The organism is Exiguobacterium sp. s124 (assembly GCF_018617485.1).
In the GTDB taxonomy this organism is placed as follows: domain Bacteria; phylum Bacillota; class Bacilli; order Exiguobacteriales; family Exiguobacteriaceae; genus Exiguobacterium; species Exiguobacterium aestuarii.
On sequence record NZ_JACSKH010000006.1, the window covers coordinates 1 to 43851 of the forward strand.

At 47.3% G+C, this 43851-nt stretch carries 43 protein-coding genes, 2 tRNA genes and 1 rRNA gene; 1 reads left to right on the forward strand and 45 read right to left on the reverse strand.

Annotated features, from left to right (window positions below; translation table 11 throughout):
• Nucleotides 1–364: 364 nt before the first annotated feature.
• From lysS to metG, 35 genes are all read right to left on the reverse strand, one after another.
• The gene (gene lysS / locus KNO85_RS14220) at nucleotides 365–1855 is read right to left on the reverse strand and encodes a lysine--tRNA ligase (protein ID WP_214791116.1); all 1491 of its coding nucleotides are present in this window, start codon (nucleotides 1853–1855) and stop codon (nucleotides 365–367) included.
• A gap of 148 nt (nucleotides 1856–2003) precedes the next feature.
• The gene (gene dusB / locus KNO85_RS14225; protein WP_243834802.1) at nucleotides 2004–2942 is read right to left on the reverse strand and encodes a tRNA dihydrouridine synthase DusB; all 939 of its coding nucleotides are present in this window, start codon (nucleotides 2940–2942) and stop codon (nucleotides 2004–2006) included.
• Nucleotides 2943–3012: 70 nt separating this feature from the next.
• Entirely contained in the window at nucleotides 3013–3510 is a 498-nt protein-coding gene (folK, locus tag KNO85_RS14230; protein ID WP_214791118.1) for a 2-amino-4-hydroxy-6-hydroxymethyldihydropteridine diphosphokinase, read from the reverse strand.
• Entirely contained in the window at nucleotides 3507–3872 is a 366-nt protein-coding gene (gene folB / locus KNO85_RS14235) for a dihydroneopterin aldolase (protein ID WP_214791119.1), read from the reverse strand. The genes folK and folB overlap by 4 nt, the downstream gene beginning before the upstream one ends.
• Before the next feature lies 1 nt (nucleotide 3873).
• A complete protein-coding gene (gene folP / locus KNO85_RS14240) occupies nucleotides 3874–4650 on the reverse strand; it encodes a dihydropteroate synthase (RefSeq protein ID WP_214791121.1) in 777 nt (258 codons plus the stop codon).
• Between the two features lie 11 nt (nucleotides 4651–4661).
• Nucleotides 4662–5480 carry an aminotransferase class IV gene (locus tag KNO85_RS14245; protein ID WP_214791123.1) on the reverse strand — a complete coding sequence of 273 codons (819 nt, stop codon included), beginning with the start codon at nucleotides 5478–5480 and terminating at the stop codon, nucleotides 4662–4664.
• Nucleotides 5464–6048: an aminodeoxychorismate/anthranilate synthase component II gene (pabA, locus tag KNO85_RS14250; RefSeq protein WP_214791125.1), complete on the reverse strand. Its 585-nt coding sequence runs from the start codon at nucleotides 6046–6048 to the stop codon at nucleotides 5464–5466. Before pabA ends, KNO85_RS14245 begins: the two co-directional genes overlap by 17 nt.
• Complete coding sequence (locus tag KNO85_RS14255) at nucleotides 6045–7424, reverse strand: anthranilate synthase component I family protein (RefSeq protein WP_312846167.1); 1380 nt, start codon at nucleotides 7422–7424, stop codon at nucleotides 6045–6047. The genes pabA and KNO85_RS14255 overlap by 4 nt, the downstream gene beginning before the upstream one ends.
• 94 nt (nucleotides 7425–7518) lie before the next feature.
• Entirely contained in the window at nucleotides 7519–8472 is a 954-nt protein-coding gene (gene cysK / locus KNO85_RS14260; protein ID WP_214791126.1) for a cysteine synthase A, read from the reverse strand.
• Nucleotides 8473–8556: 84 nt separating this feature from the next.
• Nucleotides 8557–9486, reverse strand: coding sequence for an Hsp33 family molecular chaperone HslO (gene hslO, locus KNO85_RS14265; RefSeq protein WP_285800819.1), 930 nt, complete (start codon nucleotides 9484–9486; stop codon nucleotides 8557–8559).
• A gap of 19 nt (nucleotides 9487–9505) precedes the next feature.
• Nucleotides 9506–10270 (reverse strand): type III pantothenate kinase, encoded by a 765-nt coding sequence (locus KNO85_RS14270; RefSeq protein ID WP_214738347.1) that lies wholly within the window; start codon nucleotides 10268–10270, stop codon nucleotides 9506–9508.
• A 93-nt stretch (nucleotides 10271–10363) separates the two neighbouring features.
• Entirely contained in the window at nucleotides 10364–12388 is a 2025-nt protein-coding gene (ftsH, locus tag KNO85_RS14275) for an ATP-dependent zinc metalloprotease FtsH (RefSeq protein ID WP_214791134.1), read from the reverse strand.
• 105 nt (nucleotides 12389–12493) lie between these two features.
• Entirely contained in the window at nucleotides 12494–13039 is a 546-nt protein-coding gene (hpt, locus tag KNO85_RS14280) for a hypoxanthine phosphoribosyltransferase (protein ID WP_012727721.1), read from the reverse strand.
• Nucleotides 13040–13074: 35 nt separating this feature from the next.
• A complete protein-coding gene (gene tilS / locus KNO85_RS14285) occupies nucleotides 13075–14301 on the reverse strand; it encodes a tRNA lysidine(34) synthetase TilS (RefSeq protein WP_214791137.1) in 1227 nt (408 codons plus the stop codon).
• Nucleotides 14302–14369: 68 nt separating this feature from the next.
• Nucleotides 14370–14441: transfer RNA gene (locus tag KNO85_RS14290), tRNA-Glu, on the reverse strand.
• 9 nt (nucleotides 14442–14450) lie between these two features.
• A tRNA-Met gene (locus KNO85_RS14295) sits at nucleotides 14451–14527 on the reverse strand.
• A gap of 142 nt (nucleotides 14528–14669) precedes the next feature.
• Nucleotides 14670–17282, reverse strand: coding sequence for a YhgE/Pip domain-containing protein (locus KNO85_RS14300; RefSeq protein WP_214791139.1), 2613 nt, complete (start codon nucleotides 17280–17282; stop codon nucleotides 14670–14672).
• A 203-nt stretch (nucleotides 17283–17485) separates the two neighbouring features.
• Complete coding sequence (locus KNO85_RS14305; protein ID WP_214791141.1) at nucleotides 17486–18001, reverse strand: S1 domain-containing RNA-binding protein; 516 nt, start codon at nucleotides 17999–18001, stop codon at nucleotides 17486–17488.
• A gap of 74 nt (nucleotides 18002–18075) precedes the next feature.
• Nucleotides 18076–18450 carry an FtsB family cell division protein gene (locus tag KNO85_RS14310; protein ID WP_214791143.1) on the reverse strand — a complete coding sequence of 125 codons (375 nt, stop codon included), beginning with the start codon at nucleotides 18448–18450 and terminating at the stop codon, nucleotides 18076–18078.
• A gap of 42 nt (nucleotides 18451–18492) precedes the next feature.
• Nucleotides 18493–18765, reverse strand: coding sequence for an RNA-binding S4 domain-containing protein (locus KNO85_RS14315; RefSeq protein WP_214791145.1), 273 nt, complete (start codon nucleotides 18763–18765; stop codon nucleotides 18493–18495).
• Nucleotides 18762–20177 (reverse strand): bifunctional methyltransferase/pyrophosphohydrolase YabN, encoded by a 1416-nt coding sequence (yabN, locus tag KNO85_RS14320; RefSeq protein WP_214791147.1) that lies wholly within the window; start codon nucleotides 20175–20177, stop codon nucleotides 18762–18764. Before yabN ends, KNO85_RS14315 begins: the two co-directional genes overlap by 4 nt.
• Nucleotide 20178: 1 nt before the next feature.
• The gene (locus tag KNO85_RS14325) at nucleotides 20179–21726 is read right to left on the reverse strand and encodes a polysaccharide biosynthesis protein (protein ID WP_214791149.1); all 1548 of its coding nucleotides are present in this window, start codon (nucleotides 21724–21726) and stop codon (nucleotides 20179–20181) included.
• Entirely contained in the window at nucleotides 21710–25237 is a 3528-nt protein-coding gene (gene mfd, locus KNO85_RS14330) for a transcription-repair coupling factor (RefSeq protein WP_214791151.1), read from the reverse strand. Before mfd ends, KNO85_RS14325 begins: the two co-directional genes overlap by 17 nt.
• A gap of 45 nt (nucleotides 25238–25282) precedes the next feature.
• Nucleotides 25283–25840: an aminoacyl-tRNA hydrolase gene (gene pth, locus KNO85_RS14335; protein ID WP_214791153.1), complete on the reverse strand. Its 558-nt coding sequence runs from the start codon at nucleotides 25838–25840 to the stop codon at nucleotides 25283–25285.
• A 55-nt stretch (nucleotides 25841–25895) separates the two neighbouring features.
• On the reverse strand, nucleotides 25896–26852 hold the full coding sequence (locus tag KNO85_RS14340) for a ribose-phosphate diphosphokinase (protein WP_012727731.1): 957 nt from the start codon (nucleotides 26850–26852) through the stop codon (nucleotides 25896–25898).
• A 45-nt stretch (nucleotides 26853–26897) separates the two neighbouring features.
• A complete protein-coding gene (gene glmU / locus KNO85_RS14345) occupies nucleotides 26898–28253 on the reverse strand; it encodes a bifunctional UDP-N-acetylglucosamine diphosphorylase/glucosamine-1-phosphate N-acetyltransferase GlmU (RefSeq protein ID WP_214791155.1) in 1356 nt (451 codons plus the stop codon).
• Nucleotides 28254–28437: 184 nt separating this feature from the next.
• Nucleotides 28438–28737 carry a septation regulator SpoVG gene (spoVG, locus tag KNO85_RS14350; protein ID WP_214791157.1) on the reverse strand — a complete coding sequence of 100 codons (300 nt, stop codon included), beginning with the start codon at nucleotides 28735–28737 and terminating at the stop codon, nucleotides 28438–28440.
• Between the two features lie 140 nt (nucleotides 28738–28877).
• Nucleotides 28878–29702 carry a pur operon repressor gene (purR, locus tag KNO85_RS14355; protein ID WP_214791159.1) on the reverse strand — a complete coding sequence of 275 codons (825 nt, stop codon included), beginning with the start codon at nucleotides 29700–29702 and terminating at the stop codon, nucleotides 28878–28880.
• 73 nt (nucleotides 29703–29775) lie between these two features.
• Complete coding sequence (gene ispE, locus KNO85_RS14360; protein WP_214791161.1) at nucleotides 29776–30639, reverse strand: 4-(cytidine 5'-diphospho)-2-C-methyl-D-erythritol kinase; 864 nt, start codon at nucleotides 30637–30639, stop codon at nucleotides 29776–29778.
• 100 nt (nucleotides 30640–30739) lie between these two features.
• Nucleotides 30740–30976: a Veg family protein gene (locus KNO85_RS14365; RefSeq protein ID WP_012727736.1), complete on the reverse strand. Its 237-nt coding sequence runs from the start codon at nucleotides 30974–30976 to the stop codon at nucleotides 30740–30742.
• A gap of 82 nt (nucleotides 30977–31058) precedes the next feature.
• Complete coding sequence (rsmA, locus tag KNO85_RS14370; protein ID WP_214791163.1) at nucleotides 31059–31937, reverse strand: 16S rRNA (adenine(1518)-N(6)/adenine(1519)-N(6))-dimethyltransferase RsmA; 879 nt, start codon at nucleotides 31935–31937, stop codon at nucleotides 31059–31061.
• Nucleotides 31934–32494, reverse strand: coding sequence for a ribonuclease M5 (gene rnmV / locus KNO85_RS14375; protein WP_214791164.1), 561 nt, complete (start codon nucleotides 32492–32494; stop codon nucleotides 31934–31936). Before rnmV ends, rsmA begins: the two co-directional genes overlap by 4 nt.
• Nucleotides 32487–33773, reverse strand: a complete 1287-nt coding sequence (locus KNO85_RS14380; RefSeq protein ID WP_214791166.1) for a 3D domain-containing protein — start codon at nucleotides 33771–33773, stop codon at nucleotides 32487–32489. Before KNO85_RS14380 ends, rnmV begins: the two co-directional genes overlap by 8 nt.
• Nucleotides 33770–34537, reverse strand: coding sequence for a TatD family hydrolase (locus tag KNO85_RS14385; RefSeq protein ID WP_214791168.1), 768 nt, complete (start codon nucleotides 34535–34537; stop codon nucleotides 33770–33772). Before KNO85_RS14385 ends, KNO85_RS14380 begins: the two co-directional genes overlap by 4 nt.
• A 51-nt stretch (nucleotides 34538–34588) precedes the next feature.
• Nucleotides 34589–36547 carry a methionine--tRNA ligase gene (gene metG, locus KNO85_RS14390; RefSeq protein ID WP_214791170.1) on the reverse strand — a complete coding sequence of 653 codons (1959 nt, stop codon included), beginning with the start codon at nucleotides 36545–36547 and terminating at the stop codon, nucleotides 34589–34591.
• A gap of 330 nt (nucleotides 36548–36877) precedes the next feature.
• Between metG and KNO85_RS14395 the strand changes: the two genes are divergently transcribed.
• On the forward strand, nucleotides 36878–37171 hold the full coding sequence (locus tag KNO85_RS14395; RefSeq protein ID WP_012727742.1) for a transition state genes transcriptional regulator AbrB: 294 nt from the start codon (nucleotides 36878–36880) through the stop codon (nucleotides 37169–37171).
• Nucleotides 37172–37187: 16 nt separating this feature from the next.
• On the opposite strand, the gene rsmI is transcribed toward KNO85_RS14395, so the two are convergent.
• The 10 genes from rsmI to rrf all read right to left on the reverse strand — a co-directional run.
• Nucleotides 37188–38057 (reverse strand): 16S rRNA (cytidine(1402)-2'-O)-methyltransferase, encoded by an 870-nt coding sequence (rsmI, locus tag KNO85_RS14400; protein ID WP_214791172.1) that lies wholly within the window; start codon nucleotides 38055–38057, stop codon nucleotides 37188–37190.
• Nucleotides 38029–38307: a GIY-YIG nuclease family protein gene (locus tag KNO85_RS14405; RefSeq protein ID WP_214791174.1), complete on the reverse strand. Its 279-nt coding sequence runs from the start codon at nucleotides 38305–38307 to the stop codon at nucleotides 38029–38031. Before KNO85_RS14405 ends, rsmI begins: the two co-directional genes overlap by 29 nt.
• Nucleotides 38300–39037, reverse strand: a complete 738-nt coding sequence (locus tag KNO85_RS14410; RefSeq protein ID WP_214791176.1) for a tRNA1(Val) (adenine(37)-N6)-methyltransferase — start codon at nucleotides 39035–39037, stop codon at nucleotides 38300–38302. Before KNO85_RS14410 ends, KNO85_RS14405 begins: the two co-directional genes overlap by 8 nt.
• Before the next feature lie 60 nt (nucleotides 39038–39097).
• Nucleotides 39098–39433, reverse strand: coding sequence for a DNA replication initiation control protein YabA (gene yabA / locus KNO85_RS14415; RefSeq protein ID WP_012727746.1), 336 nt, complete (start codon nucleotides 39431–39433; stop codon nucleotides 39098–39100).
• Nucleotides 39434–39456: 23 nt separating this feature from the next.
• A complete protein-coding gene (locus KNO85_RS14420; protein WP_214791178.1) occupies nucleotides 39457–40287 on the reverse strand; it encodes a PSP1 domain-containing protein in 831 nt (276 codons plus the stop codon).
• Nucleotides 40288–40293: 6 nt separating this feature from the next.
• Entirely contained in the window at nucleotides 40294–41286 is a 993-nt protein-coding gene (locus KNO85_RS14425) for a DNA polymerase III subunit delta' (RefSeq protein WP_214791180.1), read from the reverse strand.
• A gap of 14 nt (nucleotides 41287–41300) precedes the next feature.
• Nucleotides 41301–41630: a cyclic-di-AMP receptor gene (locus KNO85_RS14430; protein WP_031421800.1), complete on the reverse strand. Its 330-nt coding sequence runs from the start codon at nucleotides 41628–41630 to the stop codon at nucleotides 41301–41303.
• Nucleotides 41630–42268, reverse strand: a complete 639-nt coding sequence (tmk, locus tag KNO85_RS14435; protein ID WP_214791182.1) for a dTMP kinase — start codon at nucleotides 42266–42268, stop codon at nucleotides 41630–41632. The genes KNO85_RS14430 and tmk overlap by 1 nt, the downstream gene beginning before the upstream one ends.
• A gap of 3 nt (nucleotides 42269–42271) precedes the next feature.
• Entirely contained in the window at nucleotides 42272–43690 is a 1419-nt protein-coding gene (locus tag KNO85_RS14440) for an aminotransferase class I/II-fold pyridoxal phosphate-dependent enzyme (RefSeq protein ID WP_214791184.1), read from the reverse strand.
• Between the two features lie 72 nt (nucleotides 43691–43762).
• Nucleotides 43763–43851: ribosomal RNA gene (rrf, locus tag KNO85_RS14445) — 5S ribosomal RNA — on the reverse strand; the annotation flags it as partial.

Here is a 43851-nt window from a genome sequence, read left to right on the forward strand (position 1 = left end):
GAATTTGATATAGCTCTTAAATTGACGAAGCTTGCGCTTCATTCAAAAATTGTAAAACTTATTTTTGCCTCATCGTTCAGTTTTCAAAGTTCGTCTGTCGCTCTTGGCGACTCTTAAAATAATACAAGTCATCGACACAGTTGTCAACCACTTTTTTATTTCTTTCCGCTGCCATCAGCGGCAACGTTTATTACTTTACCGCACACCTTTCATTAACGCAAGGGTTTTTTATAAAGTTTTTTTAAAAAAGTTTTTAAGTGAGAGGGTTCTTCTGTTTTAATGCCTATTCTATAAGGCTTCATATACAAAAAAGAAAAGAGGAGCCAGTTTGCACATACGTACAAACTGGCTCCTCAACGATCATTTATTGTTGGTGACGCATCGTAGGGAAAAGAAGAACGTCGCGAATCGATGGTGCATTCGTCAATAACATGACAAGCCGGTCGATCCCGATTCCAAGTCCACCTGTTGGCGGCATTCCGTACTCAAGCGCCTCAAGGAAGTCGTTATCGAGTTCATGGGCCTCGTCGTTACCTGCTTCTTTTTCAAGCAATTGCGCTTCGAAGCGTTCACGTTGGTCGATTGGATCGTTCAACTCCGTGAATGCATTCGCGTGCTCGCGACGAACGATGAACAATTCAAAACGATCTGTGAAACGCGGATCGGTTTCATTCTTCTTCGCTAACGGCGATACTTCAACCGGGTGTCCCGTAACAAATGTTGGTTGAAGCAATGTTTCTTCAACTTTTTGTTCAAAGAACTCATTGACGATATGACCGAACGTCATATGGTCCTGAACTTCTACGCCATGCTCTTTTGCAAGGGCACGTGCTTCTTCATCTGACATTTGCTGCCAGAAGTCGACACCTGTTTCTTCTTTAACAAGGTCCACCATGTGTGCACGTTTCCATCCGATCCCGAGATGGATTGTATCTTCACCGTATTGGACATCCGTCGTACCGAGTACTTGTTGTGCGACATGAGCCACTAATTCTTCCGTCAAATCCATGATGTCGTTGTAATCTGCATACGCTTCATACAATTCAATCATTGTGAATTCAGGGTTGTGACGTGTCGAGATCCCTTCATTACGGAAGACGCGTCCGATTTCGTATACACGTTCAAGTCCACCAACGATCAAACGTTTTAAGTGAAGTTCAATCGCGATTCGCATGTAGAGTTCCATATCCAACGCATTATGATGCGTCAAGAACGGACGTGCCGCTGCTCCACCCGCAATCGTGTGCAACATCGGTGTTTCCACTTCTAAATATCCTTTTTGGTTCAAAAAGTTACGGATTTCAGAAATGATACGACTACGCAAAATGAATGTCTGACGTGAATCCTGGTTTGTAATCAAATCAAGATAACGTTGGCGATAGCGCTGTTCCACATCTTTCAATCCATGATATTTATCCGGAAGCGGGCGAAGCGCCTTCGTCAAGAGTTCAAACTCTTCCACATGAATCGAGAGTTCACCCACATTTGTTTTAAAGAGTTTCCCTTTGACACCGACGATATCACCGAGGTCTGATGATTTGAACAAGTCAAACGGCTCATCCCCGACATCATTTTTCCGAACGTAAATTTGAATCTGACCCGTCACATCTTGAATGTGGGCAAAGAATACTTTCCCTTTCCCACGCTTCGTCATGATGCGACCCGCTAACGTGACTTCTACGTCCTGTTCTGCCAAAGCCTCTTTTTCAATTGATTCATACTGTTCATGTAATTCACCTGCGTGCGCAGAACGATCAAAGCGTTGACCGAACGGGTCAAGACCGCGCTCGCGCATATCGGTCATCTTCTCAAAACGAACCTGCATTTGATCATTCATTTCTAACTCGTGGCTCACTATTCCATTCACTCCTCTATCCATATTGGGTTTATCCCTAACAAAAAACTGTCGACCCGATGGCCAACAGCACAGCCGAAGCCGTTCATTCGTTGTGGTGCACTTTTTCGCCAAACAAGCTTACCATAAATTAGTTCTTTTCTCTAGTTCACACTTCTGACAGTTGTCGTTCGAGTTGATCAACAAATCCATACAGGACCGCTGCGAAAGCCTCGCGTGATTCCGTTTCATTGATTTGTTTACGAATTGGACCACTGCCTTTCAGTCCTTTCAAATACCAAGCCGCATGTTGACGCATTTCACGAACAGCCGTCAGCTCACCTTTAATTGCGCTCAATCGGTCGAGGTGCAACATGCAAATATCAATTTTTTCACGAGCTGCTGGTTCCGGTGGAAGTTCTCCTGTTTCGAGGTACTGAACCGTCTGATAGAGCATCCACGGGTTCCCAAGTGCAGCGCGCCCAATCATAACGGCATCCACACCGTATTGGTCAATGACACGCTTCGCGTCTTGTGGTGTGGCGATATCACCGTTCCCGATAATCGGTACGGTTGCTACTTTCTTCGCTTCACCAATCCAATCCCAGTTCGCAGTTCCTTCATATTGTTGAGCTCGCGTACGTCCATGAATGGCAATGGCTGCCGCCCCACCTGTCTGAGCCGCTTTGACATTGTCCAAAATAAAGATGTGATCATCGTCCCAACCAAGGCGCATTTTCACCGTGACCGGTTTTTCGACTACATTCGTGACGGCATTGACCATCTCATACACTTTATCCGGATCAAGTAACCACTTCGCACCTGCATCACATTTCGTTACTTTTGGCACAGGACAACCCATGTTGATATCGATAATGTCCGCATTCGTATTTTGATCGACGTATTGCGCCGCTTTGACGAGTGTGTCTTTAGAGCCACCAAAAATCTGCAAGCTGAGCGGTTTCTCTCGTTCATCGACATAGAGCATGCGCATCGTCCGAGCATTCTCTAGTAAAATCCCTTTATCACTAACCATTTCGGCACACACGAGCCCCGCACCAAATTCTTTAGCAATCAATCGGAAAGCCGGATTGGTAACGCCAGCCATCGGTGCCAGGACCGCACGGTTTTTAATATCTATATTTCCAATCTTAAAGCCTGTCAAGACAACACATCCTTCATTTCACCAAATTCGTGAGCAACTGTAACCGAACGACATCTTGGCGGTCTGCCATCGGTAAATCTGCAAGCCACGATGCGACTGTTCGTCCTCGGACGACGAGTTCTGGCGCAATCTCAGCTAACGGAGCGAGTACAAACGCACGTTCCTGCATCCGTGGATGTGGAACCGTCAAGTGTTCTGATTGTATATCTTCCCCATTATAAAAGAGGATGTCAAGGTCGATGGTGCGAGGTCCGTTTTTAAAAAGACGCTCTCGACCTAGTCGTCGTTCAATTTGTTGAAGCGTATCTAACAAGTCGGTTGCGGACTGATGAGTCTCTACTTCAACCACCATATTATAAAATGACGGTTGATCGGTATAACCGACAGGGGCCGTCTCATACACCGAAGATTGCTTTGTGACCGCAACTCCCATTTTCCCCATTTCATCAATCGCGGCAGACAACTGTGAAGCCCGCTCACCAATATTCGCTCCTAGCGCGATATAAATCATGACGTTCGTCTCCTTGTCATCTCGATCGCCACCGAGTCGTAATGTCCTGGGATGGGCGGATCCGGTTTGATGACTTTCACCGTCACGCTTTGAATGAGCTCGTGATGTGCCAACACAGCCGTCGTGATTCGTTCTCCAAGTGTTTCGAGTAAATTGACCGGTTCCCCCGTCACGATTTCTTCTGTGACTTGATATAACCCCGCGTAGCTGACCCCATCCTGTAAATCATCTGACTTCCCAGCAGGGGCAAGGTCCAATTCACACATTAAATCCACGTGAAACCGTTGACCGAGACGGTTCTCCTCTTCAAATACACCATGGTATCCATAAAATCGCATGCCGTTCACAAAAATCTTATCCATGTCAGTTCCCCCTCATCATCGCATCCATCATCTTCGCTGCACGCATATTCTCTTTCACGTCATGGACGCGTACCCACTCGCACCCTTTCATGATGCCTAGACATGTCGTCGCAATCGTCCCTTCAACGCGTTCTTCGGTTGGTAAATCGAGCGTTTGGCCGATAAACGATTTACGAGACGTGCCCAGTAATACCGGATAACCAAGACGCGTGATCACATCGAGGTGATTCATGAGTTCTAGATTTTGCGCCACGTCTTTCGCAAATCCAATTCCTGGGTCTAGCCAAATATCCTCGTCTTTCACGCCCGCTGCGTGAGCAATCGCAATCGATTCCTTCAAATCATTAACCACGTCTTCCATAAAATGATGATAGTCCCGATTTTCTCGGTTATGCATCAAAATAATCGGAGCATGATATTCAGATGCGACACGCGCCATCGACCGATCTCCCCATTTTGAGCCCCACACATCATTAATGATTGCCGCGCCTGCTTGTAATGCCGCTCTCGCCACTGCCGGCTTATATGTGTCAATCGAGATAGGCACATCAATTTCTTGTACTAGTCGTTTGATGATTGGGACGACACGCTCAATTTCTTCTTCCGCAGAAACGAGCACCGCGCCGGGTCGCGTCGATTCACCACCGACATCGATCGCATCCGCACCTTCTCTTACGAGTTGTTTTGCATGGCGCACAGCTTCTTCGATTGCCGTATACCGCCCTCCATCTGAAAACGAGTCCGGTGTCACGTTTAAAATACCCATGATTTTCGTCATGCTTCAGCCTCCTATCCAATTGAACGAACAAGTTCCGCCCACACTTCTTTAAATCGTTCCCCATCTTTACCAGGGTATCGGAGATTTCCGTAATGTGTCACAGGTGCGACTTGTTGAATCGAGTTGGTCATCCAAATCTCTTTCGCGTCGTTTAATTCATCAAATGTCACCGACCGCTCCACTACAGAGAAACAATCAATCAGCCATTGTCGCGTCACCCCAGCGAGGGCCCCGCTCGAAAGGGGTGTCGTATACAACACATTATCAGACCCGATCCAAAAGATATTCGACACGAGCCCTTCCACAACGCAGCCTTGTTCATCCGCAAATAACCCTTCCGCATCCGGGTCTTGTAAAGCCCGCTTCCCGAGGATATTGTTCATGTAGTGATGCGACTTTAAGCGAAATGCTGCTTCAGGACGACTTCTTGGGAAAGGGATTGGTTCGACTCGCTTCTCCTGTGGCACAACTTCTGAGGAGAGCGGTTTGGCAATCAACGTGACGTTCGGGGTTTCATAACGCCCGGCATACAGACCGAGCGGCGCGACTCCTGCCGATACATTCAATCGGATATACAAGTCAGGAGATTCATTTTGACGGCACAAGTGCTGAATCGCCATCTCGATTTCCTTTTTCGTGTAGGGGAAATCAATCCACAACTCGTCTAGACTTCTCATCAATCGTTCCCAATGTGCATCGAACAAGAACGGGATGGCATGATACGTTCGAAACGTCTCGAACAAACCCATCCCATATAAGAATCCGTGATCCTCGACCGAAATGTTCACGTTATCCCGTTCCGTCAGCTGCCCGTTATGCCAATACCACATGACGGTACTCCTCGATAAAGTTTCGAATCATCTCTTTTCCATGCTCTGTCAAAATCGCCTCAGGATGATACTGCACCCCTTCAATCGGGAGCGTCTTATGTCGAAGCGCCATGATTTCCTTCGTTTCTGTCTCCGCCGTGACCACCAAACACTCAGGTAATGTAGAACGTTCCACGGACAACGAATGATAACGGGTCACGATTGTCTGTTGAGGAATATCTTTGAAAATCGATTTCCCGTCGTGTTGAATCTTCGATGTTTTTCCATGCATAAGCCGCTCCGCATGGACGACTTCTCCTCCGAACGCTTGTGCAATCGCTTGATGACCGAGGCAAACACCTAAAATCGGAATACGACCTGCGAACGCTTGAATCGCTTCGACGCTAATGCCCGCCTCGTTCGGTGTACAAGGTCCCGGCGAAATGACAAGGTAACTCGGCGACAATCCTTCAATGTCTTGAATCGTCACTTCATCGTTTCGATAAACGACTAGTTCTTCGCCGAGCTCCCCAAAATACTGCACTAAGTTGTATGTGAATGAGTCGTAGTTGTCGATGAGTACAATCATGTTGTTTCCTCCGTCATTTGCTTCGCCGCCCATAGCGCCTTCGCTTTGGACAGGGATTCTTCATATTCCGAGACTGGGTCCGAATCGATGACGATACCAGCTCCAGCTTGGACGTATGCAACGCCATCTTTCACGACCATCGTTCGAATGGTGATGTTGAAGACGAGATCATCGTCCCAACTTAACCAACCATATGACCCTGTGTATAATCCTCGGCGAACCGGTTCAAGTTCTTCGATGATTTCCATCGTTCGAATTTTCGGTGCACCAGTGATTGTACCACCAGGGAACATCGCCGCGAGCGCATCCGCTCCTGACACATCATCACGAATGGTTCCTCGCACATTCGAAACGATATGTTGTACGTGTGAATACTTTTCAATCACCATCAATTCATCCACATGAACACTACCGTACGCCGCGACTTTACCGAGATCGTTGCGTTCCAAGTCGACGAGCATGACGTGTTCTGCTCGTTCCTTTTCATTTTCAAGGAGTGTGTTCGCCAATTGTAAGTCTTCGACATCGTCTTTTCCACGTGGACGCGTACCCGCGATCGGGCGCGTTGAAATGTCAGATCCGTGCTTCTCAAGCAATAGTTCCGGTGAAGCGGAGACCATTGTCAATGCATCGTCTACAAGATACCCCATATACGGAGATGGATTCATTTGACGGAGCGTATCGTATACACGACGTGGGTCGGCGCGTAACGGTTCGGATTGGCGAACGCTCAGGTTCACTTGGAACACGTCACCTTCCACGATATAAGACTGAATTCGTTTGACCGCCTCGACAAATTCGTCCTGAGACATCGAGCGCGATCGCTCGACAGAGAATTGTTCCGTCGGTTTGAATGCGTAGTGTGATTCGACATTCCACATGGCTGCCAATCGATCGGCCTTACGTTCGGCATCGCCTTCTGCTGTGACCATCAAGTAAAGAGTCGAACTTTCTTCGTCGAACACAGCCACTTCGTCAAACAAAAGGAAAGAAACGTCCGGCGTCGATAAATCATCTTCTGCCTGTTCAGGGAGCCGCTCAATCGTCCGGGCTACATCATAACTGACATAGCCGATCATGCCACCGAAAAACGGGGGCGCTCCTTCCGGTCGTTCGGCCTCGAACCGTTGCCGCACTTCACTGACCAAATCGAGCGGCTTTCCATACAACGTTTCAGTCGTTTCTCCTACCTGTAGGAGACCGACACCATCTTTTACATGGAAGCGACCGAACGGTTCGATTCCCGCAATCGTATATCGTCCTGCCCTCCCACTTTCTAGCCATGCATGGTACGGCTGGTCTGCTGTCAACGTCATGTATGCCTCATACATCTTTTCTTTTGTCATCCGCTTCGTTCTGAACGCTGTCGATCTCACTTGTCATTCCTCCGTCTATTCATTCATGCCTTTTATTGTACACAAGAAAAGGCAGCAACCGAAAGAGAATGTCTCTCGATTACTGCCTGAAATGTTATACGCGACTCTCGTTTGATTCTTCATCAAATTGATAGAGTGGTGTGCTCAAATAGCGTTCGCCATTTGACGGGATAATCGCTAAAACGTTTTTCCCTTTGCCGAGGCGCTTCGCCGTATCAAGCGCCGCTGCAATCGCAGCCCCTGAAGAAATCCCACCGAGGACACCGTTCGTGCGCGCCGCTTGGCGAGCGTATTCAAACGCCTGATCTGTCGTGATTTGAAGGACACCCTCATAGATTTCAGTATCAAGAATAGATGGGACGAATCCAGCACCGATGCCTTGAATCTTATGAGGTCCTGGTTTCCCACCAGACAAAACTGGTGAATCAACCGGTTCAACCGCCAAAATTTTCACGTCTGGATATTTCGCCTTCACAACTTTACCGGCACCAGTGATTGTACCACCTGTACCAACGCCTGCGATGAGAGCATCCACTGAAAGTCCTGATTCCTCAAACGCCTCTACAATCTCAGGTCCCGTCGTCATTTCATGCACGTTCGGGTTCGCTGCGTTGTTGAATTGTTGTGGAAGGAAGTAACCATTTTGTTCGGCTTCTTCAGTAGCACGACGAATGGCTCCACCCATCCCTTCAGATCCCGGTGTCAAGATCAGCTCGGCACCATATCCACGAAGAAGGTTGCGACGCTCCATGCTCATCGTCTCAGGCATAACGAGAATGGCTTTATACCCTTTCGCGGCACTGACCATAGCTAAACCAATTCCTGTGTTTCCGCTTGTTGGTTCGATGAGTGTATCACCAGGTTTTAAGATTCCGTCTTTTTCAGCGGCTTCGATCATCGCGAGGGCGATCCGGTCCTTGACGCTTGACCCTGGGTTCATATATTCAAGCTTTAGATACACATCGGCATCTTCTGGTCCAGTCATTCCATTCAACTTCACAATCGGGGTCTTTCCAATCAAGTCTGTCACTGAGTTTACGATTCGCATTACATTTCCTCCTTCATAATTCCGACTATTCCGATATTGTTATCATACCCTATCGAATTGAAAATATGCAATTTGGAACGTTGCTTACGATTGTGCCTGTTCTTTCATTGTTTCTAACTGCTCAGCTGAGAAATGATACTTTTCACCACAGAAATGGCAAACCGCTTCAGCTCCGCCGTCTTCTTCGATCATTTGGCGAATCTCTTCTTTGCCGAGACCGACGATTGCGCTTTCCATTCGTTCACGGCTGCATGTGCAGTTGAACTGAATCGGATTCGTGTCGAGCACATCAAGGCTATCGCCGAGGAGTAATTGAAGCATTTCTTCTGGCGTTTTTTCTTCACCAATTAATACAGATACCGGTGGGAACGTTTGAAGTGCTTTTTCGAGCGCTTGTACCGTTTCTTCAGAAGCGTTCGGCAGCAATTGAACGATGACTCCACCTGCCGCAAGAATCGATTCATCTTCTGGTAAGACGAGAACACCTGCTCCAACGACTGATGGTACTTGTTCAGACGTTGCGAAGTAGTACGTGAAGTCTTCACTGATTTCACCTGTTTGAATCTCTGAAGAACCGCCGACGTAGTCTTTTAACCCTAAGTCTTTAATGACCGAGACCGTTCCTTTACCGACCGCATCGCCGACTTTCAGCTTCGTCAGTCCTTGCTCGTTGACGAACGTCCCGCCATCGACACGAGGATAAGATACGTATCCACGGACATCTCCTGCTGTATCTGCGTCTACGATGATTTTCCCGATTGGACCATCACCTTCAACTTTAAGCGTGACGCGCGCTGCACCTTTTTGCATCGCTCCGATCATCGAACCGATTGTCATCGTCCGTCCAAGAGCTGCTGAGGCAACCGGTGTCGTCTGATGACGAAGTTGTGTTTCGTACACTGTCTTTGTCGTACGTGCTGCAAATGCGCGCACTTCTCCATTAAAGCCGAGGGCTCGAACGAGATAATCGTCTTTCATTTGATCGAGTAATACTTGTTGTTCTGAATGAATCATATGAGTTAACTCCTTTAGTTTACTTTTGATTGCGCTCGTAAATGAGGCGGAGGCCTTCGAGTGTCAGGAACGAATCTACATGGTCAATCGTTTCTGCATGTTCACTGATCAATCGTGCCAATCCTCCAGTCGCAATGACGGTCGCTTCACCAACTTCACGCTTCATGCGATTCACGATGCCATCCACTTGGGCCACATATCCATAATATGTTCCCGACTGCATCGCTTGAATCGTATTTTTCCCGATAACCGTTGGCGGGGTTGCCAGTTCAATCCGTGGTAATTTCGCAGCACGCTGATAGAGGGCTTCCACTGAAATCATGATACCCGGTGAGATGATGCCGCCGTGGTAGCGACGCTTCTCATCGATGTAACAATACGTCGTTGCCGTTCCAAAATCAACAATTATGAGCGGACCGTCATACTTGGCGATTCCGGCAACCGCGTTGACAATGCGGTCGGCCCCGACTTCACGTGGGTTCTCGACGTGAATGTCTAACCCCGTCTTCACACCTGGACCCACAACGATTGGACGTACATTGAAGTATCGTTGTGACATTTGTTCAAGTGGGAAAATAACAGGAGGTACGACAGAAGACAAGATGACACCTTCGACTTGATCGAATGAGACGTTCGAATGATCAAACAGCGACTTCACTAGCATGCCATATTCATCAGTCGTTTTCGTCCGATCCGTAGAGATTCGCCAATGGTGCACGAGGTTGTCACCATCGTACATCCCGAGAACAATATTTGTATTTCCAACATCAATCACTAAAATCATGATATAGTTCCTCACTTTGTTGTCAATTGCAGTTCGCTCGAATTATAACACGAAAAAAGACGAATGCCTCGTCAAGGGCATTCGTCTCATTCATTAACGTGATTCGTTATTCGGACGTTCCGTTGGAGTCGCCTCTGGCTTATCGCCTTCAGGTACAACATCCGGTTGGCTGTCTTGAACAACTTCAGGTTGATCGACGACTTGTCCGTGTTGAACGGCCGCGTCATCTTTCTTCGCTGCGTCATCCGAGTCCGTTGATGCATCCACGTCTTCTTCCGGCTCATGCGGGAGATATTCGCGTGTCTTAATCAAGTGACGAATCTGTTTCGAGTCAAGCGTTTCGACATCAAGTAATGTCTTCGCAACGAGCTCGAGGTCTTCGCGACGTTCCGTCAAGATCTGCTTCGCTTTCGCATAGCAGCGGTTGATGATTTCGCGAATCTCTAAATCAATCTCTTGGGCGATCGCATCCGAGTAGTTTTGCTCCGTCTGGAAATCGCGACCAAGGAATACTTGTCCACCATGGTTTGAACCGAGCTGGAGTGGTCCGAGCTTATCGCTCATCCCGTAATCCATGACCATCTTACGTGCAATACCTGTCGCACGCTGGAAGTCGTTGCTCGCTCCTGTCGACACTTCACCAAAGATGACATCTTCGGCGACACGTCCACCAAGAAGGCCGACAATCTTGTCTTCGAGTTCAGGTTTTGTCATGAAGTAACGATCTTCTTTTGGAAGCATGACGACGTATCCTCCTGCGTTACCGCGTGGGACAATCGTCACTTTGTGTACTTCATCCGCATTCTCGAGCTCGAGACCGATGATCGTGTGACCCGCTTCGTGATAAGCGACAATGTTACGTTCTTTTTCAGAAATGATTCGGCTCTTCTTCGAAGGTCCTGCAATGACACGGTCAATTGCTTCTTCGACATCGACAACCGAGACTGCCGTACGGTTTGAACGTGCCGCAACGAGTGCCGCTTCGTTCAAGAGGTTTTCCAAGTCAGCCCCAGAGAAACCTGGTGTACGTTGTGCGATCGACTTCAAGTCTACAGTTGAATCAAGTGGTTTGTTGCGTGCATGAACTTTCAACACTTCTTCGCGTCCTTTTACATCCGGACGGTCGACCGTGATTTGACGGTCAAAACGACCTGGGCGAAGGAGGGCTGGATCAAGGATATCCGGACGGTTTGTCGCCGCAACCATGATAATCCCTTCGTTGTCACTGAATCCATCCATCTCAACGAGCAATTGGTTCAATGTTTGCTCACGTTCATCGTGACCACCGCCGAGACCGGCACCACGTTGGCGTCCGACCGCATCGATTTCATCGATGAAGATGATACATGGAGCATTCTTTTTCGCGTTTTCGAACAAGTCACGGACACGTGACGCCCCGACCCCGACGAACATCTCAACGAAGTCCGAACCTGAGATCGAGAAGAATGGTACTCCGGCTTCCCCGGCTACTGCACGGGCCAAAAGTGTTTTACCTGTCCCTGGAGGACCAACGAGCAAGACTCCTTTTGGAATACGCGCACCGAGTTTCGAGAACTTACGAGGATCTTTCAAGAATTCAACGACTTCGATGAGTTCTTGTTTCTCTTCGTCTGCTCCGGCCACATCTTGGAATGTGACACGACGTTTTTCTTGGTCGTATAGTTTCGCCTTCGATTTCCCGAAGTTCATCACACGACCACCGCCACCGCCACCTTGCGCCTGGTTCAACAAGAAGAAGAACAAGATGAAGATGATAATGAACGGTAGAATCGCGAAGACGATGCTGAACCAGCTACTGTTCGATTCAGCCTCTTCGATTTGAATATCCGTATTCGCTCGAAGCTGCGTCAATACATCCGCATATTCAGCTTCATTCGCTGGAATGTTTGTTTCGTAACGCTGGTCGTCATCTCCCGTAAGATCGCCTGTAATCGAGATAGCCCCCGGGATTTCTTGTACGGTTGCCGTCTCAATCCGATCATCTTCCACATATTCTAGGAATTTCGAATACGAGAGCGTTTCACTCTGACTATTCGGATTCTGCAAATATTGAAGGAACAAGATCAAGGCTAGGAAAATCACACCAAAAACCAATGTGTTTTTCACTGCACGATTCATTCTCTGCCTCCTATTCCGAGAAACGATGTTCTCGCCCATTCAGTATATGCCTATACTTTGGGGATTTCTTTTATCTTACCACGACACATTTTCAAAAGAAAAACGTTAGCCCCCGTAAACGCTCGGTTTGAGCACACCGACGTAAGGAAGGTTACGATATTTCTCTTCATAATCTAAACCGTAGCCGACAACGAATTCGTGTGGAATCACGAAACCGCTATAGTCTGCTGATAAACCATTTTTACGTCCTGTCGGTTTGTCGAGAAGCGTGACAATCTTCACAGATTTCGCTTTACGGTATTTGAGAAGATCGACGAGATAGCCAAGCGTCAATCCACTATCAATAATATCTTCTACAATCAAGATGTCGCGTCCTTCTACAGATGTATTTAAATCTTTTTCGATTTTCACTTCACCTGTTGAAGAAGTACCTCCGTGATACGTCGATACGTCCATGAAATCCATTTCTAAATGGATATCCATTTCTTTGACGAGATCAGACATGAACGGCATTGCGCCTTTCAATACACATACGAGAAGCGGAAACTCTTCTTTATAGTCTTCGCTAAGTGTTCCAGCGAGTTCTTTCACCTTTTCTTGAATCTCTTCACGCGAGATTAAAATTTTCTCCATATCGTTCATTAATGACATCTTGAAATCCTCCTCTTTCTGTTTCGACACAATCATCATTTTACCATTAATCGTAGGCAAATCGCATCCGACTTGTCTAGAAATTCTGAAACTCTTACCCCGACAATCGCGAGAATTCGTCCTGACGCGTCTTCAAGTAGGGGCAACGTCGGGCGAACCATCCGCTCAATCTTTTCGTCGATTAAGATGCGGGCTACTTTTTTTGTCCCTACGGCCAATCGCATCCGATCACCTGGTGCGATCGACCGAATCACAAGGGGATAGGTGATCTCGTGTAACGGAATGCCTTCCCTTCCCTCTTCGACGGATAAAGAGATTGTCCGTCCTCCAAATTGAACCACGGTCGGCAACGAATCAATCTGAACGGGATGAAGTGAGTCTGGCACAGAACGCTGTACAAGGTTAAGTACCCCATTCCGCTTCGTCATGAACCACTCTCCTGTCAGGTGATAGGTTCCGGTATCCTTCTGACTCTGAAGTAGCTTCTCCATCGCCTCGCTAACATTCAACTCGTAACGAGAGGATAATAATCGACCGACCGTATATCGTTCCAGACATGGTAAACGCCCAAAATCCTCGAGTTTCACATGAAACGCTTTCATTTCGAGGGCCACGTATGCTTCAATCCATTGCTCACACGACTCATAACGCGCATCCCAATCAGCACGGGCCTGTTTCGCCACTTTGCTGACCTCTTCCACAATCGACGGCCACATCTGCTTCAGGCGCGGCACAATCTCATGACGGATCCGATTCCTTAAGTAGGTGCGTTCTTGATTCGTAGCGTCTTCTCGCCAATCCAGACCATTTTGTTGTGCATACTCAATCAGTTGAGCTTTCGACTCTTGTAACAACGGACGGATGAGTGTGCCGTTACCAAATTGTCGAGTCTCGGGAATACCTTTCACTTCGATCACGTTTCGATGTAGTTGAATGAGCACCGTTTCCAACTCGTCATCTGCATGGTGTGCTGTGGCTAACGTATCATATCCGTATTTGTTCATGATATCTTCGAAAAATCGATAGCGAGCTTCCCGATACCGTGCTTGTGACCCGCCCTCTTGAAAATGGAGACGCGTCCCATGGAACGGAACATGGTAGGTTTCCGCGACACGGGTGACAAATGTGTACTCTTCGTCCGACGCTTCACGTAAGCCGTGATGTACATGTGCCACCGCGACATCCCATCCCCGCTTGACGAGACGATCTAGCAAGACGATGGAATCCACCCCACCAGACACTGCGACGAGCACTTTTTTCATGAATTCCCTCCTTGATATAACAAAAGAAGCCATCTCGTTTGAGATGGCTTCTTTTCGCTTAGGCTAAGTGACCCGTACGGGATTCGAACCCGTGTTACCGCCGTGAAAGGGCGGTGTCTTAACCGCTTGACCAACGGGCCTAAATAAAATGGTAGCGGCGGAGGGAGTCGAACCCACGACCTCACGGGTATGAACCGTACGCTCTAGCCAGCTGAGCTACACCGCCATGTTATTGTTGTGTCCTAAGCACATTTTCTATAATAACCAGTCACCATTCGAGTGTCAATTCTTTTTTGAAATTTTTTTAATAAAAAAATCGTGCATAGTGTCGTCTTCATCACTATACACGATTTCATTACGTTTTTACATCATGCTTCTGATGCAACTTGGCGATATTTTTTCTTCCATGCGATTCGGAAGTACGCCCACAGTAACGCGAAGCATCCAGCAGCCACAAACGCTAAATACATTGTCGCTGTCTGCAAGTATTGCGCACCGTCTGCCGACAAGATTTCTTTATATCCAGCAACTGTATACGTCATTGGAAGAAGCGCATTGAACGGTTGTAACGCGCGTGGAATCAATTCGAGCGGGAACGTTCCAGCAGAAGTCGTCAATTGCAAAATCAACAAGACGATTGCGACGAAACGTCCTGGGTTCCCGAGTGTCGTCACGAGTAACTGTACGATAAAGAGGAAAGTAATACTCGTCAACCAACTGAATCCGAAGAATTTCAACGGTTCGCTCACTTCAAGCCCTAATAGTTGTACCATTGCCACATCCAAAATTAACGCTTGAAGGAATCCGACAACCATGAGCACACCAGACTTCGATAATACCCATGATAGACTACGTTTCGGACGGCCCGCCGGATCGTACAATGGATAGACAATTGATAAGAGGAGAGCCCCTACGAAAAGTCCGAGTGACATGAAGTATGGAGCGAATCCAGTACCGTAGTTCGGCACCTCATGAATCGAGTTGTCGACGAGCGACACCGGACCAGCCATCATCTCGACATTGTCATCTGTCAATCCGATGTCTGCATCTTTCGCACCTTTTACTAAAGCGTCACGAAGTTCATCGCTACCTGATGCGAGATCTTTCATTCCGTCCGCGAGCTCTCCACTACCATCTGAAAGCTCTTGTCCACCGTCCGCGAGCTGATTTGCACCATCCGTCAACTTGCTTGTTCCGGCTCCGGCACTCTTCGCACCATCGGCAAGTTCACGACTCCCGGTTTGAAGTTTCTGTCCACCGTCCGCTAATTGAGTAGCACCACTCGCTAACTCACTTGTTCCAGAGCTCGCACTCTTTGCACCATCAGCAAGCTTCACACTTCCTTCAGAAAGCTGTCCGGTAGCGGCTACGAGTTTGTCACTCCCTGTTGCAAGTTCGGTTGTCCCCACTTGAAGCTGTGTCGCACCTTGATTGAGTTGCGAACTAGCTGAGACGAGTTCCTGTGAGCGGTCGGCTGCCGTTTGCGTCCCTTGCTCGATTTGACTAGAGCCACTCGCTAACGCTCGAGCCCCTTCCGCCAACTTCGTCTGCCCCGTATTCAATTCAGAAAGTCCTGACGAAAGCTTTCCTGCACCTGCTTCTGCTTGCGAAAGACCTGAAGCTAAAGAAGTTTGTCCATCTTTCACTTGTGTCGCACCAGCAGCTAATTGATCAAATCCAGCCGCTGTTGCTTGTTTACCTTCGCTTAATTGCGCAGCGATGGCCTGAAGCATCTCAGGTGACGCGGATTGACCAGATTCGGCGAGCGCCGTCAATTGTCCAATCAACTCATCTTGTTTCGTCGTCAACTCGGATTTCATTTGTCCGATTCCGTTAATCACTTCGGTTTGACCCGCGACAAGCGCCGCATTCCCATCTTTTGCTTTCGTCAAGGCACCCGCCAGTTGGTTTGCACCGTCAGTTAAGGCAGACGCCCCTTCACTTGAGCGCTCGATGCCTGCAGCGAGGTCTTGAACACCTTGATTCAATGTTTTCGCACCTGTGTGCAATTCATCCAATTTGGACGCGAACGTTCCTGTCCCTTCGACAAGTTGGCTTGTTCCGTCTTGTAAGGCAGATGCGCCGTCATTCACGCGATGCACCCCATCCGACAACTCGGATGACCCGTTATATACTTGCTGACTCCCGTCTGCAAGTGCCGATGAACCTTCTGCCAACTGAGTCACACCGTCATTCAACTGAACTGCCCCGTTCGCGAGTTCTCGCTGTTTCGAGGCGAGGAGTTTTGTTCCGTCCGCAAGCTCAGATGAGCCATCCGCCAACTGGGTTATCCCCTCATTTAACTGGACTGCCCCATCTGCGAGTTCGCGTTGCTTCGAGGCGAGCAGTTCTGTTCCATCTGCCAATTTGACGGCACCGTCTTTCGCTGAAGTTGAGCCGTCTGCAAGTTTCGTAGCACCGTCTGCAGCCTCACCGAGTCCATCTGCCACGTCGTTCAGCCCATCTTTCAACGCGCTGACATACTGCTTCGACACCTCGGTCGACAGTTCGGCTTTCACTTGTTCCATTGCGGAACCACCGATTTGTGCGGCTAAGAAGTTATACGATTCATTCGCGATATACTTCAATTCAAGCTGCTCTGGATTTTCATCTAGCGCAGTCGTCGCCTTCTCTGAGAAGTCTTTCGGAATCTCAATTGCCATGTAGTAGTCATGATCTTTCAATCCGGACTCCGCTTCTTTCTTTGTCGTCTCGACAAATTCGAACGCCTCCGAATCTAGTAACTTGTCAATCAAATCTTCCCCGATTGCAAGTGACTCCCCTTCAAAGGTTGCCCCTTTGTCTTCATTGACGATGGCGACCGGTAAGTCTTTCATCTGTCCATACGGATCCCAGAAAGCCCACAAGAACATACCGGCATACATTAACGGTACGAGTGCGACTGCGAGAATCGGAACCAACACACGTGGGTTCTTAAAGATACTCCGCCACTCCGCCGTCCATAGTTTCCATCCATTCATTTTTCTCTCCACCTTCACTTATAAAACATAACTATTTTTTTCATGTTCCCTATTTTGCTCTCTTCCTTTAAAAAAATCAACTATATTTAGTTATTTTTTATAAATTTTTTAAAACAAAAAAAAGCCGCGAACAAAAATGTTCACGACTTGTCTTGTTACAAGACCTATATGGTTACGAGTAGAAGCTAATTGGTATCGAAGGATTACCCGCGTTTGGCTCCACGTCCACCGCGTTTCGAATCTGTTTGACGTTTCAACGTCGAAAGACGCTCATCACTATCTTTCAAGAATTTGCTCATCAACGTATCGAATGTTTCTGGTTCACGACGTTGTTCACCACGACGAGCGCCGCCACGTGGGCCGCCACCGCGTGGACCGCCACCACCGCGCGGACCGCCTTGACCTGGGCCACCTGGACGTGGGCCACGAGAGAAACGCTCACCGGCTGGACGCTCTGGACGTTCAGGGCGTTCACTTACAGGACGATCGACTGCTTTCTTGATGGATAACCCGATTTTCCCATCATTTTCGACGTTCAACACTTTTACCGTGACTTCTTGACCGACTGTCAACACTTCGTTAATGTCTTTGACGTAAGAGTCTGCCACTTCACTGATGTGTACTAATCCTGTCTTGCCGTTTGGGAGCTCGACGAACGCTCCGAAATGCGTAATCCCTGTAACCTTACCTTGTACCTTGCTTCCTACTTCAATTGACATAAAATAATGTACTCCTTTTTTGATTGATTCTTTTCAATTATACGAGTCGTTTCCTCAACGGTCAACGAACCGACTTATTCCTCAGGGGAGAAGTAGAAAATAATCTCGCCATCTTTGGAGAAGAGGAGCTCATTTCGCGCTAAGTTCGCGATATAATCCTCATCCTGCAAACGTTCCACTTGTTCCTTCAACTCATCTTGCTCAGCTTTCTGTTCGCTTAACTCCACTTTCGCTTGCGCATAAGCTTGTTGTTGGTCCGATACATAGCCTACCTTTGAAAAGTAACTTTGTCCAATCAATACCATGACAAATAAAAATAGGAGTGAGGCTGCCGCCAAACGACGTCGAAGATGAACTCTTCGGCGATGTGTGTCTTTTTCCAGCTGTTCTCTACGCTCATCTAGCGCTCGAATGCGCCGTTGTCGATCCATCGGGTTACGTCCGTTCATCGCCTCATCCCCCTCCTCTTAATACATTAAGTATACTTTTTTTTACGAGTCGATACTACCGTCCATCTTCTCTTCTTTAAGTAAACGATACATTTCTTTCGCATCTTCTTTGCGTGCATGTTCCGCAATGGAATCAATAACGATTGTGACTAGTTTGTTTCCGAATCGAATTTGCAGCTCATCTCCGACTTTGACATCGGTGCTCGCCTTCGCAACTTGTCCATTGAGCTGAATCCGCCCTTGATCCGCTACTTCCTTTGCCAGTGTACGTCGCTTGATCAAGCGAGATACTTTCAAAAATTTATCTAATCTCATAAACCTTTCTCCTTTGCCTCGTTCCAAAGAGCATCCATCTGTTCGAGTGTCATCTGCTGAAGCTCACCATTCGCTTCTATATACTCGAATCGACGTTTGAACTTTCGGTTCGTCTGTTCTAACGCCTGTTCGGCATTTAGCCCAACATATCGCGCGATATTGACGATGGAGAACAATACATCGCCAAGTTCTGATTCGTCGCCAAGTTCCTCACGCCATTCGTTCAGCTCTTCTTCCAATTTTTCGAAGGCGCCCGACACGTCATCCCATTCGAATCCGATTTGGGCAGCTTTCTTTTGAAGTTGTTCAGCCCGCATTAATGAGGGTTGGTCGACGAGCACACCATCGAGATGCGATTGTTTCTTTTCCCCTTTTTCGGCTTGTTTAATCGTATTCCAATTTTTCACCACGTCGGAGGCATCTTCGACCGTGACATCTCCGAAGACGTGAGGGTGACGGCGTACCATCTTCTCACTGATTGCCCCGATCACATCACGAATATCAAAATAACCTTCGTCCGCACCGATTTGGGCGTGTAACATGACCTGAAGTAACACGTCACCGAGTTCTTCGATGATTGCATCATCATCTTCTGCATTGATTGCTTCGATGAGTTCATACGCTTCTTCTAGTAAGTACTTGCGAAGCGACTCATGCGTTTGCTTGCGGTCCCACGGGCAACCTTCTGGTCCACGTAGTGTAGCGATGATTTGTTTGAGCGTTGCAAAATCTTTTGCCAAATAAGCTTCGTCCGTGAGTGGCGGAACATAGAGCGTCGTCAAGTTGTTCACTTTTGCCATACGGTCCATCTCGAACAACGGGATGCGTTCAATTCGCTCTTGAGTTGTCCCGGCAGCTGTCACGAGGGTAACGGGATGCTCATCCGGATAACGTTCCATCAGTTGTACTTTTACATCTCCCGCTACAAATCCATCGTACACTTGTCCAATCAAGACATGCTGTGTCACTTGAAGACGTTCGAGGTCAAGCGCAGTCGCATCCAACAACTGAAATCCATTGATTGGATCGATTTGAAGTGCCTGAAACATCGCGTCTAGAAAACTTTGCCCGCCCAGCACATGAATATTCGCCCCGCGTCCCACCAAAAGTTCGACAGTCCGTTCGGCGACGAACGGATGACCTGGTACGGCGTACGTGATAGCCATCTCTTCACTTTTGTTCATCAACGTCTCGACAATTCGATCGTACACGTCTTCAAACGTATCACTCGATTCATAAATCGAATCAAACGACTCGAACACAAGCCCTTCTGACTCCAATTCACTTACGACTGGATGTTCTTTCGTTCGCAACCAAACGAGCGGCTGCTGTTTCAAATGGCGGTACACACCGAGCGGCAATTGATTCAGCTCACCAGACCCAAGACCAACCACTGTGATTGTATAACCCATACTAGTTCTCCTTTTTTTCGAGCACATCGAGTAGGCGTCCTCCGAACGGGATCAATTCCCATTCCGTGAGGGACAGCATTCGAGTGCTCCATAATCTCCATATATAAAGGACGGCTCCGCTACACACCATTCCGATTAACCATCCGAAGGCTGCGATTCGTGAATCGACCCACATCTGTCCCATCCAGTTTAACACGGCAATGAGGAAGAACATGGGGACCAGCGCTTTCGAAAGCGATTTGTAATGCTTCGACCGAAACGAGCCGAGCGGAATCGAACGGTCGAGCGCTCGAAAGTTATAGAAGGCCATCGCCAAAAAGCCGAGTGAGGTACCGATGGCCGCCCCTTCAATCCCATAGATGGGAACAAGCCCTACGTTTACGACACCTTTTGCCAAAATCGCGACAATCATACTGCGAGCCGCAATCCATTCTCGGTCGATTGCTTGAAGGCAGGTCATGCTTGCAATCGCTAACGATGCCGCAAATGTACTCGTCGCCAAGAGCACGAGCGCCCGCGTGCCTGATCCATCTTCAAATAAGGCCACATTTAAGAAAAACATGACTCCCATCAACCCGACGGTCGCCGCACCCGCAATGGCAGTTGTGACCCGAATCATCGAACGGAGCCCTTGCGTCGTCTTTTGTAGATGTCCTGCCCGATAATGACGGACGAGTGTCGGCACGTTAGCCATGCCGATCGTCGTTGTAAATAAGATGGCAAATTGGACAAGTGGGTACCCTCGATCGAATACACCTTTGCTCACCTTCGCCTCGTACGTCCCCCCCATTAAATTAACAATGGTAAAGGAATCCACTAGCTGCATCCATAAAATCCCGAGCGAGGCAAACCCGACCGCAAATCCCGTCGTCAACAATAGGCGCAACCCATTTTGAAAAGTGGTGCGCCGTACCTTTACAATTCGTAAGCCACGCGCCTGATAGATTAAAAAGGCAATCGCCACAACTCCACCGACGAGCGTCGCGCCATATGCGTATTGACTGAGGACGTAGGCATCTTTCCCAAGACGTACCCCGACCCATAATAGCGATAGCATGACCGTCACGCGTACGAAATTTTCTAACACTTGCGACCATGCGCTCGGTCGTAAATCGTCTCTCGATTGAAAAGCACCGCGTAATACAGCAGACGCCGGCATGAGCAAATAACTCAAACTAATGACGCGAAGTGCCGGGGCCAACTGTTCATCCCCAAGCCACTTAGCGATTGTCGGTGCAAACAGCCACACGGTTACAACAAGTGTGACCGAGAGGAGGAGCAACGCATAAAAACTGCCCCATAACACTTCTAACTTCTGGTTCGATCCCTTCGCGCCCACACCGATTTTCGCAATGACGACCGGCATCGCATAAATTCCAAGTGATGCCACAATGGCAGCGAACGGATAGACGGTTTGATACGCATAGAGTCCGAAGTCACCCGCCAAGTTTTGATACGGGACACGATAAGCGAAACTGATCAGCTTCGATACGTAACCGGCAAGAGCGAACAGGACGACACCTTGCGCAAACTTACTTGGCGACCGCATCGCCCACCAACCGCTTCATCAGTTCTTCTAATACAGTATCGGCATCATTCAAGAGCTCTGTTAATGGCATTCGACCGCTGAGTGACAATTTCAGGGCACCGTCTTCTTGACCGATTCCTAGTTTACGACCGAGCGGCATCGTCCATTCCATGAAGGACGGTACATCAAGGGAAGTCGTCGAGTCTTTCGATAAGACAATTTCAATGCGCCCAGATGTTTGCTTGATTCGACTCACTTTCGCCAGTTCTCCGTAAATCCGTAGACGCGTCAGTTGAATGAGAAGCGCGACCGGCTCTGGGAATTCGCCGAACCGCTCAATCAATTCGTCTTGTAAGGCAAACAGCGCATTTGGTGTATCTACATATTTGAAACGCTTGTACATCTCAATCTTCAATTCGCTATCCGACAAATAGTCATCCGGGATATAGGCATCCGCTTGGAAGGAGATTTCTGGCTTGAAGACAACTTGTTTCGCTTGTCCACGCATCCGATCTTTCCGTTCTTCAATCGCTTCGGAGAGCATTTGTGAGTAGAGATCGAAACCGACCGAATCGATGAATCCAGATTGTTGCGCACCTAGCAAGTTACCAGCACCTCGAATCGACAAGTCGCGCATCGCAATCTTGAAGCCGCTCCCGAGTTCCGTGAACTCTTTAATGGCTTGAAGACGACTTTCTGCCACTTCGGTCAAGCGCTTATCTTTCCGATATGTGAAGTAAGCATAAGCGATGCGATTCGAACGTCCGACGCGACCCCGGAGTTGATACAGTTGGGATAGCCCCATCTTGTCAGCATCATGAACGATGAGCGTGTTGACGTTTGGAATATCAATCCCTGTCTCGATAATCGTGGTCGACACTAAAATATCCGCCTCCCCTTCTAGGAAGCTAATCAACTGACTCTCGAGCTCACTCTCGGTCATACGTCCGTGTGCTGTCGCGATACGAGCTTCCGGTAACAAGGCCCGAATCTCTTCCGCTTTCCGTTCAATACCTTCGACACGGTTGTAAAGGAAGAAAGCCTGTCCTCCACGAGCGAGTTCGCGCTCTAATGCTTCACGTAGGACAATGCCGTCATATTCCATGACATACGTCTGGACCGGGTAGCGGTTCTCTGGCGGGGTTTCCAACACAGACAAATCGCGGATTCCAATCATCGACATATGAAGTGTTCGCGGAATCGGTGTGGCCGTCAACGTGAGCACGTCGATATTCGTCTTCAGCTGTTTTAGACGTTCTTTATGTTTGACGCCAAATCGCTGCTCTTCATCGATGATGACGAGGCCGAGATTTGCGAATGCCACGTCTTTTGACAACACTCGGTGTGTTCCGACAACAATATCAATCGTGCCTTCCTTCAAACCTTTCTTCGTCGCCGCCATTTCACTCTTCGAGCGGAAGCGACTCATGACAGACACGTTGATTGGAAATTCACTGAACCGCTCGAGCATCGTTTCATAATGCTGTTGAGCGAGGACGGTCGTCGGGACGAGAAACGCGACTTGTTTCCCAGCGAGCACTGCTTTGAATGCCGCCCGGATCGCCACTTCTGTTTTTCCATACCCGACATCTCCACATAAAAGACGATCCATCGGACGCGAGCGTTCCATGTCTGCTTTAATCTCAGCAATCGAGCGGACCTGGTCCTCTGTCTCAGCATAAGGGAATGAGGATTCAAACTGACCCATCTCCTCATCATCCGGCGGAAACGCAAAACCGACCGAAGCTTCTCGTGCCGCATACAATTTAATGAGTTCATCGGCGATATCTTCAACCGACTTGGCGACTTTCGATTTAACTTTCTTCCACTCAGTGCCCCCAAGTTTATAAATCTTCGGTTCTTTGCCTTCGGCACCGACATATTTTTGGACGAGGTCGATTTGATCGACCGGTACGTAGAGTGCATCATCTCCGGCATAAACAAGGTGAAGATAGTCCTGGTGAATGCCTCCGACCTCGATCGTCTTAATGCCTAAGTACTTCCCGATTCCATGATGTACATGGACGACATAGTCGTTCGGCTTCAACTCTTGATAGCTCTTAATTCGTTCTGCGTTCGTTAAATTCTTCGTCTGACGCTTCCGTTTCGTCACACGTTTGAACAATTCTTCTTCCGATACGACGACGAGACGACTCGTCGACAATTCGAACCCACCCTCGATTTGACCGATGATGACCGATACACGTCTCGGCTCTAGTTCACCGTCTACATTCGTGAACGTTGAATGAACGCCGTAGTCTGAAAGGAGCGCCTCAATCTTGTCAGCACGCGATTTGTCTCCCGCAAGCACGACAATGCGTTGGTCCCCTTGTTGCCATCGCTCTACTTCCTGCTTTAACAGGTGCATCTGTCCATGAAACGCCGGTAGTGGACGACAGCTCAAATGAACCGTCGCGGTTTCTGGAATACCAGAGCGACGAGATGGAAGTAGCGAGAACGCCACTTGTTTCAAGTCACGAAACACTTTGTGCATCGGGACAGCGAGCGTGTAATTGCTGACGGCCTCCCCTTTTTCGATGAGTGAAGAGAACCATTCTGCCTCTTCCCGGTCTTGCACGTCCGCAGCATCATCGATTCGTGCCACTTCGTCTAGAATGAGTACGGCGTCTTTGCCTACGTAGTCTAAGAGAGTGGATGTATAAAGTAATGGTGAATACTTTCCAACCTTGTTCGGGAAATCGCCACGTTCTAAGCGCTCGATGTCGGTTACGACGCCCTCCTCAAGTGCTTGACGAATCACTTCGTTCTCAATCAACTCCACAGTTCGGTCATATTGTTTCCGGAGTGAACGTCCGGCTTGTTTCAAATGATCTTCGGTGGCGATGAACTCGGTAGCAGGCGTAATACACACTTCCCCTACCACACCGAGCGAACGTTGCGTTTCGGCATCGAATGTAAAAATCGAATCGATTTCGGTATCAAATAAATCAATCCGATACGGACGCGCTTCCGTGAGCGGGTAGACGTCTAAAATACTGCCTCGTACCGAAAATTCGCCAGGCGTCGTCACGGTCGCGGTTCGCTCATATCCCATGTCCGTCAATTGCTTCGCAAAGTCTGCCAATTCAAGGTCACTTCCCGGCTTCAACATGACGCGACTATGTTGCCATGCTTCCGGACTCGGCATATAGCGTCGTAATCCACCGAGCGGCACGACAACGACGCCTCCTGTTTGGTCAAGGAGACGAGTACGAGCATCGATTCGAGCGGCCAACAGCTCAGGACTAGATGTCAGCGACAGTTCACCGGCCAGCGTTTCATCAATCGGATAAAGTAATGTTTTTTCCGGTCCGATGAGTGATTCGAGTTGATCGAACATTTTTTGTGCTTGATACATATTATGCGTCACGACGACGAGACGTCTCGATGACGATTTAACAAGTCCTGCGAGGACGAGAGCTTTTGCACTTGTCGTCAGTCCTGTTACTAGTTGACGGTCTACTTTTTGTAGCCGCTCACGAATCACGTTCGTCTCCGGGAGCGCCACCATAAATCTCTCTAAAGCATTCATTTGTTTTCCTCCAACTCATACGACAAAAAAGGGTGCTATGACCCTTTAGTTGTATCGATTCATCAACGCTAGCCAATCTGTGTCTACAAAATCAGTGGCTGCGGTTACGGCGTTGTCGAGTGTTTCGTTCAATTCCAGCAAGTCCTCTTTCCGATAGTTCATCAACACCCAGTCGACGACTTTAATCGGATGAGGAGGACGACCAATTCCAAGCTTCAAGCGCTTGAATTCGGCGGTCCCTAAGTGCTGAATGAGCGATTTAATTCCGTTGTGACCACCCGCACTCCCTTTTGGACGGAAGCGGAGTTTTCCTGGCACCATATCCAAATCGTCATAAATCACAAGTAAATCGTCAATCTCAATTTTATAATAATCTAAAATTGGACGAACGGCTTCACCCGACAAATTCATATACGTAAGGGGTTTAACAAGTACAACGCGTTCACCATTGATTCTTCCCGTTCCCATAAGGGCATTAAACTTCGCTTCATTCAACGAGATCCCATGTTTTTCAGCAAGACGATCAATCGCCAAAAAACCAACATTATGTCGGGTCATCTCAAACTTTTTCCCAGGGTTTCCAAGACCGACGATGCATTTCATATTCTTTCCTCCTGAACAAAAAAGCCCAAAGGCGAATGCCTCCGGGCCTCGTTTTTTAATCGAATAGGGTACTGACCGATTTGTGCTCGTGGACACGCATGATCGCTTCCCCAAGCAAATGGGCAACCGACATCTGCTTGATCTTGCTCGAGCAAGGACGACCCGTCAAATCGATTGTATTTAAGACAACCAACTCTTTGATCGATGAGTTGTCGATACGCTCCATCGCTGGACCAGAAAGGACTGGGTGCGTACAAGACGCATACACTTCTTTCGCGCCCGCTTCGACGATTGCATCCGCTGCAAGTGTGATCGTTCCAGCTGTATCGATGATATCATCAATCAAAATTGCTGTTTTCCCTTCAACGCTTCCGACGATGTTCATCACTTCAGCAACGTTCGCTTTCGGACGACGCTTATCGATGATGGCGATCGGAGCTTTCAAACGTTCTGCCAATTTACGTGCACGTGTCACGCCACCGTGATCCGGAGAGACAACCACGATATCTTTCGCTTGAAACTCTTCAGTTTCAAAGTAAGTCGAGATGAGCGGTACACCGAGTAATTGGTCCACCGGAATATTGAAGAATCCTTGGATTTGCGCTGCATGCAAGTCCATTGTGATGACGCGTGTCGCACCTGCTACCGTCAAAAGGTCAGCGACAAGCTTCGCTGTGATCGGCTCACGTGAGCGCGCTTTACGGTCTTGACGTGCATACCCGTAATAAGGCATCACGATGTTGATTGTCCGGACAGAAGCACGTTTGAGTGCATCGATCATGACGAGCAATTCCATGAGCGTTTCGTTTACAGGTGAGCTTGTTGATTGGATGACATACACATCATCTCCACGAACACTTTCCTCGATGTTGATATAGAGTTCACCGTCGCTGAAACGTTTGACTTGGCAATCACTGAGCGGGACACCGATTTCTTTCGCGATTTCTTCAGCAAGCGGGCGGTTCGAGTTTAAGCTAAATAGACGAATTTCTCGTTCGTATACAGTAGACATGTTTAGGATTCTCCTCCATCGTTTTCCATAATGATTGGCAGCTAGTTATCGTTTTGTGTAACCTTCTTTATTCGTTTGGCGTTCACGTGCAATCGCGAGCGCCTCTTCCGGTACGTCATTCGTAATCGTCGAACCAGCTGCGACAATCGCACCTTTTCCGACTTTTACCGGGGCAATCAAGTTTACGTTGCAGCCGACGAACGCATCGTCCTCTACAACTGTCTCGAACTTGTTCTTGCCGTCATAGTTTACCGTGATTGATCCACAACCTAAGTTGACACGTTCACCGATTGACGCATCCCCAATGTAGCTCAAGTGCGAAGCTTTCGCACCGTCACCGAACGACGATTTTTTAATCTCAACGAAGTTTCCGACGCGTGTATTCGCACCAAGTACAGCTTGTTGACGCAAGTGAGCGAACGGTCCGACCTGAGCCGCTTCACCGATTTTGCTATCTGTCACAACAGACTGGCGCACGACAGCATGATCTTCAATCACACTATTGCGGATGTCTGAGTTCGGTCCGATGACACATTCTGAACCAATCGTAGTCTTCCCGAGGATGACCGTACCCGGATAAATGACCGTATCCGAACCAATCACCACATCTGGAGAAATGTACGTTGATGCAGGATCCATGAACGTGACTCCTTCACGCATGAGACGTTCGTTCGTGCGTTTACGCATGATTGCTTCTGCCTGTGACAAGGCAACGCGATCATTGACTCCGATTGTCTCATCGAACGTAGGTGCCGTATGTGCCGCGACGACTTCGCCAGCTTCTTTTGCAATCGAGATGACGTCAGGCAAATAGTATTCGCCTTGTGCGTTATTGTTTCCGACTTGTTTGAGCGCGTCGAACAATAACTCGTTATCGAACACGTACGTTCCCGTATTGATTTCGTTGATGGCAAGTTCGGTCTCGGAAGCATCTTTATGCTCAACGACTTTCGTCACGTTCCCATCTTCGCCACGAATGACACGACCGTATCCTGTCGCATCGTCTGCAATCGCAGTCAGTACAGTAACTTTCGCTTGTTGCGCTTCATGATGAGCGAGAAGGGCTTCTAACGTCTCTGCCGTCAGTAACGGTGTATCTCCACAGACGACAAGTGTCGCTCCTGATTTACCCGCAAGCTCTGCTTCTGCCATTTGAACAGCATGCCCTGTGCCAAGTTGTTGTTCTTGGACTGCATACTCTACCCGTGTGCCGAGCGTATCTTGTACCGCTTCCGCCCCATGGCCAACGATTACGATTTGACGACTGACACCGATTTGGTCTAATTGATCGACAACATGCTCGACCATTGGTTTTCCTAGAACCGGATGAAGTACTTTATAAAGCTTCGACTTCATTCGCGTTCCTTTTCCTGCTGCCAAAATGACCGCAAAACGCTCCATTCTTCATTCGCTCCTATCTCACAACAGCTGTGATTGGTCTGTATAGTTCGGCTTTTCTGCAACTAAATCCTATTTACACCGTTTCTACTATATCGAAACCATGCCTTCGTTTCAATAGTTGTACCATTCCTTAACCATTGAAACGCAAAAAAACAGCGGTAGGCGACCTAACCGCTGTTTGCTGTCATTCATTCGTGCCGTAAGACACGTGCTGGGGATTCAGCACACCCACTTCCATATTGGAATAGGTTTCCAATACAGCCGCTTCAACTTTCTGTCGCATCTCCCCATTGATTGGATGAGCAATATCCCGAAAGATCCCTTCTGGTGTCCGTTTGCTCGGCATGGCGACAAATAGACCGCTACTTCCTTCGATGATTCGAAGGTCATGTACAACGAATTCATGGTCAAGTGTGATTGAGGCCAACGCTTTCATTCTGCCTTCTGTCGCGACTTTGCGAATTTTTACGTCTGTGATCTGCATGTTTCGCATCCCCTTTTTCATCGTTGTCTATGCCATGGTGTGGTCTTCTGTAAGGTTCAGTTGGTTTCGAACGAACGTCATGACTCGATATTGATAACTCTATACCCTCTAATCATAAAACGAAATCAAAATTTTGCCAATCATTTTAGGAACTGTTCCACATTCCCCCGTGAAATGGTGACGAGACCTTCATCCGGGTCAACGTTCGTCAATTTCATTAAGCTAACATATTCGCTGACCATCTTCTTCTCGGCACCTTCTGCTTCCATCAAGACACCGACACCTGCAAGATTCGCCTCGAATTCGTTCAAGAGACTCATCATCCCCCGAATCGTTCCCCCCGCTTTCATGAAGTCATCGATTAAGAGCACATTCGCCCCACGTGGCAGACTACGACGTGCGAGCGCCATTGTGCGAATCGCTTTCGAAGAACCTGACACATAATTGATACTGACGGTCGACCCTTCTGTTACACGACTATCTGAACGGACGATGACAAATGGAACGCCTAATTGTTCTGCGACAGCATAGGCAATCGGAATCCCTTTCGTCGCAATCGTCATGACCACATCCACTTTACGGTCAGCGAACACGGACGCAAAGACTTGGCCCATCGGTTTTACCTGACTCGGATTGCCTAGTACATCCGTTAGGTAGAGGTACCCTCCTGGTAAGAGACGCTCAGGCTTTGATAGTTGCTCACAGAGCGTATCAATCATCTCAAGCGACTTTTCTTTACTCCATCCTGGAATAAACATCACACCACCCGCTGCACCAGGGACGGTAACAAGCTTTCCAATCCCATCATGGGACAGCATCTCACTCACAATGACTAAGTCCTCACTAATGGACGACTTGGCAGCTTTATAGCGACTTGAAAACATCGACAACGAGACAAGCTGATGTGGATGGTCAAGCAAATAACGGGTCATATCAACGAGACGACCACTTCTACGAATTTTCATACGGATTCTCCTTCACATCTTCAATAATAAACGAATGTTCTAATGAGAATATATCACTTTCATTCGTTTTTGTTCAATGTCTTTTGCCGAGAATCCGAACGACGAATACTTCTGGGCAAAATCCTTTTAGACCGTTATAGACTCGATGCGCCTTTTGCTCATGTTCAATGAGTGCAAAGACAGTCGGTCCACTACCGCTCATCAGTACACCTTCTGCCCCACAATGCCGCATCGTTTCTTTGATTTGATTCACTTCTGGGTGAAGCTTGAGCGTCACACTCTCAAGTGAGTTTCCAAGATTTTCGCAAATTCCATGAAAGTCTTTTTGACGGATTGCCTCGACCATCGCACTTGTGTTCGGATGATCAACTTCATCCATACGCACGGCGCGATACACATCGGCGGTCGATACCCCTAGTTTCGGTTTTCCAAGTACGACATAGCATGGGGGCGGTGCCGGAATCATCTCTAACTGCTCACCGCGCCCTCTAGCAATCGCTGTTCCGCCGATGACGCAGAATGAAACGTCCGATCCGATTTCCGCACCGAGCTCTGCTAGCTCCTCTAGCGACAAGTTTAGAGAGAATAATTCGTTCATCCCGCGAAGCGTCGCAGCCGCATCACTCGAGCCACCAGCAAGCCCAGCCGCTACCGGAATTTGTTTATCGAGTACAATCTCGACACCTTGTTGAATATTAAACCGTTCACGCAACAACTCTGCTGCCCGATACGCCAAGTTCCGATGATCATTTGGCACATAGGCGTGCTCCGATTGAATCCGAATTTCATCCGAATCTAAAACCGTCAACTCTAATCGGTCTGCTAAATCGACTGTCGTCATTACCATTTCTACTTCATGATAGCCGTCCGGACGCTTCCCGAGGACATCGAGCGTCAAATTAATTTTTGCCGGCGCTTTCACACTAATCGTGCGCATCACGTTCACCCTTCCCATTTGTCTCCTGTTCGACATTGTACCGTAAACAGGCGCACAAAAAAAGAAGCAGCTGCCAATGCATCCGCCCCTCATTTATAAATCAATTGCCGAATTCAATTTTAACTGTATCCGTTAGGACATCAGCGTAGCTATACGAGACACGTTCCACATTGTGCAGGTCTTCATCCAATTTCACAACGAACACCGCAGGATATGTCTCAACGAGCGTTCCAAACCGAGTAACGACTTTCTTACGACCGCCGTTTGCTTTCAACGTCAATCGTTCACCAACATGCGATTCGAGTTTCTGTCTGATTTCTTGTAACGTCTTTGGCATACGCTTCACCTCACTGTTACAAGTATAGCATAATTGAATATGAAAATAAAGTTTAATATTATAACGACTCGTTTTAAGGTCGTCAACTATTTTTAAGTGGTAAAATTGTGTCAGACAATCGTGCGAATTCTTCTAGGCTCAGCGTCTCTCCTCGACGTTTCGGGTCAATTCCTGCCTCGTGAAGCGCACGCTCAAGCTCGACTTTGTGTTCTTTTCCAATATAATTTGTTAAGTTGTTTAGGATGGTTTTACGGCGTTGCGCGAAGCTTGCGCGTGCAACATCAAAGAAAAAGCCCTCATCTTTCACTTGTACGGCAGGTTCTTTGCGCATCCGAAGTGTAATGACTGCCGAATCGACGTTCGGAGCTGGAATAAACACATTTTTAGGTACGACAAAGCTGACTTGCGCCTCGGCATAATACTGAATCGCAATCGATAGCGAACCGTATGCTTTCGTTCCCGGTTTTGCCCCGATGCGCTCTGCCACTTCTTTTTGAATCATCATGACGAGCGAACGGAATTTCACACCACTCTCAAGCAATCGCATGATAATCGGTGTTGTGACATAGTATGGTAAGTTGGCGACAACCGAGATGTCTTCAATGCCTTCTTTTAAAAATTCTTGTTCGACAATCTCGCGTAAATTCATTTCTAAAGCGTCACCGTGGATGACTTTAACATGAGGATATGGGGACATCGTATCTTCAAGAATCGGTAAAAGACGCTGATCAATCTCAAGTGCTACGACTTTCTTGGCGCGCTTGGCTGATTGCTCAGTCAACGACCCAATTCCTGGTCCGATTTCGAGGACACCACTCGATTCACTAAGTTCTGCCGCTCCAACAATCTTACTTAAAATATTTAAATCGATTAAAAAGTTTTGACCGAGCGATTTTTTGAATGAAAAACCATGTCGCTCTAAAATGGCTTTTGTTCGTTGAATTGTTGCAATATCTTTCAACCCTGTTCCTCCTCTAATTGAGCAAGTGCTTGCTCCCACTCTTCGACCGTGACACCGAGCGCCTCGACTCGTTTCACAAATTGTTTCGCATTCGGCTCACCGATGCGAAGCAATACACCGAGTCGTTTCCGACGTATCGCCGCTGCGGCCCCACCGATTAAATCCGCATCTAATACCATTTTTCTCGTGACAATCGGTTGATTCGTTTCAACACGTGGTTCAAATACAGCGCGCAAGACGCGACGAAGCGATTCTGGGCTCGCATGCTCTACCCCAATCTTCCCACGTTTGCCTTTTGCCTCGGCCCGTGGCAGGTGAGCATGTTTACACCCTTTGACCCGCTCTTCGACGATTGATCGAATACGATCTCCCGGATAATCCGGATCGGTTAAAATGATAACTCCACGCTTCTCTTGCGCACGGCGAATTCGTTCGATTGTCTGATCAGATACGGCAGAGCCGTTCGTCTCAATCGTATCGACCTCAAACACTTCCTGAAGTCGTGCCGTATCGTCACGCCCTTCTACGACAATAATTTCTTGTATTTTCTCACGCATTGTCTGTTCCTTCTTTCTCTTCTTCCTGCTTCGGAATGACCCAGATGGTAAGCGGTTTGCGACCAAACGTCACAGCCTCCTCCAACTCATCCATCATGATGTCGATTTTTTGACCTTTGATTGCGCTACCCGTATCTAGAGCAATCGCCATGCCAATTCCTTCAACATACACGCGAGTACCGAGAGGAATGATGGCCGGATCAACGGCGATGATGCGCATGCCTTCAAAGAGAATCGTGTCCGTTACATCATAACCGCTTCTTGTCAGGACGCGTCCGTTATACGTCACCGTATCTTCCGGATTGTTCGTATAAGCCGTCGCTTCCACGAGTAACTGCTTCGCGGATGAGAAATCTAATACGTCGTCCGTTTTCGGCGGTTCCGCAATCTCGACTTCAGCTTCTGGAATGAACGGGCTCGATTCGTCCGCTGTCGTAGGTTCTGTAACGGGCTCTGTGACTTTCTTCGTACCTACTTTGATCACCTGTGGTATCGCTTTACGTAACGTCTCGACATCCGTTTTCGTACGATTCGTAATTGTACCATTTTCCACCGTAAGTGCATACCTTGTTCGTTCGAGTCCAGGAACTCCGACCTGCACGGTTTGCTTCACACCTTCTTCAAGCGTGTCATCCTCTTCCTCGACCATATCGTATGGAATCAACTGACTTTCATATTGGACGACATCACGATTCGTATTGACTGTAACCGTCATGCCTTCTCGTATCGGGGTCGATGCGTCTGGTAATACGGTATCACGCTCTGTCACATCAATTTTCTCTTCTCTTAGTAATTGCTCCACATTCGTTGCCATCGTATAGATGGTCGACGCATCTTCCCCGACAATGAGATTGACTGCAACAACGGGTTGATAGCGAATCGTCATTCCATTCGTCACGGGTGTGCGTACAGACGGATAGATCGTGTCTCCATCCCGTACGGTCACCCCATACCGTAATAACACGTCTTCCACGGTCCGTTCTCTCGTTTGAATCGATTCGGTTTGTCCGTACCCGATTTGGAGTGAGACCTCATGTGAACGTTCGATTCGAATGAGACGATCTTCCGGAACGTCCTCACTCAGTGCCGGTGTGACGTAATCCGTTTCATCCAATGTGATATTCAATTCCTCGAGTACCTCAAGAACGGAATCGGCTCGTGTCTCATGCTCAATCATCACACCATCATCGATGACCTGAATCGTTTCAGGTTGCAACATCACGTATGCGACAGACGCAGTTACAATCACGCCTATACTGGCGAATACGCGCTTGATCATGGGAGACGGAACAGCTTCTTCGCATTGGCCGTCGTTGCTTCTTCTAGTTCCTCGTATGGCATATCTCGAAGTGACGCAATTTCTTCCGCGACGTATTTCACATATGCCGGTTCGTTGCGTTTTCCGCGGAACGGAGTCGGCGTCAAGTAAGGGCAGTCCGTTTCGACAAGAAGACGATCTAACGGTACTTCTTGTGCGACTTGTTTTGGAACTTTTGCATTTTTGAACGTGACCGGTCCTCCTAAGGAAATATAGAAGTTCAAGTCTAGGCAGCGAGGGAGAAGTTCTACAGACATGCTGTAACTATGGAACACCCCACCGACTTCCTCCGCATGTTCCTCTTCTAAAATATCGAGCACATCTGCCGTCGCTTCGCGGTTATGGATAACGATTGGCATGTTTGTCCGCTTCGCGATGGCAATCTGTTGACGGAATAAACGCTGTTGCACGTCTTTCGGTGACTTGTCCCAGTGATAGTCGAGACCAATTTCACCGAGTGCCATCACTTTCGGATGACTCATGAGCGTCTCGATCCGCTCTAAATCAGCATCCGTACAATCGATCGCATCGACAGGGTGCCATCCTACGATGGCATAGATGTCTTCATGTGCCTCGGCTAGCTCGATGGCTCGGTCAATCGTCGGCGTATCAAATCCGACGACAAGTAGCGGAGAAACGCCTGCTTCTCTCGCCCGCTCAATCGTCTCTTCCACATCTTCATTGAACTGTTCCGCGTTAATATGCGTGTGTGTATCAATCAACATCTTGTTTCCTCCTTAGAAAAAGAGAGGGAGACCGTGGTCTCCCCCATTTCATTATTTGACGATGGCACCATTCGGCATCTGATCAGAGACTGTCGCGAGTTCTAGCTTCCCATCACGGTCCGCAGCTAAAATCATCCCTTGTGACAATTCTCCACGAAGCTTGACTGGTTTCAAGTTTGCGACAACGATGACTTTTTTGCCAACTAAATCTTCAGGCGCATACCATTCAGCGATGCCCGACACAATTTGACGTGTCTCTTTTCCGAGATCGACTTGAAGTTTCAACAGTTTCTTCGCTTTTTTGATCTTATCGGCTTCTACGATTTGACCGACACGGAATTCGACTTGGTCAAAAACGTCGATTGTGATTTCAGGACGAACATCTTCATCGACTTCCTCAGTCGTTGTTTCTGTTTCTTCAATACGTGCTTTCGACGCTTGACGCATCATTTCTTGAATCGCATCCACTTCTTCCTTCACATCGCGACGTGGGAAGATTGGTGTACCATCCGTTACGACAGCGTCATTGAAGTCGGCGAACGTATCTAATGCCTCCCACGACATGTCTTCCCCTTCGAGTCCGAGTTGACGGAACATCTCTTTCGGGGCACGTGTCATGAACGGTTGAATCATAATCGCAACATGACGAAGTACGCCCGCAAGGTGTGTCATGACAGATGCTAACTCTTCCCGTTTCGATTCATCTTTCACGAGAACCCATGGTTGTGTCTCATCGATATATTTATTCGCGCGACTGACGAGTTGCCAGATGTTTGTGAGGGCGACCGAAAACTCCATGTGCTCCATGGCTTCTTCTGTCTTGCGAGTCGTTTCCTTCACCATGCTTAATAAGGCATCGTCAAACGCTGTGACATTTCCGTTATAAGCCGGAATATTCCCGTCGAAATACTTTTTAATCATTGCGATCGTACGATTCAATAAGTTTCCGAGATCGTTCGCTAAATCAAAGTTCAAGCGATCGACGAACGCTTCTGGTGTGAATGTACCGTCTGCTCCGAACGGCACTTCACGAAGAAGGTAGTAACGAACAGAATCGAGTCCGTAGCGGTCAATCAATGGAATTGGATCTACTACGTTTCCTTTTGATTTGGACATCTTCCCGTCCTTCATGAGCAACCAACCGTGCGCAAATACTTGTTTTGGTAACGGAAGGTCAAGCGCCATTAAGAGCGCTGGCCAAATAATCGTGTGGAAACGAACGATCTCCTTCCCGACTAAATGGACATCAGCTGGCCAGTAGCGATTGAAGAGCTCGTCGTTGTCTGTCCCGTACCCGAGTGACGAGATGTAGTTCGTGAGGGCGTCGACCCACACATAAACAACGTGCTTCGGATTCGACGGGACTTGTACGCCCCAATCAAACGTCGTACGCGACACCGCCAAATCTTGGAGACCTGGCTTCAAGAAGTTGTTAATCATCTCGGTCTTACGAGATTCTGGCAAGATGAATTCAGGATGTGACTCGAAATATTCAATCAAGCGATCCGCGTATTTGCTGAGGCGGAAGAAATAACACTCTTCACGCACGAGCTCGACCGGATGTCCGCTGTCAGGACTTTTTCCATCAACGAGTTGTGATTCCGTATAGTACGTCTCATCAGGTACGGAATACCATCCTTCGTATTCACCAAGATAGATATCTCCATTTTTAAGTAACGTCTCAAAGACGTGTTCGACAACCTTCTTATGACGATCTTCTGTCGTACGGATGTAGTCATCATATGAGATTTCAAGGCGGTCCCATAAAACTTTGATTTCTTCCACGACTTCATCGACGAAGGCTTGTGGCGTCACGCCTGCTTCTTTTGCCTTTTCTTGAATCTTTTGACCATGCTCATCCGTCCCTGTTAAATAACGGACATCAAATCCTTTTAAACGTTTGTAGCGAGCAACCGCATCACCTGCTACCGTGGTATATGCGTGACCGATGTGCAATTTCGCACTCGGATAATAAATTGGGGTTGTAATATAAAAAGTCGGCTTCGCCATGATTTATTCTCCATCCTTTCGACATATGCAATTCTCATTATACACGGTTCGACAAAAGAATTTCCAAAACTAATTGTTTGGAATTTTTTTGCGTTTTATACGTCATAAATGTTCCAAAAATACCCTTTCTTTGTTTCAAGTTCAAACTATCGGGGAAATTTAGGTATATATCGCTCTTGATTCGACAAATTTCGAAAAATTGCTTTTCCAGATAGTAAGCAGTTGACTGCAATTGGAAAGTTTAGTATGCTTTTTGCTGTAGTCACATTGTCGAATTTTGACGATTCATGTCACCATGAGATTTCGACACCATTGGAGGAGGAAACACAAATGAAATCTACAGGTATTGTTCGTAAGGTTGATGAGCTTGGTCGTGTCGTTATTCCAATCGAATTGCGCCGTACACTTGGGATCGCAGAGAAAGATGCTCTCGAGATTTACGTCGACAACGATCAAATCGTTTTGAAAAAATATAAGCCAAACATGACTTGCCAAGTTACAGGTGAAGTATCAGACGATAACTTCAAATTGGCTGACGGCAAACTCATCTTGTCACCAGAAGGTGCACAACGTGTTCTCGTTGAGTTGAAGAACATGCTCGAAAACTACTACAGCGAAGAGTAAGCAAGGATTTCCTTGCTTACTCTTTTTTGTGGAGTTGATGGTACGCATCATACACATCGTTTCGAGACTCACCACGGTCTTTCGCCGTCTGTTTGATAGCCGCATTCGGCTTCAATCCTTCTTCTATATAGTGAACAACGTGTTCATAGACAGAGAGTGCCTCCCACCACGTCGTCGTAGGAGCCGTTTCTGTCGCACCGCTCACCAGGACGACAAACTCCCCACGTACTTCACCTTCGCACCAATGTAACGCTTCATCAACGGTCCCTCTCAAAAACTCTTCAAACGTTTTTGTTAACTCTCGGCCCAAAACAATTTGCCGATTCCCGAACACTTGTCGAATCGCCGTTAACATCTCTTTCAATCGATGAGGAGCTTCATAAAAAACAATCGTGCCCGGCTCATATCGAATGGATTCAAGAACATCGACACGATCTTTCTTTTTACGTGGCAAAAAACCGTAATAGAGAAAACGCTCTGTCGGAAGACCTGAGGCAACCAACGCCGTAAGGGCGGCATTGGCACCAGGTAAAACGACCACCGGAATATTCGCCTTGATGGCTAACCGAACGAGATCACTCCCGGGGTCTGAAATACCAGGCATTCCAGCATCTGAAACGATGGCAATCGACTTTCCGGCAAGAAGATCTTCAATCAGTCTCGGTCCACTCACTTCTTTATTATGTTCATGATAGCTAATCAGCTTGGTCGGAATCTCAAAGTGACGACAAAGCTTCATCGTTTGGCGAGTATCTTCCGCTGCAATTAAATCCACTTCTTGAAGCGTTCGCACCGCTCGATATGTCATGTCTTCCAAGTTTCCGATTGGCGTCGGTACGACATACAACGTCGGTTGTTCAGTTTGATAACTCTTCTGTGAATTCATTAGTCGTCCCCTCCATCAACTTCTCTTTTTGCCCACGGGTCAATTGTTTGATTGACCATTCATACTGCATGGCCTCACGCTTCGTATCAAACGATTGCACATATCGAAGTCGTACGGGCAGTCGCGCTTTCGTATACTTCGCCCCTTTTCCGGCATTATGTGCAACGACCCGTTTTTCCACGTCCGTTGTATAGCCTGTATAATACGTCCCGTCCTTACATTCTACGATATACGTATAATGTTTAGGCATCGAGAATGACTCGCATCTCTTCCGTATACGTATCGTCTTCTTCATATACAACAAATGGTGGTAAAATTTTAAGACCTGCTTTTCCATCTTTCGATCCCTCGATTAATAACGTATTCGCTTCGCGTCCAGCTTTCGGATATACGAGCTGCATTCGCTTCGGTTCAATTCGGTAGGCACGCATCAATGTCAGGATATCGAGTAAACGTTCTGGCCGATGCACGAACGCCACTTTCCCTCCCGGTTTGACGAGTTGACTTGCCGTTTTAATACAATCTTCTAGCGTGCACAATACCTCATGGCGGGCAATCGTATGATGTTCGTTTTGATTCCGCAGTGATGTTTCATTCGCTAGAAAATATGGCGGATTGCATGTGACCACATCATAACGTGCATGTCCGAGTTGGGTTGCTGCCGTTTTGACGTCCCCTTCTACAACTTGAATTCGCTCCTCGAGACGATTGACCGCCATGCTTCGATTCGCCATATCGACGAGTTTCGATTGAATCTCTACACCCGTAATCGTTCCTTTTGTACGATATGACAAGAAAAGCGGAATTGCTCCCGTACCGGCACACAAGTCGACCAACTGACCTTTTTGAATCGGTACCCATACAAACTCTGCAAGTAGCACCGCATCTAATGAAAATGAGAACACATCGTCACTTTGAATAATCTTGCCTGGACGTCCTAGCAAATCATCGAGGCGTTCTCCATCCTTTACCGTTACCATTGTTTCCTCCTTGTATAAAAGAAAGGCGACGGATAGGGAGTCCCTATCTATCGCCCCGTATTAATGTTTATTGAGCATCGACAAACAGAAGAGACAATCCCCATCTTTTCGTACCTGTCCATAATGGAGGTTACAAATATGGAATCCTTCTTGATACAGCGCAGCTAAATTATTCTGCCCTTTTCCAGACAATGCGATTTGTGAATCACCATTTGTCGTATCAACTTCTGCCAATTGTTCGACTTTTTCACGCAAGTGATGATTCTCTAGATACATATGCTGGTTCTCTTCAAGCAAATAGGCAAGCTGCTCTTTTAGCACGCCCAAATGCTCCGTTAAAAGTTGCATCTGTTGCTCGATTGCATCTACACGCATCATCACTTCTTTTTTGTCCATTCTTTCCACTGCTCAGCACCCCATCACTGTTTTGACGGTTTTCGTTTAATCGCACCCACTTCAACAAGTTCATCAATCGTATATGTGACGACACGCGTCCGATCGTGGAGCTCAACTTGAATAAGTTGGTCCAAAATGTTGAGACCGATTACACGACCATCACCTTCTGGAATTTTGATTCGCTTGCCGACGTCTGGTAAATCGCGTTTTAGTTCTTCGTACGTGTCATTCTCATATTTCAAACAGCACATCAGACGGCCACAAACGCCAGAAATCTTATTCGGATTTAACGAAAGGTTCTGGTCTTTTGCCATTTTGATGGAGACTGGTTCAAACTCCCCAAGAAATGACGAACAACAAAGAACTCGACCACATGGTCCAATCCCACTTAGTAGCTTTGCTTCGTCACGAACACCGATTTGTCGGAGTTCAATTCGCGTCCGAAACACACTAGCTAAGTCCTTTACCAATTCTCGAAAGTCGACGCGACCCTCGGCAGTAAAATAAAAGATCACTTTATTGCGATCAAATGTATACTCAACATCGACTAACTTCATGTCTAATTGATGTTCTCGAATTTTTTCTTCACAGACGGCGTGAGCATCAACGGCTGCCAGTCGATTATCGCGTACGATATCCGCATCCTTTTGGTCCGCGACGCGAAGGATCGTCTTCAACGGCATGACGACTTCATCTTCGCCGAGTTGTTTATCGACTTGGACGACTTCACCATACTCAATGCCACGTACTGTTTCAACGATGACATGATCCCCACGTTTAAGTGTTGCATCGCCTGGTGAAAAGTAATAGATTTTTCCCGCTTCTTTAAAGCGGACTCCAACTACTTCAAGCACGCGCTTCTATCCTTTCTGCAAATCGAACGAAAGTCGTTCGAAAGTTAATTGAGGATTGACGTTTGCCTCGAGTCGTCGAATCGCCGCATGCACACTTTCAATTGCATGTGTGAGCTTAGAAACAGATCGGTTTTGGATAAATGCGTGATATAAAGCAGCCTCATTCTTAAACAGTTTCAGAGTATACGTATCTCGCACTTTTAAATGAAGTGCCTCCTCTAACCAATGTTCGAATAATTCAAGGCCAACTCGCAATTCATTCCGTCCTTTGAAATGCCCTAACCATTTTTCTTGCGCGAACAAGAGCAACTCTTGAGGTCGTTTCGTCAATACTTCAATTAATTGTACCACTAGCCCGTACGCCTGTACAAACCACTCCTGCTCAAGCGCTTCTTTCGCATCATCCCATTTCGGATAAACGGTCAAGGCGAGGTACGCCAAATCATACGTACATGATCGTTCTTCTGACATCGTCTGTGCCAACTTCGCACGGTCAATCGGTCGGAACGCAAGTTGTTGAGCACGTGAACGAATCGTCGGAAGAAGCAACTGTGGCTGTGTTGTCACTAAAATAGCGAGCTTCCCAACACCTGGTTCTTCAAAGAACTTCAATAAACTATTTGCCGCTTGAGTCGTCATCTTATGGGCTTGATGAATGACATATACTTGACGGTCTCCTTCAGCTCCTCGTAACGATAGATCACTGAGTAATTGTTGAATCTGTTCTTTTTTAATACTAGCTCCATCCGGTTCCACTTCGATGTAGTCGACGAGGTTTTTTGAATCTATGCGTCGACAGTTTCGACACACTCCACAGGGCTCTGCCCCTTGTGGTGATTCACAAAATAAGGCTTTCGCAAACAATGTGGCTGTTTCAATCAAGTATGGCTCATAATCTCCTGAGAAAATGTACGCATGACCTACTTTATTCGAAACGATTGAATTTTGGATGATGCGAGCGACCACTGTTTGAGACTCATTTAACTCCTGAAAACGCATATGCCCAACTCCCATTAAAACTGATGGAATCCTTCAATCGGTAAGACAAATACAGTCGCGCCTCCGACTTGTACTTCGACCGGATAAGGAATGTAAGAGTCAGCATGTCCTCCCATTGGTGAGATTGGCGTAATCATTTGATCGCGACTCGAACAGTTCGATTGAATCACATCCATTAAATCATCGAGACGCTCTTGTGGAATACCCATCATAAACGTCGTATTCCCCTCTTTTAAAAAGCCACCTGTTGTAGCTAATTTCGTCGCACGAAAATCTTGTTCGACTAATGCGTCAGACAAACGTGCGCTATCCTTATCGTGTACGATTGCAATCACCATTTTCATCATCGTTGTACGCCTCCTTGTTGTAATCGTTCTATTGTATAATCAAGTACCTCGTCTTGAATGCATTCAATTGGTTGATCGGCATCAATCCGGATGATTCGTTCTGGGTACTGTTTGAGTAATGTTTGGAATCCTTCGTAGACCCGCTCATGAAATGCTTGGTCACGACTTTCGATCCGATCGAGTTGTCCTCGATCTTTCATGCGCGCACTCGCTCTTTCGGGACTCAAATCAAATAAAAAGGTTAAATCGGGTGTCAAACCGTTCGTCGCCCATTCATTTAGCGACTGAATTTGATCAAGGTCATATTGTAGACCGTAGCCCTGATAGGCGATGGATGCATCAATGAATCGATCACAAAGGACAATTGCTCCTCGCTCTAATGCCGGACGAATCACTTGTTCCACATTCTGTGCTCGTGAAGCAGCGTAGAGCATCATTTCCACTCGCGGTGTCATCTCATGATGATCTGGGGACAATAAGACTTCGCGGATTTGATTGCCCACAGTTGTTCCTCCAGGTTCGCGTGTTACCACAATGTCATATCCTTTTTGCGTTAGACTTTCAACTAATAGTTGTAGTTGCGTGGACTTACCTGATCCATCCGGTCCTTCAACCGTAATAAACATTCCGCTCACTTTTTAAAACTCCTCTACAATAACATCAATTTGCTCTATCATAACATGCTTACTTGCTTGAAGCTTCCTCCCTAAAGAAATCCACTCTAGGAGCACACGTATTTTTTCCTCAGTGATCCGCTCTCCTTTTAGAATCCACGGAATGCCTGGCGGATACGGAATCACGGTTTCTGCTGAGACAGATCCTATTGCCTGCTTGAAGGATACACGTTGTATTTGCTCATCACCTATCAACGTATATAGCTCAGATACGCGTTGTGTTTGAGGGAACGGAAAAATTGTTTCGTCCTCATCAATAATTGGAACGTGCGTAGCGGCTTTTTTGATTAATTTGATCCAGTGCTCAATTTCCTGTTTCTTTATTTCCCTTAATGGTAAACAGAATAACACATGATCCACAGCCGCTAATTCAATATCGATTCCGATTGATGCAAGATGTTCACTAAAAACCAACCCATTTTTCGGATAAGTCATGACCGTTACTTTCGTAAAGTCATCCCCAACTTTGACAGTAAAACCGGCACGTTTCAGCTCTAGAACAAAGTGGGCATGACTTTTTTGAATAGAAGACCATGCTTCATCCGTTAAGCTTTCTAAATAAGATCGTGCATAGTCTAATGAAGCCATAATAAGATAAGAAGGACTCGATGTCTGAAAAGAAGACAATGCGTGCTTTAACCGAACTTCATCGATATCTTCTTTATAATGAATCCAAGCTCCCATCGCCAATGCAGGTAGTGTTTTATGTGCAGACTGTACGACTGCACTCGCTCCCTCAAAAATTGCAGAACGCTGAAGCAATTTAGGATGAATCAAATGCGCACCATGTGCTTCATCGACGAGTAAGGGGATTTTCAAAGACAACAAAAAATTTGATATCGCACGAATATCCGCCATATCTCCATAGTACGTAGGAGATGTTAACATAACGGCTCGTCCTCCCGGAAATTTTTGAACAGCCTGCTCAATTGTTTCTAATGTCACCACTGTCGGAATTCCTGTACCTCGTTCAATTGTAGGTGTTAATAAGATAGGTTTTAATCCTAGCCATTCAATTGCATTCCATACAGATTTATGTGAATTTCGTTGAACATATACTCGTTCCCCACGTTTTACTGTGGCTGCGAGCATACTCCAGTTTCCAACAGTTGAACCGTTGACAAGCCACTTACTTTTACTCGCATACAGATTCCCTAATGCTTTTTCAGCTTGATCAATAATTCCAGAAGCATCATGCAAATCATCTAAATGTGCTAGTTCTGTAAGATCATATGGCATTACTTTAGCAAATGCATTCGGTAACGTATTATCAATCACAGTGCCATTATGATGTCCTGGGACGTGAAAAGATACGCGATGTTCACTCACATGCTGTTCTAGAGTCTCTAGAAATGTAAAAGGATTTTTCCGAGAAGGAGCCATCTGTTATCCCTCCTAAACTATTGACTATTAAAAAAAGACGATCAAGCATATGCTTGATCGTCTTCTGCGTTGGCCTGGCAACGTCCTATCCTCACAGGGGGAGATCCCCCAACTACTTTCGGCGCTGAGACGCTTAACTTCCGTGTTCGGCATGGGAACGG

Excerpts from the sequence above, each read along its gene's own strand:
- dusB (WP_243834802.1), bottom strand. The coding sequence starts at position 2,942 with ATGGCTGGCGTTACCAATCCGGCTTTCCGATTGATTGCTAAAGAATTT.
- folK (WP_214791118.1), bottom strand. The coding sequence starts at position 3,510 with ATGATTTATATCGCGCTAGGAGCGAATATTGGTGAGCGGGCTTCACAG.
- folB (WP_214791119.1), bottom strand. The coding sequence starts at position 3,872 with ATGGATAAGATTTTTGTGAACGGCATGCGATTTTATGGATACCATGGT.
- folP (WP_214791121.1), bottom strand. The coding sequence starts at position 4,650 with ATGACGAAAATCATGGGTATTTTAAACGTGACACCGGACTCGTTTTCA.
- KNO85_RS14245 (WP_214791123.1), bottom strand. The coding sequence starts at position 5,480 with ATGTGGTATTGGCATAACGGGCAGCTGACGGAACGGGATAACGTGAAC.
- pabA (WP_214791125.1), bottom strand. The coding sequence starts at position 6,048 with ATGATTGTACTCATCGACAACTACGACTCATTCACATACAACTTAGTG.
- cysK (WP_214791126.1), bottom strand. The coding sequence starts at position 8,472 with ATGCGAATCGTAAACTCAGTGACAGACTTGATTGGAAAGACCCCGATT.
- hslO (WP_285800819.1), bottom strand. The coding sequence starts at position 9,486 with ATGATTCATTCAGAACAACAAGTATTACTCGATCAAATGAAAGACGAT.
- KNO85_RS14270 (WP_214738347.1), bottom strand. The coding sequence starts at position 10,270 with ATGATTTTAGTGATTGATGTTGGAAATACAAATATTGTTCTCGGGATG.
- ftsH (WP_214791134.1), bottom strand. The coding sequence starts at position 12,388 with ATGAATCGTGCAGTGAAAAACACATTGGTTTTTGGTGTGATTTTCCTA.
- hpt (WP_012727721.1), bottom strand. The coding sequence starts at position 13,039 with ATGTCATTAATGAACGATATGGAGAAAATTTTAATCTCGCGTGAAGAG.
- tilS (WP_214791137.1), bottom strand. The coding sequence starts at position 14,301 with ATGAAAAAAGTGCTCGTCGCAGTGTCTGGTGGGGTGGATTCCATCGTC.
- KNO85_RS14300 (WP_214791139.1), bottom strand. The coding sequence starts at position 17,282 with ATGAATGGATGGAAACTATGGACGGCGGAGTGGCGGAGTATCTTTAAG.
- KNO85_RS14305 (WP_214791141.1), bottom strand. The coding sequence starts at position 18,001 with ATGTCAATTGAAGTAGGAAGCAAGGTACAAGGTAAGGTTACAGGGATT.
- KNO85_RS14310 (WP_214791143.1), bottom strand. The coding sequence starts at position 18,450 with ATGAACGGACGTAACCCGATGGATCGACAACGGCGCATTCGAGCGCTA.
- KNO85_RS14315 (WP_214791145.1), bottom strand. The coding sequence starts at position 18,765 with ATGAGATTAGATAAATTTTTGAAAGTATCTCGCTTGATCAAGCGACGT.
- yabN (WP_214791147.1), bottom strand. The coding sequence starts at position 20,177 with ATGGGTTATACAATCACAGTGGTTGGTCTTGGGTCTGGTGAGCTGAAT.
- KNO85_RS14325 (WP_214791149.1), bottom strand. The coding sequence starts at position 21,726 with ATGCGGTCGCCAAGTAAGTTTGCGCAAGGTGTCGTCCTGTTCGCTCTT.
- mfd (WP_214791151.1), bottom strand. The coding sequence starts at position 25,237 with ATGAATGCTTTAGAGAGATTTATGGTGGCGCTCCCGGAGACGAACGTG.
- pth (WP_214791153.1), bottom strand. The coding sequence starts at position 25,840 with ATGAAATGCATCGTCGGTCTTGGAAACCCTGGGAAAAAGTTTGAGATG.
- KNO85_RS14340 (WP_012727731.1), bottom strand. The coding sequence starts at position 26,852 with ATGTCTACTGTATACGAACGAGAAATTCGTCTATTTAGCTTAAACTCG.
- glmU (WP_214791155.1), bottom strand. The coding sequence starts at position 28,253 with ATGGAGCGTTTTGCGGTCATTTTGGCAGCAGGAAAAGGAACGCGAATG.
- spoVG (WP_214791157.1), bottom strand. The coding sequence starts at position 28,737 with ATGCAGATCACAGACGTAAAAATTCGCAAAGTCGCGACAGAAGGCAGA.
- purR (WP_214791159.1), bottom strand. The coding sequence starts at position 29,702 with ATGAAAATTCGTAGAAGTGGTCGTCTCGTTGATATGACCCGTTATTTG.
- ispE (WP_214791161.1), bottom strand. The coding sequence starts at position 30,639 with ATGCGCACGATTAGTGTGAAAGCGCCGGCAAAAATTAATTTGACGCTC.
- KNO85_RS14365 (WP_012727736.1), bottom strand. The coding sequence starts at position 30,976 with ATGCCAAAGACGTTACAAGAAATCAGACAGAAACTCGAATCGCATGTT.
- rnmV (WP_214791164.1), bottom strand. The coding sequence starts at position 32,494 with ATGCGTGAGAAAATACAAGAAATTATTGTCGTAGAAGGGCGTGACGAT.
- KNO85_RS14380 (WP_214791166.1), bottom strand. The coding sequence starts at position 33,773 with ATGATCAAGCGCGTATTCGCCAGTATAGGCGTGATTGTAACTGCGTCT.
- KNO85_RS14385 (WP_214791168.1), bottom strand. The coding sequence starts at position 34,537 with ATGTTGATTGATACACACACGCATATTAACGCGGAACAGTTCAATGAA.
- metG (WP_214791170.1), bottom strand. The coding sequence starts at position 36,547 with ATGGCGAAGCCGACTTTTTATATTACAACCCCAATTTATTATCCGAGT.
- KNO85_RS14395 (WP_012727742.1), top strand. The coding sequence starts at position 36,878 with ATGAAATCTACAGGTATTGTTCGTAAGGTTGATGAGCTTGGTCGTGTC.
- rsmI (WP_214791172.1), bottom strand. The coding sequence starts at position 38,057 with ATGAATTCACAGAAGAGTTATCAAACTGAACAACCGACGTTGTATGTC.
- KNO85_RS14405 (WP_214791174.1), bottom strand. The coding sequence starts at position 38,307 with ATGCCTAAACATTATACGTATATCGTAGAATGTAAGGACGGGACGTAT.
- KNO85_RS14410 (WP_214791176.1), bottom strand. The coding sequence starts at position 39,037 with ATGGTAACGGTAAAGGATGGAGAACGCCTCGATGATTTGCTAGGACGT.
- yabA (WP_012727746.1), bottom strand. The coding sequence starts at position 39,433 with ATGGACAAAAAAGAAGTGATGATGCGTGTAGATGCAATCGAGCAACAG.
- KNO85_RS14425 (WP_214791180.1), bottom strand. The coding sequence starts at position 41,286 with ATGCGTTTTCAGGAGTTAAATGAGTCTCAAACAGTGGTCGCTCGCATC.
- KNO85_RS14430 (WP_031421800.1), bottom strand. The coding sequence starts at position 41,630 with ATGAAAATGGTGATTGCAATCGTACACGATAAGGATAGCGCACGTTTG.
- KNO85_RS14440 (WP_214791184.1), bottom strand. The coding sequence starts at position 43,690 with ATGGCTCCTTCTCGGAAAAATCCTTTTACATTTCTAGAGACTCTAGAA.